Below are 57,671 nucleotides of genomic sequence, written 5' to 3'. Positions count from 1 at the left end.
TTCCGGCACGTAGGGGGCCACTTTCGGCTGCTGGGCGATGAGGGTGGCGTCAATATTGGAAATGGAAAAGCCCTGGGAGGCAAGCAGGGCACAGACCTCCTCCAGCAAGCCCAGGCTGTCCGCCCCGCTGTACTGGGGATCCGTATCCGGAAAGAGCCTGCCAATATCCCCCAAGGCGGCGGCGCCTAAAAGGGCGTCACAGACAGCGTGGGTGAGCACGTCTGCGTCCGAGTGGCCCAAAAGCCCCATTTCAAAGGGGACCTCCACCCCGCCCAGCACCAGCCGCCGTCCAGAAACCAGCCGGTGTACGTCATAGCCATAGCCCACGCGCATTTTTTGTTCCTCCTTTTGCCCCAGCCCCAAAAAGGCCCGGGCCGCTTCCATGTCTTCCGGGGTGGTCAGCTTCAAGTTCCGGTAACTGCCCGGGGAAAGCTTCACTTGCCCTCCCGCCCATTCCACAAGCTGGCAGTCGTCGGTGCAGGACAGGTTCTCGCCCTGGGCTTTTCGGGCCGCGTATTCATACATGCCCCGCTCAAAGGCCTGGGGCGTCTGCACAGCCCAAAGCCTTTCCCGGGGCGGGGTGGATTCCACAAAGCCCAGGCCGTTTTCCAGCTTGCAGGTATCCTTAGAGGGCACTGCCGCTGTAGCCGCTCCATACTCCAGGGCGTCCCGGCACACTGCCTCCACCATTTCCGGGGTGACGAAGGGACGCGCCCCGTCATGGATGAGCACATATCCCCACTGGGGATCCAGGGCCAGCACGCCGTTTAATACAGATTCCTGCCGGGAAGCGCCCCCCGGCACCACCTGTACCGGCTTAGCAAGTCCCTGGGAAGCCCGGCGGGCTTCCTCCATGTCCTCCTCCCGGCACACCAGGCAGATTTCCCCCACCAAGGGGCAGGCATCCAGCACTTCCAGAGAATATTCCAAAACCCGCCTGCCGGCTAACCTGCTAAAGACCTTGCTTTTCTGCCCGCCCATCCGGGAGGAGCTTCCTGCCGCCGCAACCACTGCCCCAAACTTTTCTTCCATCTCCTGCCGCTCCTTTCTTCCGGCTCCTGCCGGCAAGGGGATATCTTGCAAATTGTATCGCGCAGGCAGTATCCCCACCCTTGGAACACATCCCGCTGCCAAAAAAGCACTTGCCAAAACCCGAAGTTTATGCTAAAATAATACCGCTGTGCAATACAAGGACCATTAGCGCAGTTGGTTAGAGCAACCGGCTCATAACCGGTCGGTCCGGGGTTCGAGTCCCTGATGGTCCACCACACCTGCGGTGCGCAAGTCGCGAACCGCAGGTTTTTCTATGCTTGCGCTTTCCAGCCCGCGCTGGAAAGTTTTTTATATCTGATTCACAGAGCAATTACGACAAAACCATACCGTTGTACCTATCCGCGCACTTACGTTTTGTAGCTGCGCGGACTTTTTTTGTCCGCGACAAAGAGACATCTTCCTATATAGTAAAGACACGCCGCGGTGCGCAAGTCGCGAACCGCAGGTTTTTTCTATACTTTCGCTGCCCAGCCCGCGCTGGAAAGCTTTTTCATCTGCTTCACAGAGCAGCATGGCAAAGCTATACATCTGCACTTAATCCGCGCACCCCGGGGTGCGCGGGTTTTCCTTCCCTGCTTTTATCCCACCACATGCCAGTACAGCATGGTCATCAGGGGAATGGTGGCAAGGCACAGTATGGTGGAGACGATATTGATGGCGCTGGAATACCCCGCGTCCTCATGGTAGAGCACCGCAAGCTGGGTGGTAGTCACCGAAGGCGGCGTGGTGCAGGCCAGGAAGGAGATGTACAGCACTGTGGCGGCATCTGGCAGCAGCTTATAGGCTTCCGTAAGCCTGATAAGCCCCAGCATCAGCAAGGGGCACAGGCACAGCCGCAAAAGGGCTATCTTATAGATTTGCAGGTTGGAAAAACTCTTTTTCAGGCTGTTCCCTGCCATGAGCATCCCCATGACGAACATCCCCAAAGGGGCCATCAGGCCGCCCACTGTTTTCAGGGTATCCGTCATGACGGCCGGCAGCCGCACTCCCAGCAAAAACAGCGCCAGCCCCACCAGAATGCTGATAATGTTCACATTGGTAAAGAGCTTTTTCAGATCCACGCCCTTTTCATGGCTGATCATGCCCCGGGCATGGGTCCATTGCAGGGTGATCTGCACAGAGATAAAGGCGCTGGAATACAGCACCCATTCCGGGCCTAACACAGACAGCACCACAGGGATAATCATATTCCCGGCGTTTGAATACATCACAGAGGCCCTCTCTATGGCGCTGAACTTCCACAGCCGTCCCAGAAGCCCTATCAGCCCCAGGTATACCACATGAATGGCAATGGCGGCGGCAAAGGCCAGCAGCAGGCCCTGTATCGTCTCCCGGGTATACGCAATCTGGAAAGCGTTGATAATGGCGCAGGGGGACACCAGGTATACCGACACCATGGTTAACACCCGGCTTTCCTCTCCCCGCACCCGCTTTGTACGCACCAGCATATAGCCCATAACCAGCATAAAGAAATATTTCAGCATCTGCTGAAATATTAACAGGGCAATTTCCATGTCCCGCACTCCCGTCCTCTTTTTCTGTTTCAAAGTATAGCATAGCCCTATGCCTTTTGCAAGGACGCCCTTCCCGGCGGGAGTGTCCAGACAGCGCGTTTTATATCTACAGCGCAAAATCGCGGGACTCCTCTCGCCTGCCGGGTTCGGGTAACTACCGCCCGTTTGCCGCTTTTTCTATTGCCCCGGAAAGCCACAGCAAATCCTTTGCGGTAATTTCCCCGTCCCTGTCCCGGTCTGCTGCCAGAAAGGCTGGCTTTACCATGTCATCCTCTCTATGAAGCAGCATCCGCTGAGCCTCTTCCATGTCTGACGGGCCTGTTCTGCCGTTGCCGCTGCAATCTCCCCAGACGATAACGACTGTCTCATTTTCGTAGGTATCTGTCTTCCCCTGAAAGACCGACATCCCTGTGCCCAGCAGGCCGTTTATCACCGTTTCCCCTTCCGGGGTTTTTACTAGAGCAACATCGGGCTTCAGCTCTTCCAGCAGCCATTCCACAGGCACCTCCCCGGTTATGTAGAAATAGCCGTCTCCTAACTCCAGCCAGGAAGGTTTTTCAGAAGGGCCGGGGCTGGGAGAGACACTGGGGCTGGGCGAGGGGGAAAGACTGGGCTGTTCCTGGGTGAAGGCATAGGGGGCATAATAGAGCATCTTCTCCCGGCTCATCAGCACACCCTTTTCCGTCAGGGCCAGGGGCTTTCCATCCGGGGTGCAGATTCCGGCTTCTTCGCCGCCCCACAAAACCCGGTGGACACGCCCTGTGCTGTCTGCGTAGGTAATGCCGGCCCTGTCTGCCCGGCAGAGGGACTGGGGTGGGATGCCCTCCAGCACAGGCTCCGCCTGTTCCCCCTTCACCTGCCAGACATTGCCGCCGCTGTCCAGGAAAGCGTTTTCCCCAATAACCCGCTGGGGCCTTCCTCCTGCAATGGCTTTCAGGTTTTCCAAAGAACTGCCCATAAAAAAACTGTCCTCTGTACACACCCATAGCTGCCCGCTCTCTGTCACCTGCAAAAGGGTGATATTTTTGTCAAAGCCGCGCTCCTGGGAATCCCCGTCCAGGGAAAAGAGCTGAAGGGTTTGGAGGCTGCCCTTTGCCACGGCGTATACTTCGCCCTGGGCTGTGCAGTCGAAAAGGGCGACATCATCGGCTGTCAGGGAGGTGACGCAGGTTTCCCCCTGCTCCAGGCTGCCAGTGTAAGCATCTGCGCAGAAAAAGACTTCCCACTCCCGGAAAACAAAGAGCCTGCCGCCCCGGTATGCGGCCCCCAGCAGGGGATAGCCCAAATCTACCCGGGCAAAGCCCTCGTCCCCGCCGGCAAGGAGGAAGCTTCCTGTCCCCTGGATACAGGCAAGGTATGGCCCTGTCTGCCCATGGGCGCAGAGCAGAAGCTTATCCCCCTCCTTGCACAAAAGCTCCCCGGCAAGGGGCTGGCCCGCCCCTGCCATCCCGCCGGGAAGCAGGCCCCAAAACGCTGCCGCCAGCAGCAGCCAAAGCCCCAGCAGCCGCTTTCCTCCCTTTTGCCTTTTCAAAACTTCCGCCTCCGTTCCCCAGGGCTGTTATGCCGCCTAGTGCCGTACTACCTGTCAATAAGAATTTTGGGGGCCAATCAAGGAAAATGTTTCGCGAACGCATCTATGCGATTGCGCCTCTGCAAGAAAATTCAAGGCAATGCCGCTTAAGGCGTCAACTGTAAATTGCGCGGTGTTGCCTTAACATAGAGTGGCTCCCAAAAAACCGCTTAGACGGTGATTACTGGTTGTGAATACAGGTTCTTACATTTATTATAACATATTCAAGGCTCCTTTTCACCATCTTTTTCGATAAATTGCGTCCAGTGTGTCAAGCCGCTGACTTTCAATCCCGTATGTTCCAACACATAATCCTTAATTTCCTCATAGGCGGCCTTGCTCTCTGCAGCCGTCAAATCAAACTTGCCCATCTGAAGCTCTGCCTCGATATGTTGGTCTGAGTGAAGTATGAAACCAGATAAGGACAAAACTCAAAAATTGTGTTTAAGACAGCAGACACAAATATGTGGAGTGACTATCATATCTGGAGGAAATAGAAAATGGCAAAATCATTATTTGAACAGTTAGGCGGCACATACCACGAAGAAAATGGGTATCTTATTCTAGATTTAAGATTACCCGCCGAAAAAGAACAGCCAATAAGCACATGAGGACAGCGACATCTGCACTATCTGAAGCAGTATCGTAAGGTTACATACACGAATCTTCTTATATGCGGCAAGCTGAATATCTACCTTGCTGACATTGATAAGCAGGCGCAGGAACACTTTGAAAGGCTTATTGAGGACATGAAACGGGCACAGGGCATAACGGAACGTCTAAAGGAAGAAAACGCCTTAGAATGGACAGGGCGGCTAGGTAACATAAGGGCGTGTGTGAGGGAGATTGTGAACGAGGAAATCATATACGCATAAAGAGTTAAAATCAGAGGGTAGGGATGAAATTTCTTACCCTCTTGTTTTCGGTTTTCTCAAACTGTGAAGGCATTGATAGTACCAACGAAACAGCATATTTTGCTTTTCGGAGGGTAAAAACTTCTGTTATTTCTCATAAACGATTTAAACTCCTATGAAATAGAATATTGACAGAGTTTAAAAAAATGTATATAATGACTGTATAAGCGAAATTAGTCAAATGAGAGGCGTTAAAGTGCCGAAGAGCTATTCAGAGCAGGAACGGGAATATATCAGAAAGCGGCTGAAAGAAGAAGCGGCAAAATGCCTTGCGAGGTATGGCGTCCGCCGCACGACAGTCGATGAAATCGTGAAACGGGTTAATATTCCAAAAGGAACTTTCTATCTCTTTTATAAATCAAAAGAATTGCTTTTGTTTGAAGTTATTCAAGAACAGCAGGAAAATGTCAACCGCAAGCTGTATCAGACCATTTCTGGCATTGCCAGTACGGAGTTGTCAGCGGAAAAGCTGACCGATGTTATATTTGAGTTCTATAAAATGACAGAGGAAATGCTGATTTTGAAATTGATTGATGTTAATGAAGTGGAATTGCTTGCTACAATGGTGACACCCCCGAAAAAGGGGGAAGACCGCCCTATGCAGCGGCCCATACCCAAGCTACAATGGGAGGGAACCGGACTGACGAGGCATTGTTTGAGCTATCCACGCTCGTTTTGGCAAACTGTCAGCCGGCCCTCCCATTGCGGCGTTCGATTTGCGCAGGTTGAGAAGCGGACAACACCGCACACTCGTGTCACAAAGCAAGCTGAATCGATGGTGGGCAGCGGTGGGCGCCGGTTGAAACCATTTTTGATTCGGGAGACTTTCAAATGAACTATGAACCAATCACCGCTGTCGGCATTGATGTATCCAAGGGGAAAAGCACCGTTGCTGTACGCCGTCCGGGCGGCGAAGTGGTGCTGACGCCGTTCCAGGTAGAGCATGATGCCGCCGGACTTTCCGGGCTGGTCAGGACACTGCGGAACCTCGACGGGGACGTCCGCATTGTTATGGAACACACTGGGATGTACTGGCATCCCATCGCACTGGCTCTGAAAGAGGCTGGCTTTTTCGTCAGCGTGGTCAACGCCATACTCATCCACGATTTCAGCGACAACTCTCTGCGCAAGGTCAAAACGGACAAGGCCGACTCCATGAAGATTGCCAACTATGCCCTCTCCTTCTGGGCGGAGCTGCGGGACTACTCACCGGAGGACGAGACCCGGCAGATGCTGAAAATGCAGAACCGGCTGTATCTGCGCACCAAGAAATCCAGCGTGGTCCTCCGCAACGGCCTGATCTCTCTGCTGGATCAAACATTTCCCGGCGTCAACACCCTTTTTGACAGCCAGCCCAAGCGTTCCAACGGGCATTTCAAGTGGGTGGATTTTGTAAAACGGTTCTGTCACAAGGACTGTGTGGCAGACGTTTCCCTTGCCGCTTTCTCGGATGCTTACCGCAAATGGTGTACCAGATCCGGCTATCGCTTCTCTCAGTCTGACGCTGAAAGGCTCCACGCCGCTGCCAGAAACTCCGTGGCTACATTTCCCAAAAACGACAGCACCAAGCTGCTCATCACTCAGGCCGTAGACAGCCTGAACGCCGTCTATGACGCGCTGTATATCCTGCGCAGGGAGATGCTCCGTCTGGCCTCCCTGCTGCCGGAATTCGATGTGGTCATGGAAATGCAGGGCGCAGGCGAGGTCACCGGACCACAGCTCATGGCGGAGATCGGCGATGTGAGGCGGTTTACCCACAAGGGCTCTCTGGTGGCCTTCGCGGGCATGGATGCGCCGCCTTTCCAGTCCGGTACATTCGACTCCAAGTCCCGCCGCATCTCCAAGCGCGGCTCTCCCCATTTGCGAAAAACACTGTTCATGGTCGCCAGCACGATCCTCCAGCACTCTGACCCGGCCAATCCCATATTTCAGTTCATGGACAAAAAGCGAGCCGAGGGTAAGCACTTCTATGTTTACACTGTGGCCGGCGCAGCCAAATTCCTGCGCATCTACTATGCCAGAGTGAAGGCACATCTGATGGCGCTGGATACAGGGACAAGCACCGCCGCTTAACCGGAAATAATAGTCCTGCTCAGCCGGTTCGCAAAAATTCCTCGCTGACCGGCTTGGTTTGTCATACCCTTTTTGCCCTTGCTAAAATCTTTCCGACTTTTTTCATTTTGGGGCTTGACATGTATTTGCAGGTTTGTGCGTAAGCTGCCACGGGAAATTGTGGAGGAGCATTTTCGGGACGATACAGATACGATTGAAAAAATGCTTGCCCTATTTCCTGTGAAAAAAGAAGTAGACGTAAAGGTTCTCAGTGCCGCATTTCACGCAATTTATTTTGCAACGCTGCATAAAGCAGAGATTGGCGAACAGTATGATAAGGCTCTGTATTCCTTGATTTATGGTATCATAATTCTTTTTTACCTCATTGATGCAGGTTTTCAGTATGCTTTCACGGCTTATGGCATTAATCAGCCTTACTTCCAGTCCCGACAGTTCAATGTTGGACGGGAGCAGGTCAACGCCCTCGTCATGGTGCAGGATGCTTCTGGAAACCTCGACAGGTTTATCATCAATGATGTCCTGCATGATAGTCGAGAGCGTGTCGGGCAAGTCGTCTGGTCGGCTGTAACCGAGCGACATGGTTATATCAATCCAATAAAATAACAGTGAATTGACATGAGGTGTAGAATGATATCAGAAGGTGATAGCAATGTTACACAACGAGGCGAGAAGACTACTGGTGCAGGCATACGAAAAGACCCACGACGCGCAGACAGTGGCAAAGTATTTCCAGGTGAGTACAAGCACAGTGTATCGTTTAAGCGGACAAATGAAGAAAACTGGCAGTGTAGAACTTCAAACCAGTCAGCGAGGAAGGAAACCAGCACTGACAGAAGAAGATTTGCAGGATAATGACCAGCTGATCACAGCCCAGCCGGATATCACGATCGACGAGATCATCGAAAAACAGGGACTGTCTGTCAGCAACGAAACGGTGCGAAAGGCCGTGATCAGACTGGGTTATGTTTACAAGAAGAAGTCCTTTTACGCGGCAGAGCGGGAGCGTGTTCGATGTTGTAGCAGCGAGAGAAGCCTGGAGTGAAATGATAACGCAGTGCGAAGCAGACAAACTGGTATTCCTGGATGAAAGCGGCGTAAACACGGACTTGAGCCGCCGCTATGGGCGGGCCATTGGCGGGGAGCGGTCAGTAGACAAGACTCCCTTGAATACACCTGCCAATACCACGATCCTTTCGTCAGTAAGACTTAATGGTGAGACGGCTTATACGATTTACAGCGGTGGAACGACCCGTGAAAAATTTCTGGACTATCTCAAAAACACGCTCATTCCCACGCTGCACGAAGGGGATATTGTCATCATGGATAATATGCGCACGAATCATGTCAAAGAGGTCCAGACGCTTTTGCAGGGGGCTGGCATGAAATTACTGTACTTGCCAGCGTACAGCCCTGATTTGAATCCAATTGAAAATATGTGGTCTAAAATCAAGGCCATTCTTCGCAAGCTGAAAATCAGATTATTACCCCAGCTCCCGCATGGTATTGCTCAGGCTTTCTCTCTGATTCGTCCATCCGACTGTGCTGGTTGGTTTTCTGCCGCGGGTATTCCTTGTTAATTTCTTGGATTGCTATAGATTTGCCTGTGCATCGGCATCAATGAGCAAAACTTTCTTGCCCTGCTGTGCCAGAGCCACGCCCAGATTGACCGCCGTGGTGGTCTTTCCAACTCCGCCTTTCTGGTTGGTTAAAGCGATTACTTTGCAATTTGGATAAGGTAGAATAAGTTTCGCAAAAAGGAAAAGAGACATAGTTTGCAGAATTCTGGTAGAATGAAGTTATCCTCATTCATCAAAACCTTGAATGGGTGGTCTGGGAACTCATCAATTTCGGAAATGGGTATCTCCCTTATCTTGCTTAAATTCGCTTCTGCTCGGCTCTCGTCTGTTTCAAAGAGGTCATCGTATGCGGTCAGCTCGATTCCTGTTCTTTTGCTTCTCGCCAATCTCTGCTACCTCCTTTCCGAACTGCTCATAAGCTGCGGCTACCTTGCCGCTCTTATCGTAAGCAAAAATGCTCTTTCCCTCTGCGGTTGCTTCCACGGCACGGATGGAGTGGGGTATCTGAGTGTCAAATACCTTGATTCTCTGCCCATAGGCACTCTTAACCGTTGCCGTAATTTCCTTAGAGATGTTCGTGCGTGGCATTACCATCGTCATAAGGATGCCGTCAATCCGCAGGTGCGGGTTGATTTGCCGTTTGACTTTTGATACGGAGCGAAGCAACAGCTCTAAGCCTTTGGCGGAAAGATAATGGGGCTGTGTCGGGATAACCACGCTGTCAGCAGCCGCAAGCGCATTGATGGTCAGCATACCCAAGCTCGGCATACAATCCACGAGAACCGTGTCGTAATTCTTTTTTACTTCATTGATGCAGGTTTTCAGTACGCTTTCACGGCTTATGGCGTTAATCAGCCTTACTTCCAGCCCCGACAGCTCAATGTTGGACGGGAGCAGGTCAACGCCCTCGTCATGGTGCAGGATGCTTCTGGAAACATCGACGGGTTTGTCGTCAATAATGTCCTGCATGATAGTCGAGAGCGTATCGGGCAAGTCGTCTGGTCGGCTGTAACCGAGCGACATGGTTAAATTTGCCTGTGCATCGGCATCAATCAGCAGTACCTTTTTGCCCTGCTGTGCCAGAGCCACGCCCAGATTGACCGCCGTGGTGGTCTTTCCAACACCGCCTTTCTGGTTGGTTAAAGCGATTACTTTGCAATTTGACATAGGGTGCGTCCTCCTTTCGCATAGATTTAGCCACTTTGTCAAGGTGGCTATGTAAAGGATTTATGGCAATAAAAAAAGCCGACTGGCTGTTTTATTTGCTAAACTACACCAATCGGCTATGTAAAAGTCTATTCTGTTTTATTCTCTGCCTTATCTGCTCTTACATGATAAGGCTTTCATTATTCTCTCTGTATCCCATTTTTCTGGGAACAATACCGCCATAATATGAAACGCATCCATCAGTCCTGCAATATACGCATGAGTGCCGTACTCAAAATCCTGCTTTTCCCTGCAATCTATAAGACGTTGGCAAACTTCCCTTTGTTCCTCCGTCAAATCAAGCTGGTTAAAGGCATCCTCCGCATATCCCTCATCCTTACTGTCTTTTTGATAACTGGCGTCAGCCTGTAACAGTTTCAATACGGATTCGTCTTTTAATTTTTCTACTGCTATCTTCACCAGTTCTTTAAATTCCTTATCGCACATCACTTCCCCCTGCCAGTTCTACTCTTAATTTTTTTATAGGTGCATGGATAACCTTAAAAATAAGTTCGTCAACGCAGTCCGTATATCTGCCCTGCTGTATGAGCTGATTTTTCAGTTCCACAAGGCTATGCAGCAAAATACTTCGTTCCCCACTATCCACATACAAATGATTTTTCTTTTCTCTCATAATCAACACCAACCTTTTTTGATTTCATTATATAGACGAATGGCAGAATGTTCAAAGATGCAAATGAGCGAAAAAAATAAGCGTACCACTATTTCTAATGATACGCTCACGGTTTTAAATAACCTCAAAGTGTTTCAAAGCCTCCTTTATCGCTTCCGCTTTCTCCGCCGTCGGATGCTTCCTCGGCTGTTTCAATTCCTCTACCGCATTAGGGGCATCATACATCGGCAATCCTAACTCCCTTTTAACCTCTGCGATATATGCGGTATGTACTTTGAAGCCATACTTCGCTTCTATGTATTCCTTAATCATCTTATATGTAACTCGCTCTTTCGGTTTGTACGCTTCGGCTCTCTTGGCAATATTATCAAGCGGCACTTTTCCCTCACCCTCGCCAAACTCGACTTTTACGTTGATTACGCTGTCGGGTTTTTTGTGGGAAAGCATTACAACCGTCTCCACATGCCCTGTCCCGGGGAACATATCTACTGGCGCGACTTTCTGGGGCAGGTAGCCCAGCTCTGCGAACAGTTTCAAGTCCCGGGCCAGGGTGGCGGGATCGCAGGAAACATAGACGATACGGCAAGAGTCCATAGAGGCCACTGTGCGGACAAGGGCAGGGGAACAGCCCTTCCGGGGGGGATCCAGGACAATGACCTGAGGGCATGCCCCTTCCTGCGCAAGCTGAACCGCGGCCTTGGAGGCATCTGCGCAAAGGAACCGGGCATTTCCCACGCCGTTGCGCCGGGCGTTCTCCCGGGCATTTTCCACAGCCTGGGGGATAATCTCCACGCCGATAAGGCTTTCGGCCTGGGAGGCCATGGAAAGGCCGATGGTGCCAGTGCCGCAGTACAAATCCAGCAGGGTATCCCCAGGCGCGAGGGCTGCAAACTCCGCCGCCTTTTCATAAAGGCGCTGTGCCTGGGCGGCGTTTATCTGGTAGAAAGAAAGAGGGGATATCCGGAAGGTGAGACCGCAGAGATTATCCTGAATGTATCCCGGGCCGTACAGGGTGCGCAGCTTCCGCCCCAGCGCCACATTGGTTCTGTCCCGGTTTATGTTGAGCACCACGGTGGTAAGCTCCGGCACTGCCGCCCGCAGCGCGCCCACCAAAGATTTCTCGTCCGGCAGCCTGTCGCCGTTTATCACCACGCAGGCCATTACCTCCCCAGTATTCGCCCCCTTCCGCAGGTAAAGCCTTCGCAGGGTGCCCTTGTGAGCGGTTTCGTCATAAACTGTCTCGCCGCTTTTCTCGGCCCAGGCCCGGAAGGCCTCCATCAGGGTGTTGAACTCCGGCGGGTGCAGGCGGCAGGCCTGGCAGTCGATAATGCGGTGGGAGTTGACCGCGTAAAACCCCATAACAAGCTTGCCGTCCTTGTCCCTGCCCAGGGGCAGCAAGGCCTTGTTCCGGTAGCCTTGCCGGCTTTCCGCCCCCAGGATAGGCTCCACCGGCAAACTGTGAAAGCCCCCTATGCGCTCCAGGGCGTCTGCAACCCGCTGCTGCTTTAAGCGCAGCTCCTCCTCATAAGAGATGTGCCGGAAGCAGCAGCCCCCGCACTGGGCAAAATATGGGCAGTCCGGCTCAACCCGGCAGGGGGCAGGCTCCAGCACCTGCTCCAGCCTGCCATAGCAGAAATTTTTTTCCACCTTGACAATGCGCACCAGCGCCCTGTCCCCAGGGGCGCCCAGGGGCACAAAAACCGCCATCCCCTCATGCCGGCCCAGGGCCGCTCCCTGGGCTGTAACGCCTGTAAAGACAATCTCTATCATATCGTTTTTTTGTAAAGCCATAGTGCCCTCCCCTGCCCGGTATACAAATCCCCTGCCCTCCAGAAGGGGCAGGGGACAAGGAATACCTGTTCCAAAGAGTTTTCCGCAAGGTGACTAAGGCCGCAGGACTCTGTCCCGCACCCTGCTTCTCGCCTCCCGGCTCGGTCAGCTTTGGACGGGAACGCTAACGCATAGCGTTTGCGTTTTGCCACATGGCACGCAGCGGCTCCTTTTGAAAGAAGGGGAAACATTCCCAAAGGGAATGTTTTGATCCTAAAACCAATCCTTTTACAATTTTGGATTTCCCTTCTCTAAACCCTGCGTTTTAGTCACTCTGGGAATTTTATACACACGGACATCCCTCAGTTTTTCACGAAGAACTGGTCGTACCAGACGATGAAGGTGTAGAAAGACCATATCTTCTGCATGTTCCGCGCCTTGCCCGCTTTGTGGTCGTCCAAAAGCTTCATAAGCTCTTTTGTGACAAAGAACTTTTCCGCAATATCGCTTTGGAAAGCCGCCTTTACCTTGTTGTAATACTTGTCCTCCCGCAGCCAGTCGGAAAGGGGCACCGGGAAACCCAGTTTCTTCTTGTTGGCGGTGCGCTCGGGAAGCTGCTTGATGGCGGCGGAGCGCAGGGCCTTTTTGGTGGTTTCTGTGGCGCAGTCGGCCCGGAACCGGGTGGGAATGCGGGTGGAAAGCTCCAGCATCTTTTTGTCTAAGAAGGGCACCCGCAGCTCTAAGGAATTTGCCATGCTCATGCGGTCGGCCTTTAAGAGGATGTCGTAAATCATCCAGGTGTGCATGTCCACATACTGAAGCTGGGTAGGCTCGTCCAAGTCCGGCACCTCGTCAAAGTACCGCTTGCTGTATTCTTCCGGCAGCTTGGAGGTGATGGGCCGCTTTAAGAATTTCTGGCGCTCCCCGCTTTGGAACACGTAGTTTGCCCGCATAAACCGCTGCCAAGGCTCCATAGCCCCCCGCACGAGGAAATGCTTGCCCTTAAACTCTGGCAAGCGCCCAGCCACAGCCCCGGCCATTTTCCGCAGGGGGCGGGGGGCCTTTTTGGTATAATCCTGGAAATGCCCCCCTTGCAGGTACATGGGGTAGCCTCCGAAAAGCTCGTCCGCGCCTTCCCCGGAAAGCACCACCTTCACATATTTCCGGGCATTTTGCGCCAAAAAGTACAGGGGGATTTCCGAGGGGTTAGGCAGAGGCTCGTCCATAAAATACTGGATTTCCGGCATGGCGTCGAAAAATTCATCGGCAGACACCTTGTTGGAGATGTTGGGCACCCCCACCACCTTGGAAAAGTCCTGGGCGAAGGAGAGTTCGCTGTACTTTTCCTCTTCATAGCCCACAGAAAAGGTTTTCACTTTTTTCGTGCCCTTGGAGATCTCCTTCACCACATAGCTGGAATCCACCCCGGAGGACAGGAAACAGCCTACCTCCACGTCGCTTATCTGGTGCATGGCCACAGACTCGGTAAACTCCCGGGTTATCTCCTTTTCCCAGTATTCCAGGGATTTGTCCTCCTCAATGTTATACTGGACGCGGTAATACCGTTCCACCTGCAATTCGCCGTTTTGGTAAGTGAAGCAATGGGAGCCGGGCAACTTCCACACATTTTTGAAAATGGTGCGTTCGTCGGGAATATACTCATAGGAAAGGTATTCCGGTATCAGCGCCTCGTCCAGTTCCTTTTCAAAGCAGGGATGGGATAAAAAGCTTTTAATCTCCGAACCGAACATAAACTGCCCGTCCTTTTTATAATAGTAAAAAGGCTTGATGCCGAAAATATCCCTGGCCCCGAAAAGCTTCTTCTTGTTTTTGTCCCAAATCACAAAGGCAAACATGCCCCGCAGCTTCTGCAAAATCTCCGGGCCGAATTCCTCATAGCCGTGAAGGATGGTTTCGGAGTCGGACTTTGTGGTGAAGCTGTGGCCCCGCTTTAGGAGATCCTCCCGCAGCTCCTGGTAGTTGTAAATTTCCCCGTTAAACACCAGCACCTTGCTGCCGTCCTCGTTTAAAATGGGCTGGCGCCCTCCCTCCAGGTCAATGATGGACAACCGCCTAAAGCCCAGGGAAATATCCTTGCTGTCATAATAATGGGCGTCGTCCGGCCCCCGGTGGATAATGCGGTCTGCCATGGCGCGGATAACCGGGCCAGGCTCCTGCACCTGGGGGCTGTTCATGAATCCTACAAATCCGCACATTTTGCGTCACTCCTTTTTTTGCTGGATGGGCGGGGCCTGTTTTACGTCAGCAGGTTTTCGTATTCCGGCTTTAATGCGCCGCCGCAAAGCTGCACGCAGCGCTTAGAAAGCACTTCCAGCGCGTCCAAGTATCCCGGCCCCAGAGGCGCGCTTTTCTTGATGAGGGAAAGCTCTGTGCAGCCCAGCACAATGCTGTCGCAGCCCTGGGCGTAAAGCTCCTCCTCCGCGGCCTGGAACTTTTCCGGGCTGGCTGGCTTTCCTGCCTTTATTTCATCGTAAATCATGGACATTACCAGCTCCTGGCAGGCAGGGGAGGGAAGCTGCGCCTCTATGCCCGCTTCCCCTAAAGCAGACTGGAACAGGCCCATGCGCACGGTGCCTGTGGTTGCCATCACGCCGGTTTTCCTTCTTCCAGCCCGCCGCAGTTCCTCCGCCGTTTCCCGGAGCATATGCACAAAGGGGACGGGTATCCCGCCGGAAAGCGCTTCATAGAAATAGTGGGAGGTGACGCAGGGTGCGCAGAGCACCCCGGCCCCCAGGCCCGTAAGCTTTTGGGCCGCGTCCCGCAGGACGGGCAAAGGGGAAGGCTTTGTATTGTCCAGGATATAGGCTGTACGGTCAGGGACAGCCGGGCGGTTGAAAACAATCACGTCCAAATGCTCCTGATCGGTTTTTGCGTCCGTCATTTCAATGATAAGCTGTAAAAGGTAGGCTGTAGCCATAGGACCCATGCCTCCTATAATGCCCAGGGTTTTTTTCTCGGCCAAAAAAAGCCCTCCTTCCTAAAAACAGCAGGAACCCCCGGCAAAGGTTTCGGGGGTGCAGGGGGTGCTTTCCTGAAAAGCACCCCCTGCCTGCCGGAGGCATCTAGTCCCGCAGGGCCTTGTTGTTAAAGTAACGCTTATACTTCTCAAAATAGTGGAACTGGTTTTTCCGGTAGTTTACCCAGCGCTTAAAGGAGCGGTCGCCCTGGTAATAATAAGAATGGCACACCTTGCCCGCTTTTAAAAGGGCCTGGGCCTCGGCTTTGGCGCTCTCGGAACGGACATACTCAAAAATAATCTTTGTAGGGATAATCGTCCACAGCACCCTGTCCTTGATGACAGTGCAGCCCATCTCCTTGTGATCCAGCACATCCTCCACCAGCCATTTTGCCAGGTTTCCCCCGGCTGCGGTGACGTAAAAGCTGCTGCGGCCCTGGCGCAGGTTCATCTCGAAAAGCTTGTAGGTGCCGTCGCGGGAATCAAACTTCATGTCGAAATTGGCAAAGCCCACATAGCCAATGCCCTCCAGGAACCCCTTCATCTGCTGGTTAAGCTTTTCGTCATAGCCGTTTATAATGGCGGCATAGCTGCCAATGCCTTCGGGCGAATGCTCCTCCAAAAGGGCGTTTCCCAGGGCGATAAGCTTCACCTTTTTGTCCCGGCCGCAGTAGCAGTTCATCACCCGCATATTGCTGTCGTCCCCGGGGATATATTCCTGCAAAATCAGGTGATCTTTATAGCTGGAGGAGTAAATGGCCTTTAAAATCGCGTCAAACTCTTCCTTCGTCTGGGCCACAAAGACCTTTTTCTTGTGGGGAAAGGAGCAGTTCCAGTAGGCTACAGAGTTGGAGGGCTTGATAATGACAGGAAAATCAAAGGGGAGCTGGATGTGTTCGTGCTCTTCATAGGAGCATGTGGTGGTTTTGGGGAAGGAAAACCCATGCTCTGTGCAGACCTCGTAAAAGCTTTCCTTGATGGAAAGGCGCATGAGCAGATCTTCCTCAATGCACTCGAAGCGGTACAAATCCCGCAGCTTGTCCTGGTTGCGCACCAGCAGTTTGATGTAGTTGTCCCCGCAAGGGACAAGCAGCAGCTTTTTGCCGGTGTTCTGCCATTTTTTGGCATAGTCCCGCAGTGTCCGGACAAAAACCTCGTCGTTCTCCAGATCCGGCTCCACCACTTCCACCTTCACGATTTTGCTGGCGGTGCAGGGTCCTAAAATCCCTTTGCCCACAGCCACGCTTGCAAGGCCATAGGCCTCATGGAAGGATCGGGCCATGCCATATACGTTTATATCGCTGCCCAAAAGCACAGGCTGGAAATCATTGCGCTTTTCCATGGTTCACCTCCGGGAAGAACTGGCGGTACCACACCAGGAAGGTGTACACCGTCCAGATGCGGCGGCTGTTGTCCGCCTTGCCCTCTTTATGCTTTTCCAGAAGCTTCAGAAGCTTCTCTGTGTGGAAGAAATGCTGGGCGTTGGCGCTTTCAAACTCCGCCTTCACCGTGTTATAATACTTGTCTTCCTTCAGCCATACCCGGGTGGGCACCGGGAAGCCCAGCTTCTTTTTGCCCGCCCACTTTTCCGGCATGCGCCGCAGGGCGGCCTTCCGCATGGCGAATTTGGTGTTCTCACTGTTTACCCGGTACTTTGTGGGGATGCGCCCGGCTAAAGCCATAATCTCCTTGTCCAGGAAGGGCACCCGCAGCTCCAAAGAGTTTGCCATGCTCATCTTGTCCGCTTTCAGAAGGATATCCCCTACCATCCACATGTTTAAATCCAAAAACTGCATCCGGGTAACAGCATCTTTGCCCGGCACCATGTCATAATAGGGCTTCACCATCCGGGCAGGGGACTGTGCGTCCGTAGGGTTTTTCAGCAGCGCCCGGCGCTCTTTCTCCGTAAACATATAGGCGTTGCCGATAAACCTGTCTTCCAAGCGCTTGCCCCGGCGCACCAGGAAATTAAGCCCCCTGCGCGCCGGCAGCAGCCCTGCCAAAGCGCCTATGGCCTTGCGGACAGGGAAGGGGATTTTATCATACCAGGGCACTTCCAGCGGCTCCTTGTAGATATTGTACCCGCCGAAAATCTCGTCGGCCCCCTCGCCGGAAAGCACCACCTTCAAATGCTTTGCCGCTGTGTTGCACACGAAATATAAAGCCACTGCCGAAGGATCTGCCAGCGGCTCGTCCATATGGTACTGTATTTTAGGGAAGTTCCCCCAGAACTCCTCCGGGGTGATGACCTTGCTCACATTTTTCACAGGGATCAGCTCTGAAAGCTCCTGGGCATAGTGGGTTTCGTTATAGCGCTCGCCGTTGTCAAAGCCCACAGTGAAGGTCTTGTCCACATGGGCCGAACAGGCCACATAGCTGGAGTCCACCCCGGAGGACAGGAAGGAACCCACCTCCACGTCGCTGACCTTGTGGGCTTCCACGCTGTTGTCAAACACTTTCTCAATCTCATCCACCCAATACTCCAGGGGCTTGTCCTCCTCGGCGGAAAACTCTGGCAGCCAGTAGCGGGTGATGTCCATCTTCCCCTCTTTATAGGTAAAATAGTGGGCAGGGGGCAGCTTGTAGACGTTTTTGAAGAAAGTCTCCGGCCCCGGGGAATATTGGAAGGAAAGGTAATGCTCCAGCGCCCTTTCATTCAGCTCTTTCTTAAACATAGGATGGTGCAGGAAGCTTTTTATCTCAGAGCCAAAGAGGAACGCCTCCCCCATCCGGGCATAATACAGGGGCTTAATGCCGAAAAAGTCCCGGGCGCCAAAAAGCTCTTCTTTTTCCTTGTCCCAAATGACAAAGGCAAACATGCCCCGCAGCTTGTTCAGCAGATCTGTGCCATATTCCTCGTAGCCATGGAGCAGGGTTTCCCCATCCCCCTTGGTGGAAAAGATGTGGCCCCGCTGCAGGAGATCTTCCCGCAGCTCCTGGAAGTTGTAAATCTCCCCGTTAAAGACCAGCGCCTTGCTGCCGTCCTCGTTGAAAAGAGGCTGCCGCGCCCCCTCCAGATCAATAATGGAAAGCCGCCTGAAGCCCAGGGAAACCAGGCCGTCCATATAGTAATCGGCGTCGTCCGGCCCCCGGTGGGCAATGGCGTCGGTCATGCTCTGCAAAACGCCCTTGTCCAGTTGGGAGTCCCCGCCGCCGGTGAAGCCTATAAATCCGCACATACGTCTATCGTCCTTTCCTCCCCGTCCCAGAGCCATGCCCCTGCGCAAATAAGCGGGCAGGGAACCGGGCGGGCATGTTTGCAGGCGCAAAAAAACCTGTCCTTTCTCTAGTATAGCACAATCTCCCGAGAAATGACAGACTTTTTTCCGTATGTTGGTTTTTTCACCGCAAAGGCGCGAAAGCCTTTTGGCCCTGCCCTATTGGTCTGCTGTCTTCTGCACGTCCTCCCCTGCCGCATAAGGGCTGCCGGGCTGCTGGCTGCGCACAGTGTACAGGCTTTCCCGCTCTGGCTGCATGGCCTGCTCGGTGCGGTGGATGAGATCGAACAGGGCAGGGGCGTGCTGGGGGAACTCCTCCTCCAGAAGGCCGGGGGACAGGGCCGGAATATCCTCCTTTGCCACGCCCTGCCTGCCGTTTACCGATTCGCCGTTGAGAAGGCACCTGCTCTTTGCCATAGACAGCACCATGCCCGCCTCCACAGAGGCAGTGAACAGCCCCCTGTCCAGGGAGAAAAGCCCCTGGGGGTTCCGGGGGCCGGCAGAATACAGCACGCGGAAAGCCCGGTATACGGCGGCGGAAAGGAAGGTGGAAACCTCCCGCGTCAGGGTTTCGTTATTGATTTTTTTCAGCAGAGCGAATACAATATGTATAGAGCCTGCAAGCACCCGCTGGTGGTACTCCGCCAAGGCATGGTGCTTCCGGGGCCTGCCCACAGGCCTGCCGGGCAGATCCTGTACGGCAATAACCGCGCCGCTGCGGTGGGGGGTGCAGCCCAGCAGGTAGTCGCAGGAAACGCCGTAATACCTGGCGGCCCGCACCACAAACTCCAGCCCCGGCTCCCGTATGCCCTTTTCATAGTGGGACAAAAGCGCCTGGGGGATGGTGAGATCTTGGGCGGCCTGCTTCTGGCTAAGCCCTTTTTCTTTTCGCAATAAGGTAAGTATCCTGGGAAAGTCGCGGTTCAAATTCATCTTCATCTACCTCTACCTCGCTGGTCTGGCGCGCACCGGCCCGCCACAGGCCGCGCACGTACACAGAGGCTGAAAACGCCGCCTTCCGGCGCCCTTGTCCCTGCTTGGATTTATGATTTTGATAGGAAAGATAAAAGTAAGCCATGGGGTTTGGGGCTTGTTTTGAAAAGCTGCGGGCGCCGCCTTTTCGCCCCAGGCAGGCGGGTTCTTAAATCATACGCCCCCATGCCTTGAGCAAAAATCCGGCCGTTTCCCTGTTCGCAGAACAGGCCCTTGAGCCGGGCCGCCTATCCTAAGAGGATAGAAAACCCAGACGCTTGTGTATTTAATTATAGGACAGGAGAAATACAATGTAAAGTGTAAATTCTGCATAATTCTACACTTATTTTTTGTACAATCCGCTTTTCTATATCTTCTTCCGAGAAATAAGCAGGCTTTTTTTCTAAAAAAAGCCTGTGTTTTCCTCACTTTTTGGAACAGCGCGGACAGAAATAAAAGGATAATATATTTTTCCTATTTTCTAAAATTTGCGTGATTTTTTTACAGGAATGCTATATGAGGGAAAAGCGTGTAAAACTATAAAAGAAAGGAACGATACCGGGCTTAGGGCTTGTTTGAAAATAGAGAAAGTGCCGGATTTTTAAGACAAAACAAGGTGGTTTTCAAGGCGGAAACCGCAAGACAGGCTGTCGCCTGTCGAGGATTTCCAACACAGGAAACGCCTGTTTTGGACAAAAAGACGGTGTTTGCGATTTTTCAAACAAGCCCTAAGAGAAATTTCTGATTTCTTTTTGCATAAGCCCCGTATCCTGCGGTATCTGCCATGAAATCTTATATCATCCATTTTATCCGGAACATGCCCTGCGAGGGGAACCTGGAGGGGCGCTACATCGGGCGGACAGATTCGCCCCTTGCCACAGAGTCCATTGTCCGGCTGGCCCGCATGAAGCGGGAACACCCATACCCGCAGGCCAGCCGCTTTTTTGCCAGCCCCTCCACCCGCTGCGTGGACACCCTGAAAATCCTTTACCCGGAGGCTGATCCGGAGGTGGTGCTGGAGCTGGCGGAATGCGATTTCGGCCAATGGGAAAACAAAACCGCCCAAGAGTTGCAGCACGATCCCCGTTTCCGCCAATGGATGGAAGGAGGCGGGCAGTCTGCGCCTCCGGAGGGAGAGAGCAGCCCGGTATTTGTCCAGCGGGTGTGCAGGGGCTTTGAAATGCTTGTGCAGAACCTGATGGCCCAGGGCCAAAGCTCGCCCCAGCAGTCTGCTGTGTCGGCGGCGCTCTGCGCCCCTGCCGGGGTGCTCACCGCGCTGCTGGCCGCCTACGGCCTGCCCCAGGCCCCCTTTTATGATTGGATGTGCCAGCCAGGCTGCGGCTATTCCCTGCGCATTACCCCAGGGCTGTGGATGCGCGGGCAGGTGATGGAGGTGTTTGCCACCCTGCCCCAGGGCGCCGGGGAGGGAGGAGCAGATCACCTGGTGCTGGATCTGGCCCGGGAAGCGGCAGAGCGGGCTTATGGGAAAGGGCTTTCCCCGGAGGCAGGCTCTTGACTTCCGGCGGCAGGGATGGTATAGTAAGCGCATTTAAAATTCTGGCTGCTGCCGGTTCCATGCGGGCGCATTGGAACCGCGCCGGCAGGCTATGAAACACATATTTTACTTAAGAAAGGAGCTGCGGGGCTTATCCCGCAGCCAGGTGGCAAAAATGCTGGTGAGAAAACTGCGCCCAGAGGAGCTTTGGCAGGCCCGGCTGGTTCAGGCGGTAGCCTTTGAGGGAAGCTTCGATCTGGCAGAGGAAAAGGAAAAGTGCAAAGCAGGCAGCTTTAGCGAGGATGCTGCCTATGAAAAAAGCGCCGACTACTGGGCAGCCTTCGGGGAGGGGGAATCCCCTTGCGCCTGCCTGGTGACGAGCCATTTCCAGGCCCGGTTTGACGGGCACGTGGTGGGCCTGGGAGGCGTGGGCGGCGTTGCCAGCCTGCCGGCAAACCGCCGGGGCGGCGCGGTGCGGGCCTGTATGCAGGAGGCGCTGAGGGGCTTATATCGTCATGGAGACGCGCTCTCCGCCCTGTACCCCTTCAGCACAGGGTATTATCAGAAATTCGGCTATGCAAACGGCGTGGAAAGCCGCTTGTGGGAGGTGCCCATGGGAGACTTGCCCCAGGGAGACTTTGGGGGGCGGGTGCGCCAGCTTTTCCCCGGGGAGGATTTAGCCCCCTTGCTGGCGGTGTACAATGCCTTTTACCAGGAATGCAACCTGTCTGTCCTGCGGGAAGCTTATGACAAGGAGCTTCTGGAAAAGGATCTGCTGAAGGAAAAGCGTTACATCTATCTATGGGAAGATGAAAAGGGAGAGCCAGGCGCCTTCTGCATTGCCGGGCGGGACGGGGATACGCTGGACATGCGCACAGATTTCAGCGCCCGCAACGGCTTCCTGTTCCGGGATGCCCGGGGCTTCCAGGCCCTGCTAAGCTTTATCCGCCGGGCTTTCCTTTCCAATTTCAAAACGGTGCGTTTTGCCCTTCCAGCCTGGGCGGCAGCGGCCCCTTTGCTGCCGGAATGCGCCCATATGAAGCGGGAAAGCTTCTTTAACGGCATGGTGCGGGCCATAAACGTGGAAAAGCTGCTGGGCCTGTGCGCCTGCAAGGGGGACGGGGTTTTAACCCTGGAGGCAGCCGATCCCCTGCTGGAGGAAAACAATGCTGTGTTCCGCCTTTCCTTCCGGGAAGGGACGGAAAACCAGGTGGAGCGCGTGCAGGAAAAGCCGGATATCCGCCTGGGAACAGGGGAACTGGGCGCGCTGCTGTGCGGCGTTCACAGTGTGGAAGCGCTGCGCTGGATGCCCCAGGTAAAGGTGGAAAATCCTGCCGCCCCTCTCGCCCAGGTGTTCTATCCCAAGCCCTGCCATGTTACAGAGCTTTTCTAAGCAGAGAAAAAGGGGCGGAAACCTTTCCTGCCTTGCAATCCACTGAAAAAAAGTGTATAATTTTAACAGAAGCTGGAACAGCCTGTAAGGCCTTCCCGGCAAAACTGCTTAGAAAGGGATAGAGGTTCGTATGGGAAATGATGTTAAGCGCTGGCTGGACGCCGAAATGCAGGACTTTGCAGAGGACATGAAGGAATTTAACAGCGGCACCATGAAAAAAGTGCCCCTGTGGATGTTCTTATGCGTGGCGGGGATGGTGGCGCTGGGATTCCTGGTGGGCGCGGAGTGGAGTTATGTGCTGCGGCTGCACCTGCCTGTGGGCGTGGGGCTTGCCCTGTTTATCTGGCTGTGCTTCTGGCTGCAGAGCCGCGGCGTATCCATGAAAAAGGTGCGGGCTTCCTATGAAAAGGCCCTGGGCGCCTTATCCCCCCAGGATCAGGCGGGCTTTGCCAGCCAGGCCCCCCAGTGCGGGAAGGCGGGCTTTGCAAACCGCCTGACAGACAAATACCCTGCCCGGCTTACGGTTGGCCCGGAATACTGGCTGTATTTCAGGGACTTAGGCTGCCAGGTGTTCCGGGTGGCGGACATGAAAGGCCTGCACGCCCGGGAGGAACATACCCGGGTGGGCTATACGGTAGGCAGCACCCGCGTGCGCCAAAGCCTGGGGACAGGCGTTTCCCTGGTGGTGGAATACCGGGACGGCACAGCCTTTGCCGCTAAGGACAGCAGCCCTTCCATTTACCTGGAAAACGCCAAGCAGTTGGAGCAGGCCTACGCACTTATCCGCGCGCGCTGCCCCAAGGCCCAGGCACTGCTTAACAAAGATGAAATATAAGGAGAGAGTGAACGCTATGAAAACAAGGAAAAACACTGGAATCCGTTTGCTGGGGCTGGCCTTGGCCCTATTGCTGGTTCTGTGCGGGCTGGGCGCCTGTTCGGGGGGAGAAGAGGAAAAGCCGGAGGAAACCCTGTATCCCATCACCCTGAGCGGGACTGAGATACGGGTGGGGGAAACCACTGTGCAGGCCCTGCTGGACAAGGGCTTCAAGGTCACCTGGTCAGATGAAAACTATGAGCAGATAGAGGTAGACCCCAGCACCACGCTGGAGGAAAATTCCTACTACACCGGCGGCAGCATTTGGATAAGCGATTCCCTTTTCGCCCACATCTCCTTTGCCACAGAGGAAGCCGCCCCCCTGGGCCAGGCCGTAATAGCCCGGCTGGAGTTCCAACTGTATGGGGAAGAGGACGAATCTGTGCTGGAGGAAATCAGCTTTGACGGCGTGCCCGTCACCCAGTGGACCCGGGACATGGCCGGGGAAAAATATCCCGACTGGACAGGGGATGAGGTTATGTGGCTGCATTACGGGTTAGACTATAAGTACGATCTGAATTTCGACATTTCCACAGGCAAGATGACCAAGTTTATTGTAGAGCGGACGTATGACGTGGACTGGTCGGGAGGCAACCAGTAAAAGGAGGAACAGCCATGACGACAGCCTATAAGGAATGGACGCGCCCGGCAAGCTCCGGAGAAGGGGAGATTTTCTCCCGCAGTTGGACAGGGGAATCCCCCAGGGCGGTGATACAGCTTGTCCACGGCATGGCGGAGCACAGCGGGCGGTATGATCGCTTTGCCCGGTTCCTGGCGGCAAACGGCTTTGCCGTCTGCGCCAACGACCACGCAGGCCATGGCATGTCTGCCCGGCAGCAGGGGTATTTTGCCGCCCGGAACGGCTGGGAGCATGTGGTGCAGGATTTAAACGCCCTGATGGACGAGGCCGCCGGGGAACATCCCGGCCTGCCCCTGTTCCTGCTGGGCCACAGCATGGGATCTTTCCTGTCCCGGTCTTACCTGGCCCGCTATGGGGAGAGGCTTTCCGGCTGCATCCTGTGCGGCACCATGGGGGAAAACCCCGGCATCAGGGCCGGCAAAGCCCTGGCGGCTATGCAGTGCAGGCTGCGGGGGCCTAAGTCCGCAGGCAGGCTGCTGGATAAAATTGCCACAGGCAGCTACAACAGCCGCATAAAGAACCCGGTAAATTCCGCGGCATGGCTGTCTACAGTAGATCAGGTGTGCCTGGACTTTGCCGCAGACGCCATGTGCGGCTTCCCCTTCACAGCTTCCGGGTATTACGACCTCTTTACAGGCCTTGCGGAGATAACCTCCCCCCAGTGGGCGGCCCGGGTGCCCCAAAACCTGCCCATATTCCTGGTGGCGGGAGAGGAGGACCCTGTGGGCAGCTACGGGGAAGGCCCCAAACAGGTTGCAAGCTGGCTGCGGGAAGCCGGGGTGAAGCAGGTGGGCTTAAAGCTGTATCCCGGTATGCGCCATGAGATCCTGAACGAAAAGGACAAAGAGCAGGTGTATGCCGACCTGCTGGGCTGGCTGCAGGGGCTGCTCTGATGAGCAGGCGCGGTGCGGGCCGCTCTGGCCGGCAGCCAAAGCGGGCGGCAGAGAAATACGGGAAGAAAGGGACGCCCCGCCCAAGGAAAACCTGCAAGCAGGGCAGCCCCTCCTCCGCTGGCCCCGGCCCGGAGGAAAGCCGACTTGGGGGTGAAAATGTGGAATGGTCTGGGACAAAGGTACACGCATTTTTAGACATGTACAAACAACTGGAGGATGAGCTGGAGGACAAATACCGCCATGCCCGGCGGAAATGCTCCAGCGTGGTGTTCGAGTTTACCAAGGATCCGGAAAGCGCGCCTATCCGGGATAAGCTGAATGTGTGCCGGGAACTGCGCAACCTTCTGACGCACAACGCCAACCTGAAAGGCATCCCGGTGGCAGAGCCTTCCGTCCCCCTGATGGAGGCCATGCAGGAAATCCTGGATTTTGTGCGCAAGCCGCCCCTGGCCCTGGAATTTGCTACAAAAGGAGAGCAGGTCATGAAGGCCTCCACCCACCAGAAGGTGATGCGGGTGATGGAGGTTATGGACAAAAACGGCTTTTCCCACATCCCGGTTATGAACAACGGGACGTTTTTGGGTGTGTTCAGCTCCGGCGTGATCATGCGCTACCTGCTGGGAAGCCGGGGGGAGGGCATCACCCCGGACACTACCATTGGCGACCTGCGGGACTACATATCTGTGGAAAAGCACGCGGAGAACTATGAATTTGTAGCCAGGGACACCAGCTACCTGACTGTACGGGAAATGTTTGAAAAGGTTAAGGGCCGCAACCAGCGGGTTTCTGTGATTTTCATCACAGAGCAGGGGCGGCAGGATCAGAAGCTTCTGGGAGTGCTCACCCCCTGGGACGTGCTGGGAAACTTAGACTGAAAAAAGGCTGGCAGAGCTTTGCTGTTTGCGCCTTTGGAATCCGGCGTTTGCTGGGTTTCAAAGGCGTTTTCTTATAGGCTGTGCCGCCCTTTTTTCATATGCCCACGCAAAGAGGCTCCGGTCAAGTTCCGGAGCCTCTTTGCAGAATGAATCCTCTCGTTTAAATATTAAAAAAACCTCTTATTTTTTACAAAAAAGTGTACTTTATTACTAATTCTTTCCCGCTTCTATTTCCTGTTCAACCCCCCTAATTGCCACTTGATATTTTACGGGGTACGTGGTAAACTTATATAAAGCGAAGCAAGTTCTAAAGGCTTACAAGATTCTACACTTTCCTGCAAGCCTTGGTTTTGCTGTTTTCAGAGGGGCTTCCAATGGGGTGCGGGACACATATGTGGCAGGGGAGCCTGGAAAAGCAAGGAGGATGGAGCTGTGCCAGGGGTAAAGGGGAAACAGCGGCGGATTCTGCCGCCTTTTTTCACGATTTTTTTGTCGTTATATGTCTTTTGGTGCTGGCTCCCCGGGACAGCGGCTCTGGCAGCGGAATCTGGACAAGCCTCCTCCGGCCCGTCCATCCCCCAGCCTCCGGCAGAAAGCTGCATCTATGACGAAGCCGCTTTGCTCAGCGAAGGGACAAAGGGGACTATAAAAGAGAAAAACGCTGCCTTGCTGGAAAAATACGGTGTGCAGCTTGTAGTTTACACAACAGACGCCCTGCCTTACACAGGTTTTTCCCAGCGGGTAAGCTACCTGCGCACTGTGATGGAAAGCTGGCAGGCAGGCGGGAACCGCTGGCTTGTTCTGGCCCTGTCTGTGTCAGACGAGGACTACCTGGCGGTAGCGGGTACGGCCCTGCAGGAGGAATTTACTGCCGAGGCCCTGAAAAACCTTTTGGATGCGCATGTGGAGCCAGATTTTGCGGCAAAATCTTATGACACCGCTGTTTCCAAATTTTTTGCGGTGGCAGCAGATAAGGCAGAGTCCTATTGCGCCGCCCGCCCGGAACTTTTCCCTGCGGCTGCCTCCCAGCCTGAAGAGAACGCGGCTTCTACCGTAAAGCTGGGCCAAAAGGACAATACCGGCAGTTTGGCGCTTTTGTGGGTGGGCATCCTGTTCGGGGTTATACTGCTGGGCTGCATGGCTGCTTTTTTTGTCCGCAGCAGGCAGCTTTCCCGCAGGCGCAGGCGGACAGTACACCGGCATAACCCCACCATAAGGCCGGCCCGTTCCAGCGTAATGCGCCAGGAAACCCGCCCTGCCGTACAGATCAAGGCCGGAAGCCGTTCCACCGGGGTATACCGGGATCAGCGATCCAGCCGGAACAGGCGCCTGTGAACCTGCTGCCTCCCGGCACATGAGAAGAATATTCTTTTTTGTTAAATAAATGTTTGCTTACTTCCCGCCCCCTGTCCGGGCGGCTTTTGTAAAAACAAGCAAGGAGCTGGAACCATGGTATTTGCCGATCTCTTTTTCATATATGTGTTTTTACCCCTGTGCCTGCTTTGCTACCTGCTGGCGCGGAGCCTACCCGCGAAAAACGGCGTGCTGATAGCCTTTTCTGTGATTTTTTATGCCTGGGGCGAGCCGCTGTGGGTGTGCCTGCTGCTGTTCAGTTCCTTTTTGAACTGGTTTATGGGGCTGGTCATTGAAAAGCACCGGGACACCGGGGCCGGAAAGGCGGCTGTGGCCACAGGGGTCACCATAGACATCCTGCTGCTGGTGGTGTTCAAATACAGCGCCTTCCTGGTGGAAAACCTCAATGCCCTCACCCATCTGGGCCTGCCTGTGCCCCAGATACGCCTGCCCATTGGCATCAGCTTTTTCACTTTCCAGGCAATTTCCTACCTGCTGGACTGCTACTGGGAAAACGTGCAGGTGCAGAAAAGGTATACCCGCTTCCTGCTGTATCTGTCCCTGTTCCCGCAGCTCATTGCCGGGCCGATTGTGCGTTACAGCGTAGTGGAAGAAGAGATAAGCAACCGCTCTGTCACTGCCACAGATCTGTGCGAGGGCGCTTTGCGGGCCATTGTGGGCCTTGCCAAAAAGGTGATTATCGCCAACAACCTTTGGGCTATTGTAGACACCTTTTTCGGGACAGACATTACGGGCCTTTCCGTACTAGGCACTTGGTACACCGTCATCGTTTACTCCCTGTATGTATACTTCGATTTCAGCGGCTACTCGGATATTGCCATTGGCCTGGGCCGCATGTTCGGCTTCCACTTTGACGAAAACTTCCGCCACCCCTTTGCCTGCAAGACCATTGCGGAATTCTGGCAGAGATGGCACATTTCCCTTGGCTCCTTTTTCCGGGACTATCTGCTGTACGTGCCCATTTTCGGGCAGAACCGGAAGTATGTCAGCTTGTTTCTGGTGTGGTTCTCCACCGGCGTATGGCATGGCGCGGCCTGGAATTACATCATCTGGGGGCTGTACTTTGGATTCTTCATTTTCTTCGAGCAGAAGCTGGGAAAAAAGCGCATCAAAAACTGGCCCCTGTGGTGGAAACATATATACAGCAAGCTGGTTATCATCATCGGCTTTGGCATTTTCTATTTTGAGGATTTAGGCCAGTTGGGCCAGTTTTTCCTGAACATTTCCGGCGCAAGTATGCTGATAAACAGCGCGCCTTTCTTTGACCCCATCACCTGGGCTTCTTTTTTGAACAACCTTTTCCTGGTGTCAGGCGCCATTGTTTTCAGCCTGCCGGTGCTGCCTAAGATAAAGGCTTTCTTTCTGGAAAGCAAAAGCGACGGTCTGTACGCTGCCGGGCGGATTGGGGGTGTCCTGGGATGCCTGGGCCTGCTGGCAATAGTCAGTATTTTACTGGTGGATTCCACCAACAACGTGTTCCTGTATTGGCGGTTCTAGGGCATGTTCACATTAAGCCAAAGCACATGCTTTTTCGGCAAATTTTACAGGCTTCTGTGTTGAAAATCCTCGAAAACCGACAGGTTTTCTTGCGGTTTTCGCCTTGAATCCTGCAAAATTTTGCTCGAAAATTCATATACTCAGCTTATGTGAACATGCCCTAAGGAAAGGAGGAAGCAGATATGGATGGAAGATACCACGGCATGGACTACCGCAAAAAGCCCCGGCACGCTGCCGGATCCCAGCCCCCGGAAACCGGCGGGGACTGGCAGGCCCGTTATGAGCAGCAGGCCCGGGCTGTTGTGAGGCGGGAGTGGGAATCCCGGGCAGCGGCAAAGCAGGGCGGTGCAGAACCGCCAAAGCCCTATACCTCCCAAACCCGGTACACTTCTGAGGAAGAGCCGCTAAGGCCCTATACCTCCCAAGCCCGGTACACTGCCGGGGAGGAGACTCTAAGGCCCTATACCTCCCAGACCCGGTACACTGCTGAGGAAGAGCAGCTAAGGCCCTATACCTCCCAAACCCGGTACACTGCCGGGGAGGAGCCGCTAAGGCCCTATACCTCTCAAACCCGGTACACTTCTGAGGAAGAGCCGCTAAGGCCCTATACCTCTCAAACCCGGTACACTGCTGAGGAAGAGCCGCTAAGGCCCTATACCTCCCAAACCCGGTACACTGCTGAGGAAGAGCCGCTAAGGCCCTATACCTCTCAAACCCGGTACACTGCTGAGGAGGAGACGTTAAGGCCCTATGCACCCCAGGCACAGCAGCCAGCCGATCCGCCGGCTCCAGATGAGCGCCCCCGCGCCAGGCGGAAAAAGATGGACAAGCGGGATTTGCTGGAAAAGCGCCTTTCACTGGTGGTATTGTTTATACTCACCTTTTCTTTCGGGCTTACCACCCTTCTGATGGTGATACTGCCCCGGTCTACCGTATCGAAAATTGAGAAACGGGAGCTGGCAGTATTGCCCCAGTTTTCCCTGGAAAGCTATTTCTCTGGGGAGTTTACTGCCGGGGTGGCAAACTTTTATGACGATACGGTGCCCATGCGGGACAGCCTGAAAAACCTGGGGAACAATTTCAAGGCAGTCTTTGGCCTGCCCAAGTCAGAGGATTCTGTGGAATTTGTAGGCACAGTAAACAAAGTGGGCCAGAAGAAAGAACCGTCCCAGCCAGACGCACCCTCCGCGCCCATCTCCTCCCAGCAGGAAAGCAGCGCTTCCTCCGTCTCACAGGCAGAGCCGGACGTGCAGCAGACCCAGGCCCTGGCAAAAGCCCTGGCCGGGGCGGCAGGCCGGCGCATGGACGGGGTGGAACCCAGCGTCAATAAGTTTACCGAGCAGGAAGCCGAAGGGAACATGACGGAAAACGGCCTGATTGTCATCAAGCAGGGCGGGCACTTCCGGGGCCTGGAACTTTTCGGCGGCGGCAGCGGGGACAATTATGCCCAAAGCCTGAACAGCCTGTATGACCAGGTAGGGGATCGCGTGTCCATCTGGTCTATGCCCGCGCCTTTGGCCTGCGAGTTCTACCTGCCCAGCAACTTCCAGGAGTATTCCACCAGCCAGTCGGACTGCTTTGACAAGGTACACAGCAAGCTGAACAAAGGCATCCACGCCATTAACATCTGCCCGGTGCTTTCCAAGCATGTGGACGAGCCGATTTACTGCCGCACCGACCATCACTGGCAGCCCCTGGGCGCTTATTACGCGGCAAAAACCTTTGCGGAAGCAGCAGACGTGCCTTTCCCTGACATCAACACCTATACCCCCGGCAAAATGGAAGGCTTTGTAGGCTCCATGTATGCCTACACAGGCTCTTCCGACCTGCTGAATGATCCGGAGGATTTTGTCTACTACACCCCCGGCGCAGAATACACTTCCGCCTATTACGACACCAGCTATGAGTTCCAGTGGGATGACGACAATCTCTTTGCCGAAGGCGCAAGCGGCTCCGATGCCTACAGCTACTACCTGGGAGGCGACAACTATATTGTCAAGACCGATACCCAGGTGGAAAACGGGCGCAGGCTCCTGATTGTAAAGGACAGCTACGGCAACGCTACAGTGCCTTTCTTCACCGGCTCTTTTGAGCAGATTTATGTGGTGGATATGCGCTACCTGCAGCGGAACCTGATAAGCTTTATCAATGACATGGAGATTACCGACGTGCTCTTTACCATGTCCGCCTATTCCCTGGTGGGCAGTCAGGCAGACAACCTGGAAAACCTGCTCACCCAAAACGCCGGGGAAACCATTGTGGACAAGCAGCCCTGAGGCTTGCGCAAAGGCCGGGCATCCTATATAATATGACCATGAGAAACCGGGGGCCTTCTGCCGGAAACCGGGAGCAGGCCCTCAGAAAGGGGCAGACAATATGCAGGAGCTTATTTATCCCTTTGATCCGGGGGTTATTATCCGCAAACGCAAGGCGCTGAAACGGGCGCTGGAAGCCCAGGAGGGGCCAAGGCTCCGAAAAAAGATTGCGGTGCTGGGCGGATCCACCACCAGCGACTTAGTGAAAACCCTGGAGCTTTTCCTGCTGGACGCGGGCATAGAGCCTGTGTTTTATGAGTCGGAGTATGCCCAATATTTCCAGGACGCCATGTTTCCCCCAGAATCCCTTGCCAGCTTTCAGCCGGACATCATCTGGATTCACACCACCGGGCGCAATATTGAAAACTGGCCCACAGTGCGGGATTCTGACCAGCAAGTGGAGGAGAAACTCGCAGCGGAGCTGGGGCGGTTCCAGGCCATGTGGGAGAGCCTGGAAAAGCGATTCCGCTGCCCCATTATCCAGAACAACTTTGAAAAGCCCTTTTTCCGGCTTTTAGGCAACCGGGACGCTTGGGACATCCATGGGCGCACTCATTTCACCGCCCGGCTTAACGGGGCCTTTGCCCAGTATGCCGCAGAGCACCAGGGCTTCTTTCTCAACGACACGGATTACCTTGCCGCCGACTTCGGCCTGCGGCGCTGGGCGGATCCGGCCTGCTGGAACATGTATAAATACGCCATGTGCTTTGAGGCCATCCCGGCCTTTGCCTTCAGCGTGGCGAACATCATCAAATCCCTGTTCGGCAAAAACAAGAAGGTGCTGGCCCTGGATCTGGACAACACCCTCTGGGGCGGCGTCGTAGGGGATGACGGGGTGGAAGGCATTGAAATCGGCCAGGAAACCGGCGTGGCGCAGTCTTATTATGAGTTCCAAAGCTATGTAAAGCAGCTAAAGGACTTAGGCATTCTGCTGACCGTATGCTCGAAAAACGAGGAAGAAAATGCCCTGGCCGGCCTGAGCCACCCGGAAGGCGCCCTGCGCCCGGAGGATTTCACCCTCATAAAAGCAAACTGGGAGAATAAGGACAGGAATATCCGGGAAACTGCCGCCGCTTTGGATCTGCTGCCAGAATCTATCGTGTTTGCCGACGACAACCCTGCGGAGCGGGAAATCGTGCAGGCCCAAGTGCCGGGCGTCCTTGTCCCGGAATTGGAGGGCGTGGAAAATTATATTGCCGCCATTGACCGGAGCGGGTGCTTTGAAACCACCACCTTCAGCCAGGACGATTTGAAGCGGGGCGAGATGTATAAGGCAAACGCTTTGCGGGCTGCCCAGCAGGCCTCCTTTGGAGACTACGGGGAATATCTCAGAAGCCTTCAGATGCACGCTGTGATAGACGATTTCCTGCCCGTATACCTCACGCGCATCACCCAGCTTACCAACAAAAGCAACCAGTTTAACCTGACCACCAGGCGCTTTACGACGGAAGAGATGGAGGCTGTGTATAACAGCCCGGATTACATCCGCCTGTACGGGAAGCTTGTGGACAAGTTCGGGGACAACGGGGTGGTGTCGGTGGTAATCGGCAGGAAAAACGGGGAGGCTTTGGACATTGAGCTGTGGCTGATGAGCTGCCGGGTGCTCAAGCGGGACATGGAACTTGCCATGCTGGACAGGCTTGCAGAGCGCTGCCGGGAGCAGGGCCTGAAAACCCTTCGCGGGTTTTATTACCCCACCCCGAAAAACGGCATGGTAAAAGGCCTTTATGAAAGCTTCGGCTTTAAGAAAACAGCCGAGGAGCCTGACGGCAGCACTGTGTGGGAGCTGGAAACAGGCAGCTACGCGCCGAAATGCAAGGTCATTGCAGTCACAGGGAACCCTGTGGAATAACATAGAAAAACAGAGAAAGGACGGCACAGAATATGGACGGCAGAGAAATTTTTGCAAGGCTTAACAAGGTGTTTCAGGAGGTGTTCGACGACCCCTCCATCCGCCTGACCCCCCAGACCACCGCGGACGATATTGAGGACTGGGACAGCCTGGAGCACATCACCCTGATTTCCGCTGTGGAGCGGGAATTCCGCATGAAATTTAAAATGAAGGAGATTTCCTCCATGAAAAACGTGGGGGAAATGGCAGGTATCATCCAGGAGCGGGCGCGGTAATAGAAAAGTATAGAAAAGCCGGTACGGGCTTTCCCGTACCGGCTTTTCATTTTTCCATATGAAAGGCGCTACTGCCTGTACATCTTGGCAAGGCCGCCCTCGCTTGTCTCTCTGTATTTGCTGAACAGATCCCGCCCTGTTTCATACATGGTTTTCACCACCACGTCAAAGGAGATTTTCCGGGTGTAGGTGAGGAAGTTTGCAAGGCTCAGGGCATTGATGGCCCGCATGGCGGCAACGGCGTTGCGCTCAATGCAGGGAATCTGCACCAGACCCCCGATGGGATCGCAGGTGAGGCCCAGGTGGTGCTCCATGGCCACCTCGGCGGCATATTCAATCTGATCCAAATCCATGTGGTACAGCTCTGCCAGCCCTGCCGCCGCCATGGAGCAGGCGCTGCCGATTTCCGCCTGGCAGCCGCATTCCGCCCCGCTGATGGAGGCGTTGGTCTTTATCACGTTGCCGATAATCCCGGCAGCGGCAAGGCCCTTTAAAACATCCCGGTCGGAAAAGCCCATCTGCTCCTGCTTATAGAGCAGCACAGCAGGCAGCACGCCGCAGGCCCCGCAGGTGGGGGCTGTGACAATGGTGCCGCCCCCGGCGTTTTCCTCGCTGACAGCAAAGGCATAAGCGCAAACCTTCCGGTTTTCCCGGGTTTCCTTGCTTTCGTCCATGTGGCGCTGGCGGTTGAGGTACATGGCCTTGCGCCGCACCCCCAGGCCGCCTTTTAGCTCCCCGTCCTTGCGGATGCCCCGGTATACGGCCTCCTTCATCACCTCCCACACTTCCGAGAGGTAATCCCAGATTTCCGGCCCTTCGCATTCCTCTGCATACTGCCACAAGAACATGTCTTTTTCCCGGCAGTAGTCCTTAATCCCGGCAAAGCTTCCGAGGGGGTACACGTGGGGCGGATCAGCGGCGGGCTGGCCCTCTATTGTAATTTTCCCCCCGCCCACACTGTACACCCGCCAGCGGCCCAGGAGCTTCCCGCCCTGGAGGGCTTCCAGATCCATGGTGTTGGGGTGGGGCAGTTCCTCTGTCTCCATGTCAAAAATAATTTCCGCTGGCAGAGGGGCTAAAGCCTCTGCCACAGCCGTATCGGTAAGGTGCCCTTTGCCTGTTTTGGCAAGGGAACCGTAAAGGGTCACCCGGAAGCCGTCTGCTTCTGGATGTGCCTCCTTAAAGCGCTGGGCCGCAAAGCTTGGCCCCATGGTGTGGGAGCTGGAAGGCCCCCGGCCTATCCTGTATAATTCGCGTAAAGATTCCATACTTTTCACCTTTTTTTAGAACTTGGGGCTTGTCTCGCCTGCCAGCTCGGTCGGTTCGCATGCTTGCAAACGCTCGCGCAAAGCGCGAACGTATGGCCGCAGGCAGACGCTCACCCCCAAGCCTTTGCAAATCCTTTTGAAAAGGGATTTGATTCTAAAACTGCCTCGGGAGCACCCCGGGCACGCGATGGCCTGCGTAAGCCGTGAAAATTCTTTTCACGGCGGCCCCCTTCCGCCCGCGTTGCCCGCGTCCCGGATCCAACGTCACGTTGGCTAGTTCTTTAGGCTCTGCAGGGGAGCGGGGATTCTGCCGCCCCGGCTGATGAATTCCAGAGGGGAGGCGGGGTTTATGTCCATAATCGGCCCCATGCCCAAAAGCCCGCCGAAGTCCAGCTCCTCTCCGGCCTGCTTTCCCACAGCGGGGATTACCCGCACAGCAGTGGTTTTGGAATTGACCATGCCGATAGCCGCTTCGTCTGCAATAATGCCGGAGATGATTTCCGGAGAGGTGTCTCCGGGAATGCAGATCATGTCAAGGCCTACGGAGCACACCGCCGTCATGGCCTCCAGCTTCGTGAGGGTCAGGCAGCCGCTGCGGGCAGCCTCTATCATGCCCGCGTCCTCTGTCACCGGGATAAAGGCCCCGGAAAGCCCGCCCACGCTGGAAGAAGCCATCACGCCGCCCTTTTTCACCGCGTCGTTTAAAAGGGCCAGGGCCGCTGTGGTGCCGTGGGCGCCGCATTGGGAAAGGCCCATGGCCTCCAGAATATAGGCCACGCTGTCGCCAATAGCCGGAGTGGGGGCCAAAGACAGGTCCACAATGCCAAAGGGCACGCACAGCCGCCGGGAGGCCTCCTGGGCTACAAGCTGTCCCATGCGGGTAATTTTAAAGGCTGTGCGTTTAATCAGCTCGGCAATTTCCGTCAGGCTCTTTCCGTCCCCTTCCTTCTTGATGGCAGCCCGCACCACCCCTGGCCCGGAAACCCCCACGTTTATCACGCAGTCCGGCTCTCCGGGGCCATGGAAGGCTCCCGCCATAAAGGGGTTGTCCTCCGGCGCGTTGCAAAACACCACCAGCTTAGCCGCGCCAATGCACTCCCGGTCAGCGGTACGCTCTGCCGTCTCTTTCACCACCCGGCCCATCTTTTTCACCGCGTCCATGTTAATGCCCGCCTTGGTGGTGCCTACGTTTACAGAAGAGCACACCAGCTCTGTTTCGGACAAAGCCTCGGGGATGCTCTCAATGAGGGCATAGTCCCCAGGCCCAAAGCCCTTGTGTACCAGGGCCGAATATCCCCCAATAAAGTTTACCCCCACGCTGTGTGCGGCGCTGTCCAGAGCCTTGGCAAAGCGCACCGGGGACATGGCAGGGCAGGCTCCCGCCACCATGGCAATGGGGGTGACGGAAATCCGCTTGTTGATAATGGGGATGCCGTACTGGCGGCTGATGTCCTCCCCGGTCTGCACCAGCCTTTCGGCATAGCGGCAAATTTTATCATAGATGGCCTGTGCCGCCTTCTCCCCGTCCGGATGGATGCAGTCTAAAAGGGAAATGCCCATGGTGATAGTGCGCACGTCCAAGTCCTCGTTGTCTATCATGTTGATGGTTTCTAAAATTTCCTTCGTGTTCAAAAAAATCCCCCTCACGCGGCTGCAGGAATTAAATCCTGTGCATAGAATTAAAGATGTCCTCGTGCATAATGTGTATCTTCAAATCCATTTTGGCTCCCAGATCGTCGAAAATATCTGCCAGCTCCGCCACGCCTGCCGCAGCCCCTGTGATGTCCACCAGCATGACCATCACGAATAAATCCTGTAAAATAGACTGGGTAACCTCCAGCACATTCATGCCCTTTTCCGCGCACAGGGCTGTAACCTTTGCCAGGATTCCCACCATGTCCTTGCCGATAACGGTGATAACCGCCTTTTCCATTTTTTCCATATCGCGCATCCTTCCTTCAGTGTATTCGGCATTCAGATGCCCAAGGCCCGCAGGTTTTTCAGGCTCTGCTCCAAACAGTCAAAGGGGCTTCCCTCGCAGATATCCTGCTCCACCAGCAGGTGCTCTGTGCCGCCCTGTGCCTGTAAAACCTCCAGAATTTTCTGCCAGGGAAGGTTTCCCTCCCCCACCGGGGCCATCACAGGCTCCATGCCCCGCACAGCCATGTCCTTCAGGTGTACGCAGGGAATGCGCCCTTTCAGGGCCTTCAGCCAATCGCACACATCCCCGCCGCCCATCTGCACCCAGTAGGTGTCCAGGGTAATGCCCATCTCTTCCGGGGAGAAGCTTTCCAGGAGGGTTTCCAGCACCAGCCTGCCGCCAAACTTCTGGAACTCCAGGTTGTGGTTGTGATACATTAAAAGCATCCCGGCCGCCGCAATCTTTCTGGCAGGCTCCTTATAGTCCTCCGCAAAGCGCCAAAGCCACTCCGGATGCCTGTACTTCTCCGGCATCATGCCAATGCCGATATACTTGCAGCCCATTGCCTCGTGCTCTTTTATCACCGCCTCTGTGTCGCGGAGGATGCGGCCTGGGTCTGTGTGGGTGAGGACAATCTGAAGGCTGTGCTTGTCGCAGAGTTCCCGCACTGTCTGGGCGGGAATCGGCCCGATAGCGGAGATCTGAACGGTTTCATAGCCCATTTCAGCCACTTTTCCCAGGGAATAATCCAAATCCTCCGGGGTCTGGGTATATGTGCGTAATGTAAAAAGCTGTGCGCCGATTGTCATGAAAATGCCTCCTTTGGCTTTTGGCGTCTCTGCGGTTCTTTTACCTGAAGTGCTTTGCGGCTTCTGCGGCTAGTATACCATAAGCGCGAAGCGCGTTGGTATTGTGTCCATCGCCTGCCCGACTGAAGGAAAGGCTAAGGCGGGACACATTTAAATCAAGTATAATAACCGCTTTGCGGTTATTATACCATGGTAGAAGCAGGCAGTCAAACAGAATAAAAGCGGCGGTTGCCTTGCTTCCCGGTTTGCGGTATAATGGGCATAAAACCTGAAAACCATGGGAGGTCTAATTTATGCGGCGTGTTTTTGTAATTGTTCTGGATTCCCTGGGCGTGGGCGCCATGGCGGACGCCCCTGCCTATGGCGACGCGGGAGCCAACACTTTAGGGCATATCAGCGAAAAGGCAGGGCCGCTGCATATCCCCCATCTGTTAGAACTGGGCATGGGAGAAATCTGCCCGCTGCCGGGCACCCCTGTCCCGGAAAAATTTTCCGGGAAGGTTCTGCGCATGAACGAGCTGAGCGCCGGGAAGGACACCATGACAGGCCACTGGGAAATGATGGGCCTGCGCACCACCGCCCCCTTCCGCACCTTTACGGAAACGGGCTTCCCGGAAGAACTGCTGAAAGAGCTTTCCCGGCGCACCGGCCGGGGGATCATCGGCAACAAGGCGGCAAGCGGCACCGCCATTTTAGACGAGCTGGCCCCCCGGCAGTTGGAAACAGGGGAGCTGATTGTCTATACCTCGGCAGACTCTGTGCTGCAAATCTGCGGCAGCGAGGAAACTATGGGCCTTGCGGAACTGTACCGCTGCTGCGAAATTGCCCGGGCGCTCACCTTGGAGGAGCCTTGGAAGGTGGGACGGGTAATTGCCCGCCCCTATGTGGGCAAGGCCCCGGGGCAGTTTAAGCGCACAGCCAACCGCCACGACTATGCTGTGCCTCCCTTTGGCCCCACTGTCCTGGATGCCTTAAAGGAAGCTGGCCTGGAGGTTATCAGTGTGGGGAAAATCAGCGATATTTTTGCAGGCCAGGGCATCACCAAGTCACATCATTCCGAAAGCAGCGTTCATGGCATGGAGCAGGCCATTACAATCGCCCAGGAGGATTTCCATGGCCTTTGCTTTGTGAACCTGGTAGACTTTGACGCTCTCTGGGGCCACCGCCGCAATCCCGATGGCTACGCCCGGGAGCTGGAGCGCTTTGACGAAAAGCTGGGAAAACTGCTGCCCCTGCTGGGCAGGGAGGACAGGCTTTTCATCACTGCAGACCATGGGAACGATCCCACCCACACAGGCACCGACCATACCCGGGAGCAGGTGCCCCTGCTGTGCTGGTCGCCGGGAATAGGGCCTGCCCGCCTGAAAGACAGGGATACCTTTGCCGACCTGGGCGCTACCGTCTGCGGGCTTTTCGGCGTCGCCCTGCCCGCAGGCTGTGTGGGAACACCCATTGAGGAAATGCTGGCGCAGTAAAACTTTCCTCCACTCTGCCCCCTGTTTTCTGGGGAGTGTCCAAGGCAAACATTTTGTGAAAGAATAAGGAAGATATGAGAAAAGCAAAAGAAGATCAATGGAAAAGGCGTCCGTATTGCGGAAAGACAGAAAATCAGATCAAAGCAGGGTACAACGGTTCGGCAAGCCAGCGGATGGCGGACGCAGCCCCTGACCCAGGGCGACAGCATTTAACTTTTTGTCGGAACATGGTAAAATAGAGGAATGGAAATAGAAAGATTAAAAACAGCACTGGAAAAGGTAGAGGACCCGAGAAGAACGGACCGAGGCCATGTACTGCACAAATTGGAGGACATTTTAATAATCGGATTGTGTACTCTGGTATGCAACGGCAGTGATTTTTCGGATATGGAGGATTTCGGAAGGGAACGGGAGGAATGGCTAAGGAACTTCCTGGAACTGCCAAATGGGATACCAGACAGTGACACATTCCGGCGAATTTTCGAGCGATTGAACCCTAAAATGCTGGCCGAAAGTCTGTATGACTGGCTGGCCAACAACCGAAAAGAAGGCAGTGTAATTGCAGTAGATGGTAAAACGATTTGTGGAAGCGGAAACCATAATCACAAGGCATATCATGTAGTAAGTGCTTTCGTGGCGGAAAATCAGGTCACTTTGGGAGAGATCGTTACCGAAGAAAAGTCCAATGAAATCACTGCTGTACCGGAACTTCTGGAGCTGTTGGAGATAAAAAACAATATCGTGACAGCGGATGCCATGAGTTGCCAGAAGGAGATCGTAAGAACAATTACCAGTAAAAAAGCTGACTATGTGATTGCCCTGAAAAGGAACCAGCCTGGACTACTGGAGAATGTTGTTCTGTATTTTGACAGCTTTCGGGAAGAAATCCCTCTGTTCAGCACAGATGAAAAAGACCATGGCCGAATAGAAAAACGGGAATACCGTTTATTAACAGACCTGTCCTGGCTGCCGGAACAGAAAGACTGGAGTGGCCTAAAGTCAGTGGGAGAGGTTCGCACAACTGTTACAAGGAATAGGGAAACTTCTACTGATACTCGGTATTTCATCTCCTCGCTAACCGAACTGCCACGTTTTGCCCATGCGGTACGATGCCATTGGTCTATTGAAAACCAGCTGCATTGGTGTCTGGATGTTATTTTTGACGAGGATAGCTCCAGAGCAAGGAAAGATATGTCACCGCTCAACCTGAATGTCCTTCGCAAGGTTGCTCTGTCTCTCTGTAAAAATTGTCAGAACCCTAATCTCCGTAAATCAAGCCTACAGAAACGCCGCTTCCGCGCTTCCCTTAATCCTGATACCTTCCTCTCCATTTTGTTGGGAACTTAAATGCTGTCGCCCTGGCCCCTGACCGTAGAAATCTTGACGGCCTTTAAAATCTGTGCTATACTATTTTGGTTTAGCCAGGGGCTTATCCGCCCGCTAAAAGCCCTGGCAAGAAAGGACGGTGCTACATTTATGAAAATGGTCAAAACAGGAAACACAAACAACACAGGGAGGGATACTGCTTCTGGACGAAGCTAAGCAGGCCCCCGGCCTGTTCGGCTAATGCGGCATGGCCCTCCCGCAGCTAAACGGAGGGAAACATTTTGTTAAAACGCTTTAAACAATTCGTATCTTTTTACAAGCCTTATGCTGGCTGGTTTTTCGCAGACATGGCCTGCGCGCTGCTGATGTCTGCCATCGCGCTGGTGGTGCCCCTGGGCGTGCGCACCATCACAGAGGATGTGCTGGCCCAAGGCATGGCCAGCCCCCAGGGGCGCATTTTGCGGCTGGGGCTGATACTGCTTTTGCTGGTAATCGTGCAGGCGCTCTGCCAGTATTTTTTAGATTACCAGGGACACCATATGGGCGCAAAAATGGAGCGGGACATGCGCGCCCAGTTGTTCCGCCACTGCCAGGGGATGTCTTTCTCCTTTTATGACACCCATAAGGTAGGGGAGCTGATGTCGCGCATTACGGCGGACTCCCTTTCCCTGGCGGAATTTTTCCACCACTTCCCCGAGGACGTGGTGGTGAACGCCATCCAGCTTCTGGGGGCAACTGTGATTCTTTTTCACATCAACTGGAAGGTTACCCTGGCCCTTTTGGCGCTTCTGCCTTTTATGGCGGCGTATACCCTGTACTACAGCAAGAAAATGCGGGAAGCCCTGGCCGAAGGGCGCAGAAGCGCAGGGGATGTGAACGCCCAGGTGGAAGACTCCCTTTCCGGCGTGCGGGTGGTGCAGTCCTTCACAAACGAGCGGTTGGAGGAGGAAAAGTTTGACCGGCAGAACCAGCGTTTCCTGGAAAGCCGCCGCCGGGGCTACCAGAGCGAGGCCAAGCTTTACTGCGGCATGGATGCCTTTGCAAACCTGCTGCCCATTGCGGTGGCAGTGTTTGGGGGGCTGGCTATCTGGGCAGGCGCGATGAAGCTGCCCGACCTGGTTCTTTTCATGCTGTACGTAAACTATTTCTCTGCCCCGGTCAGGAGCCTGGCAAACACCAGCCGCCTTTTGCAAGAAGGCTCCACCAGTTTTGCCCGGTATTGGGAGCTGATGGACATGTCCCCGGAAATTCAGGACAGCCCCCAGGCCCGGGATCTTCCCCGGGTGAAGGGGGATTTGGAACTGAAGGACATCTCCTTTTTTTATGACGGCGGGGCCTCTGTATTCCATGGGCTGGATCTCTCCATCAAAGCCGGAGAGTACGTGGCCCTGGTGGGGGCTTCTGGCGTGGGCAAAACTACGCTTTGCTCCCTTATTCCCCGGTTCTACCAGGTGCAGAAGGGGCAGATCCTGCTGGACGGCCAGCCCGTAGAAAACGCCACCCTGCGCTCCCTGCGGCAAAACATCGGCATGGTGCAGCAGGACGTATACCTGTTTGCAGGCACCATCGGGGAAAACATAGCCTACGGCAAGTCTGGCTGCACCCAGGAGGAAATCGTTGCCGCCGCGCAAAAGGCAGGCGCCCATGCCTTCATCCAAAAGCTGCCCCAGGGGTATGACACAGACGTTGGCCCTCATGGCGTGCGCCTTTCCGGCGGGCAGCAGCAGCGGGTTTCTATTGCCCGGGTGTTTTTAAAGGATCCCCCGGTTTTGATCTTTGACGAGGCCACCAGCGCGCTGGATGCCCACAGCGAGAAAATTGTCCAGCGCTCTCTGGAGCAGTTGGCCCGCCGCCGCACCACCCTGGTGATTGCCCACCGGCTTTCCACAGTCCGGGGCGCGTCCCGCATTTTGGTGCTGGATGAAAACGGCGTGTGTGAAGAGGGCACCCATGAAGAACTGCTGGCCCGGGGTGGTGTGTATGCCGGCCTGTATCAAACGTCTCTGGAGGTCTAAGGCCATCCAGGGCTGGGAAGGCGGTCCTTTCTGGGATGAAAATATGAACCAGAACCCCCGTGCGGCAGCGCCGCACGGGGGTTCTATAAACTTCGATATTACCCCAGGCCCTCCAGTTCCTCTGAAAGGGCTGTCCACTGCATAAGAAGGGCGTCTGCCTTTTCCCGCAGTTCGGCAATTTCCTGGGAAATCCGAGCCACTGCTTCGTAATCGGCGGCTATGTCCGGGTTTTCCAAATTTTTTTCCAATTCTGAAACAGCCCCGTCGTTTTCCTCAATCTCCGTTTCCAGCCGGCGCAGGGCTGCCCGCTTTTTCCGCAGCTCCGCGTCACGCTCTTTGCGCTGCTTATAGAGATTCTGTTTGGGCGCGGCTTTCTTCTCGGCTATAGCCTGCCGGGCCTCCCGCTTTTCCAGGTATGCGTCATAGTTTCCCAGATACAGCTCGGCCCCCTGGGGGGTTAGGGCATACACCTTGTCTGCCAGGCGGTTAATCAGATAACGGTCATGGGACACCACAAACAAGGTGCCGTCATAGCCGGAAAGGGCCTCCTCCAGGGCCTCGCAGGAGCCGATGTCCAGATGGTTTGTCGGCTCGTCCAGCAGCAGGAAATTGGCCCGGGACAGCATCAGCTTTAAAAGCAGCACCCTGGCCCGCTCCCCACCGCTTAAAGCCCCTATAGGTTTGAACACGTCCTCCCCCTTAAAAAGGAAGATAGCCAAAGCGCTTCTGATTTCCGTCTGGGTCATCTGGGGATGGATATCCCATATCTCGTCTATTACGGCCTTATTGTCATGCAGGCTTAGCTGGGACTGTTCATAGTAACCCAAGTCCACCCCCACCCCCAGGCGCACCTCCCCCGCGTCCTGGCGGTATTGGCCCAAAAGGATTTTAAACAGGGAGGTTTTGCCGCAGCCATTAGGCCCAATGAGGAAAATTTTCTCCCCCCGCTTAATCTCTATGTCCACGTTTTCAAAAAGGGGCGCTTCCCCAAAGGCCAGGGAAAGGCCCTGGGCTGTAAGCACATCGTCGCCGCTACGGCGGCTGGCGTGGAACTGGAAGCGAATGGAGTCCGGGTCGTCCTCCGGCTTTTCCAGGGTGGCCTCCAGCCTGTCAATAGACTTCTGCTTGCTGGCAATGGTCACATAGTTGCGCTCCTGGTTCCAGCGCCTCTGCTGCTCAATAATGCCCTCTATGCGCTTAATTTCCCTCTGGGTGCTTTCATACACCCGCTGCATGGCAAGGCGCTTTTCCTCCTTTAAGGCCAGATACCGGGTGTAATTGCCCTTGTAGCTTTCCAGGTGCTTGCCTTGCAGCTCCAGGGTACGGGAAGTCACCTTGTCCAGGAAATACCGGTCGTGGGAGATAACCACGTAGGCGTGGGGATAGTTTTTCAGGAAATCTTCCAGCCATTCCACAGACTGGATGTCCAGGTGGTTGGTAGGCTCATCCAGCAGCAGAAGGTTTGCGCCGCCCAAAAGCATTTTGGCAAGCTGCAGCTTTGCCTTCTGCCCGCCGCTTAGCACCCCCACCCTGTTCTGAATCTGCTCCTCTGTAAACCCCAGCCCTAAGAGGGCGCTGCGCGCCCGGGAGCGGCAGGTCAGCCCACCCCCGTCCACAAAGCGGTCGTTCAGCTCCGTCTGCCGCAGGATAAGGGCTTCCATTTCCTGCTCCGGGGGATTTTGGGAAAGCTTGCTGGAAAGAGACTCCAGCTCCTTTTCCATTTCCAGCAGGGGGGCGAAAACTGTCATAACCTCTTCAAAGGCGGTTTTTTCAAAGTCCCGGCACACATGCTGCTCCATATAGCCAGGGGTGCAGTCCTTTGCGAAAATTACGCTGCCCGTGTCCGGCGTATATTCCCCAGTAAGGGTTTTAAACAGAGTGGTTTTTCCGCTGCCATTCACCCCTACCAGCCCGATGTGCTCCCCCTTCTGCATTTCAAGGGTGATGCCCTCTAAAATTGTTTCTTCACCAAAGCTAACGGTGACATCGTTTACTGTTAAAATAGCCATAAGTACCTCATCTCGTTTTTGGGAAGGGCAGATGGAGGAACCCGCAGGTTCCATATGAGAGGCAGCGCCCGTCCCTGTTTCACAGCCCGCTGAGACACTGGCGGGCATATACTTTATAAGTATATCGCAAAAATATAAATTGCGCAAGCCTGAACAGGCAACTGGGAGTGTCCAAAGACAGAGTTAAAGGAAGTCAAAGAGAGAAAAAAGGACAGCAGCCCCAGGATGGCGGGAGCGATAGCGGCTTTTCTGTGCGCCAAAGCGGTTATAAGCACGAACGAAAACAGTAAGAACGGCCTGAAGGTTCTCCAGCTTTCTGAGAAAGCAGCTGCTGCGCCGTGCCAAGGTCGGGATATAATGCCGCAGGTCAGCGTTGACACCTTCCACGGTGAAAGTATCATTTTTGCTATGATATATTGAAAATGTGCTTTCCAGGGAAGATCACGTCCAGATAGCCGCTATACCCACCTGTGCAGTATCTCTTCGCTTCCTGGCTGCCTATCCGAAGCAGCCCGCCTACTCCTCCGCCGACTTTTTGAAACGGTTGGTGAAGATCTACGCCCACAGGGGCAACCGTGTGGAATGTGTCCAGACCGACAACGGTTCCGAATTTCCAGAGTCTGTCTTAAAATTCCGAAAAACGGTCTTTTTGTCCAGTGACAAACGGTTTCTGTGTTAAAAATCCTCGACAAGGCGAAAACATTCCGTAAACGGAATGTTCGGCCTTTCTAAACGCATGTATGCGTTTGCGGTTCTTCGTCTTGAAACCGCCCGTTTTGGACAAAAAGATGGTATTTGCCATTTTTCAAACAAGCCCTAATCGTTTCTCCAAGAGCAAACGGGATATCCTGACCCTTTTTGAGAAAACCGCCCTTGATCTTGGTATCCATCACAAGCTCATTCGCCCTCACACGCCCAGGCATAATGGCAAAGTGGAGCGCAGCCACCGGGAGGGCCAGAAACGCTTTTATCCTGTCCACTCTTTCTTCTCTCTGGCTGACTTTGAGAAACAGCTTGCTGCCCATAACCACAGTTCCAACAACTTACCGACGCCTCCCCTCGCCTGGCTTTCTCCTCTGGAATTCCTTGTCCAGTTTGTTTGACAATCCTACAAAAATTTACACAGCCCAGGGGCGGGAAGGTTGAGAAAGCCAGGGAGACGTGCTATAATAGAATATTATATACATACGAACTCTATTTAAAAAAGGAGGAACCCCGGTGGAGGACAAGCAAAAGACCCAACTATTTGAAAGTATGCCGGTGCCCAAGGCTGTGATAACCCTGGCAATCCCTACGGTGCTCAGTTCCCTGGTTATGGTGCTGTACAACCTGGCGGATACATACTTTGTAGGCATTTTAAACGATCCCATTCAAAACGCGGCTGTAACACTGGCAGGGCCTGTGCTGCTGGCCTTTAACGCGGTGAATAACCTTTTCGGCGTTGGCTCCTCCAGCATGATGAGCCGCGCCCTGGGGGCCAAGGACTTCGACACAGTACGGCGAAGCTCTGCCTTTGGGTTTTATCTGGCTCTGTTTTCCGGCATCCTCTTTTCCCTGCTGGTGGGAGTGTTCCAGCACCCCCTTTTAGGGCTGCTGGGCACCAACGGTGAGACTTATGACGCCACCCAGGAGTACATGCTGTGGACGGTTATCTGCGGCGCGGCCCCTGCCATTTTAAACGTGGTGATGGCCTACCTGGTGCGGGCAGAGGGGGAGTCCCTTCACGCCAGCATCGGCACCATGAGCGGCTGCATCCTCAACATCCTGCTGGATCCCGTTTTCATCCTGCCCTGGGGCTTTAATATGGGGGCGGCTGGGGCTGGCCTTGCCACCTTCCTTTCCAACTGCGCGGCCTGCCTCTATTTCTTTGTGCTGCTGTTTCACAAGCGGGGCAAAACCTATGTGTGCGTCAACCCCAAAATGCTGTGCTTCCGCCGCTCACTGGTGCTGGGGGTGTGCGGGGTAGGGGTGCCCGCCTCTATCCAGAACCTTTTAAACGTGACAGGCATGACGATTTTAAACAACTTTGCCTCTGTTTATGGCTCTGACGCGGTAGCGGCCATGGGCATTTCCCACAAGGTGCAGATGATTCCCATGCAGATAGCCATGGGGGTTTCCCAAGGCATTATGCCCCTTATCAGCTATAATTTTGCCAGCGGCAACACGCCCCGCATGAAAAAAACCTTCTTATTTACCGCCAGAGTTTCCCTTTCCTTCCTGGTTCTGGCTACAGCGGGCTTCTGCCTGTGGTCGGGGGAAATCACCTCCCTGTTTATGCAGCAGCAGTCCATCATCGACTATGGCAGGGAGTTTTTGCGGGCCATGTCCCTTTCCCTGCCTTTCCTCAGCATGGACTTCCTGGCAGTGGGAGTGTTCCAGGCCTGCGGCATGGGGTCAAAATCCCTGCTCTTTGCCATCCTGCGGAAAATCGTGCTGGAAATTCCGGCCCTGTTTATTCTGGATTGGCTTTTCCCTCTCTATGGTCTTGCCTGGGCGCAGGCCGCGGCGGAATTTATCCTTTCCATTGCTGCCATTGTGGTGCTGGTCCGGCTTTTTGCCAAGCTGGAAAAGCGGGACAGGCTGCGGGCAGAAAAAGACTAACGCTAAAAGCGGCCCGGAGGAAGCCTCCAGGCCGCTTTCACATATATTCTTTATTTGTTTCCCTTCAGGATGGGGGAAATTTTCTTGTAAATGAGGAAGGTGATGGCCACGCTTAAAAGGCCTTTTATAAAGGTGAAGGGGACGTTAAACCACAGCAGCGCCTGGAACAGGTTTTCCACTGCCGGGTTTATAAGCTGGTACAGGTTGAGGATGGCCTCCATGGGCATGAACACAGCATAGAAGGGGTAGGTGATGTAATAGTTGATAGGCAGGCTTAGAACCGCCATTGCCGCCGCTCCTACAAGGGAGCCTATCAGCGCCCCTTTGCGCCCGTTCAACTTTTTATACAGCAGGCCGGCAGGCAGGACAAAGGCGGCGCCCAGCAGGAAATTGCACAGCTCCCCCACGCAGGAGGTGGTGGTAAACGGCAGGTTCACCAGGTTTTTGATGAAGCACACCGCCACGCCGCTTACCGGGCCTAAGGCGAAAGAGGCGATTAGCGCCGGAAGCTCGGACAAGTCCAGCTTGATGAAGCTGGGCATCAGAGGCACGCTGAAGCTTATGAACATCAGCACTGCCGCCACAGCCCCCATTACGGCGGTGACCGCCAGCTTGCGCACGTCGATTTTTCTTGTGGTTTCCATCGTTCCGATCAGTCCTTTCAAGATTTTTGCAAAAGACCGAAGGCAGGGAAGGCATAAAAAAAGCCCCAACGCGCAAAAAAAGCGGTTCGGGGAAAAGCCGCCCGCAGGCGGCAGGGATTCTATACCCTCTTGTATCTTCTTTCATCCGGACTGTACCGTCGGTACCGGAATTGCACCGGTTCGGCGGGAGCGATTGCCTCCCGTTCGCAGACTGTAAGGATTGCCCTTTTCACTGCCGGTCAGGAATTTCACCTTGCCCCGAAGATCATTTGCTGGTATTATTATAGTATGGCGCACAGGCTTTGTCAAGCGGCTCTGCCCACGCTATTCTGTAAAGTCAATGTCGTACCGGGTACCCTGGGAAAATAGCACCCCTTCTTCCAGCCGCAGGCGGAGGATGCAGGTATTTTCATCGGAAAAATCATTGTGCCCGTTGTGGATCCAGGACGAGAAAGCTTTTTCCAGCTTCCCGGCAATTTCCCGGTTTTCCTCTTTGTGGAAATATCCCAGGTTTTCCCCTTTTCCCTGGGCGGTGAACCAGTCCCCTGCAATGGACACAGCAGGGTTTTCCTTCATCTGCCGCATTTTAGCGGAAAGCCCACAGGTTATCACATAAAAGGATCTATTTTCGTAATAGGCGTTGACATACCGCACATAAGGCCTGCCCTGCCCCTCTGTGGCAAGGGCAATGACGGTATCCTTGCTAAAGCGCTCTGCCATAATGCTTTCTGTTTCCCGGCCCAGCTTTTCCATTTTGCAAAACCACCTTTCTCAATATTTTATAGTATACTTGTTTCTTCTTGCCTTTGCAAGGGATTGTTAAAAGTACCCCAAGGGGATGATAAGAGATGCAAATTTTTCAGAGACAGGAAATACAGGCCCTGGAGCAGGCCGGGGAGAAAACCGGAATTTCCTTTTCCGCCATGATGGAGCAGGCAGGGCAGGCTCTGGCCTGGGAAGCGGAGAAGCGCCTGGGAAACTTACAGGGCAGGCCCATTGCCCTGCTGTGCGGCGCAGGGAACAACGGCGGCGATGGCTTTGTATGCGCCCGGGCGCTGGCGGAAAAGGGGGCGGTTTGCACGGTGCTGCTGGTGCAGGGGGAGCCAAAAGCCCCTTTGTCCCGGAGCGCCTTCCTGGAAATGCCGGAGGCGGTTTCCTGCCTGTGTGCGGAACACCAACCCAGGGAATCGGAGCTGGCTCTGGCAACTGCCTGCTGCGTTATAGACTGCGTGTTCGGCTTTGGCTTCCGGGGGGATCTGGAGGGTGACGCCGCCCGCTTCCTGGCCCTTGCCAACACCCACGACTGCCTGCGCCTTGCCGCCGACCTGCCCAGCGGCGTGGAGTGCGACACAGGCCGGGCCAGCCGGAATACCTTTCAGGCACATGTGACAGTGGCCTTCACCGGGAAAAAGCCTGCCCACTGCTCCTACCCTGGCAAAGCTTTCTGCGGGGAAACAGTGACGGCTTCTGTAGGTATTCCCCCTGCTTTGGCGCACAGGGCGGAAACGGCTTTTTTCCAGCCGGATAGCGGTTTTTTCCAGGAAGCGCTGCCCTCTGTCTCTGCCCAGGCCAATAAAGGGGATTTGGGCAGGCTCCTTCTGGTGTGCGGAAGCTATGGCATGACAGGGGCCTGCATCATGGCGGCCCGGGGGGCTTTGCGCTGCGGGGTGGGATTACTGCACATTGCCATAGATGCCAGGGCCTATCCCATTCTGGCCCTGGCTGTGCCAGAGGCTGTGTTTACGGTTCTGGACTTCTCCGCCTCCGGCTGGGAGGAAAAGCTGGAGGCTGCTCTGGAAAGCTGCTCTGCCTGCGCAATTGGCAGCGGGCTGGGGGAAAGCGCTGGCCTGCTGTGCCCTCTGGTTTTTTCCCATTTTATCCAAGGGGACAAGCCCCTGCTGCTGGACGCGGAGGCCCTGAATTTCTGTGCCCGGCACCCGGGCGCCCCGAAGAAAATCGCAGCGCCGCTGGTCGTAACCCCTCATCCGGGAGAAATGGCCCGTTTGCTGGGGACAAGCATCCCTCAGGTGCAGGTGGATCGCCTTACCGCCGCCCTGGGCTTTGCCCAGGAAACCGGGGCAGTGACTGTACTGAAGGGAGCGGCTACAGTGACGGCTGAAAAAGGGGGACGGGCCGCCATAAACCCCACAGGCAATTGGGGCATGGCAAAGGGTGGCTCTGGGGACGTGCTGGCAGGGAGTATCGGCGCTTTCCTGGCCCAGGGCATTCCGCCTTTCCAAAGCGCTGTGCTGGGGGTTTATCTCCATGGCCTTGCCGGGGATCTCTGCGCAGAGCGCTTCACCCCCCGGGCCATGCTGCCTACAGATCTGCCGGACATGCTGCCGGAAGCTTGGAAAGTACTGTTCCCTTTGTGAAAACGCGGGGCAGCATTATGATAAAAACCACATAAAATTCGGGAGGGATTTTAATGGACAGGAAAAATAAGCTGGCTATACAAAAAGGGGAAACCGCGCTTGGGCTGGAACTTGGTTCTACCCGCATTAAGGCCGTTTTAATCGGGCCTGACCACACGCCGCTTGCCAGCGGCGACTATACCTGGGAAAACCGGCAGGCAGACGGCATATGGACATATCCTCTGGAGGAGGCCTGGGCAGGCATTCAGGAGGCCTACCGGTTGCTGGCCCGGGAGGTATGGGAACAGTATGGGGAAGCTCTGGTTACAGTGGGGGCTATGGGGGTGTCCGCCATGATGCATGGCTACCTTCCCTTTGACCGGGAGGGGCGGCAGCTTGCCGCATTCCGCACCTGGCGCAACACCATCACCGAAAAAGAAGCCGCTGAGCTGACAGATCTTTTTGGCTTTAACATTCCCCAGCGCTGGAGCGCCGCCCATTTATATCGGGCTGTCCGCCTGCAGGAGGCGCATGTCCCCAGCATCGGCTTTCTCACCACCTTGGCGGGATATGTACACTGGCAGTTGACAGGCAGGAAGGTGCTGGGCACTGGAGAGGCCGCCGGCATGTTCCCTTTGAACAGCGCTACAAAGGACTATGACAGCGGGATGCTGGATCAATTTGACAGCCTGACAGAGCCTTACGGGCTTCCCTGGAAAATCCGGGATATCCTGCCTGCCGCCCTGACCGCCGGGGATGACGGCGGCTTCCTGACCCCGGCGGGAGCCAAGCTGCTGGATCCATCCGGCTGCCTGCAGCCCGGCGTGCCCTTCTGTCCGCCGGAGGGGGATGCGGGTACGGGCATGACGGCTACCAACAGCGTTTCTCCCCGGACAGGGAATGTGTCGGCAGGCACATCCATCTTTGCCATGGTGGTGCTGGAAAAGCCCCTTTCCCGGGTGTATCCGGAAATCGACATGGTGACTACCCCCACCGGCAAGCCTGTGGCCATGGTACACTGCAACACCTGCACTTCCGATCTGGACGCCTGGGTAAAGATGTTTGGGGAGCTTCTGGGGGCCTGCGGGGCGAAAATCAGCAAAAGCGATTTATATGCCCTCCTTTACCAGGCAGCCCTTGCGGGGGAACCGGACTGCGGCGGGCTGGTAAACTTTAACTGTTTCTCCGGGGAGCCTGTGATGAAGCTGGAGGCAGGGTGCCCTATGTTACTGCGCCATCCTTTGGCTCCCCTTACCCTGGGGAACTTTGCCCGGGCACAGCTTTACGCCGCCATGGCCCCCCTGCGTATGGGCATGGAGCTTTTGGAGGAAGAGCAGGTGGCGCTGGACAAACTTTACGGGCACGGCGGCCTTTTCAAGGTGCCCGAGGTGGCTCCCCGGCTGATGGCCAGTGCTCTGGATGTGCCTGTCGCTGTGCTGGAAACTGCCGGAGAAGGCGGCCCCTGGGGCATGGCCCTGCTTGCCATGTTCCGGAAAAACCGGGAAAATGGGGAATCCCTGGAGGACTACCTCTCCCACAAGGTGTTTGCCAATTCCCAGGAAAAATGCCAGCTTCCAGACGAGAAAGCGGCTGAGGGGTTTGCTCTTTATCTCAGGCGGTATAAGGCTGCGCTGCCTGCCCAAAAAGCCGGGGCGACAGTGTGGGCGTGAATACTCTGACACTGCGGAAGTTGTGCATAGTACAGTGGAAAGTCTTAAGAACATGAAGCCTGGCAAAACGAAAGAATCCCCCGAGGCGGAAAACCTCGGGGGATTGATAATTTATTTGCTTCCGTTGTTCAGCGGATGGTAGCAAAGCACCTTGCGCTCATCGCTGAGATAAGTCTCCTTGGGCCGTTCCTTCCGGCACTCGTCAGTAGCATAGGGGCAACGGGGGGCAAATTTGCAATACTCAATGGAGAATTCCTTGTCCTCCATGTCAGGCATTACAAGATCTTCCTTCCACTTATCGCCTACGCGGGGAACCGCATTCATCAGCAGCTCTGTGTAAGGATGGGCGGGTTCGTCCATGATTTCCTTGGCAGGGCCATATTCAATCAGGCAGCCGCGGTACAGGGTTGCGATGTAATCGGACACATAATATGCCGTGGACAGGTCATGGGTGATGTAGATAAAGGAAACGTTGTACTTCTCCTTCAGATCCTTGAAGAGGTTTACAATGTTCATCTTCATGGAAGCGTCGATAGCAGCAACAGGTTCGTCAGCGATAATCAGCTTAGGCTGCGTGATCAAAGCGCGGGCGATGGAAACACGCTGCAGCTCGCCGCCGGAGAACTGGGTGGGATACTTGCCCTTGACAACGGCCAGGGACATACCCACGCTCTTCAGGGCCTCGTCTACCTTCTGATCCGCTTCGGCGCGGTTCTTGGCAATGCCAAGGCGCAGGGCGGTATTGTACAGGTAGGAGTCTACCGTCTTTCTGGCAGAGAAAGATTCATAGGGGTTCTGGAAAATGGGCTGCACATCCAAACGGAACTGCTTGGGGTCATAGCCCTTCTTATCCTTATAGGATCTGCCCAGCAGGGTGATATCGCCCATGTCGGGCTGGTGCAGGCGGAGAACCATCTTGCACAGAGTAGACTTTCCGCAGCCGGACTCGCCCACAATGGAGAGGATAACCGGCTTGTCGCTGTCGATGGACAAGGACACGTCGTCAACGGCCACCAGCTTTTTGCCGCGGATCATGCCGCCGATACGGAATATCTTACTGACGTTTTTGATTTCCAGCAATTTTTCAGCCATTACAAGCCCACCTCCTCATTCAGCAAATGGCAGGCGGCAAAGCGCCCGGGTTTGACCTCGCGGAACTTGGGCACTTCGCTGCGGCAGCGGTCTGTTGCCTTAGGGCAGCGGGGCGCGAAACGGCAGCCCGGAGGGGGATTCTTCAGGGCTGGCGGGCGCCCGGGAATGCCCACTTTCTGGCTCTTATCGCCTACGCGGGGCAGGGCCGCAACCAGCATCTGGGTGTAGGGATGGACGGGATCGGAGAAGATCTCTTCCGTGTCGCCCAGTTCGATGACGCTGCCGGAATACATGATAGCCATGCGGTTTGTGATCTGGTAGTGTACGCCCATGTCATGGCTGACGATAACCAGCGTGTTCTTGAACTGCTTCTGCAGGCGCATAAGCATCATCAAAATACCGCGCTGTACAACCACGTCCAGAGCGGTGGTAGGCTCGTCGGCCAGCACCACGTTGGGGGACATGAAGGTGGCAAGGGCGATGATAACGCGCTGCCGCATACCGCCGGACAACTGGAAGGGATAGGACTCCAGCACGTCGGGGGACAGGCTCAAGTCCTCCAGATATTTGGCCACGCGGGCCAGGGTCTGCTCCTCGGTTTCGTTCTTCTTATCCTCATCAGGGATAGAATCGAGGAACTGCTTCTTCAAACGCACGATGGGGTTCAGAACGCTCTGGGCGGCCTGGGGAACATAGGAAATGTTGTTCCACCAGCTCTTGCGGATCTGGCCGGACTCATAAGAGAACTTCTGCCCGTTCTTTTCACCGCTGAGGATTACCTTGCCCTGGTCGATAACCAGAGGGAATTCCACGATATCATAGAGGGTCTTTAAAAGGGTGGTCTTGCCGCAGCCGGACTCGCCCGCGATACCGAAAATTTCGTTTTCCCGAATTTCAAAGTCCAGGTCTTTTATAACATGGACGTCGCCATCAATAGTCTGATAAGAAGCGGACAGATTTTCGACTTTTAGCATATACGTTACCTGCCTCTCTTCATGGATAGATAATCATTGTACCCCGTGATCAACAGGAACAGCCCGATGAACAGGATGACTGTTGCCACAATGGGGGAACCGATCCACAGCCACTGCCGGGTGAAGATCGCGTTGCGCTCTTTGGCCCAGTTGATCATATTGCCCAGGGACAGCAGGTTCGCCGGGGACAGGCCCAGGATAGCCAGGCTGGATTCCTGACCAATGGCGGACAAAACAGCGTTCATAAAGTTAGACAGGGACCAGGTAAGGGCAAAGGGCAGGATTTCGGTGGCAACAATCTGGAAGGTGCCCTCGCCGGAGAACCGGGCGGTGTGGATGAAGTCGCGCTCCTTGATGGTCAAGGCCATGGAACGGATCTGGCGGCTGGGCCACGCCCAAGCGAACATAGCCAGAACCAGGGCCAGCAGGATAACAGTAGAGCTGGAGCTGCCGCGCATCAGGGAGGTCATCAGAATCAGGATGGGCAGAGAAGGGATAACTACGAAGGTATCGGTGATGATGGTGAGGACGCGGTCCAGGGTGCCGCCGGCGAAACCGGCCAGCAGGCCCACGAACACGCCTACCACGGTGCCGATAGCCGCCACGATAAGGCCCATGGACAGGGAGTTATGAATGGCCTCAATCAGGGACCACAGAATGTCCTGGCCCATGCCTGTTGTACCCAGCAGATGCTCAGATGAAACCCCCAGCTTGGCGGGGTATGTATTGAACATGAAAGGATCCGCATGGGGAATGAAATAGACAACAAATCCAATAATGAAGAAGAACGCAGTAATGATGATGCCCGCTCTCAAGCGGAAATTGGCATTTTTCCAAAACTTTTTCATATGCTACGACTCCTCCTTCCTTAAGCGTACCGGATACGGGGATCGATGAACGGGTAAATCAAGTCCACGATCAGCGTTGCGGTGGAAACAGCTACAATAGAGATTGTGATACAGCCCAAGATCATGTTGTAGTCAGAACCCAGGATGGCGCCCTGAATGAGCTGGCCAACGCCGGGATATGTGAAGATGATCTCCGTCATGATGGAGCCGCTGAAAGCGCCGCCCAGGCTCATGGCCAGAGCCGTGATCTGGGTAAGGATGGAGTTGCGCAGCACATAGCTGATGCCTATGGTCTTTTCAGACAGGCCGCGGTACCGGGCGAAGAGCACAAAGTCCTCTTCTGCGGTAGTGCTTGCCAGAGATTTCATAGAGATAATCTGCCAGCCCATGCCTACCAGCAACAGGCCCATGAAGGGCAGGAACGAGCCTCTGGTATAACTGCTGATAAAAGCGCCAAAGCCTTGGTTGGTTACAATGTTAGACTGTAAGGGGAACCATCCCAGCACAAAGGCGAAGACAATCTGGAAAACCAGGGCTACGATAAAGTAGGGGATGGGATAGATGCAGATAGCGATGCTTTCCAGAATCTTGGAAGAACGGGCGTTCTTCCGGAAACCAGCCAGCAGGCCGATGGCATTACCGAAGATCCAAGCCACGATAGTGCCGCTAAGGGACAATACCATAGTATAAGGCAGGTTTCTGCCGATAATGTCATTCACAGGGGTGGGGAAACTGCCCAGAGAGGGGCCAAAGTCAAAATGCAGCAGGCCTCTCCACAGGAAATCAAAATACTGCTGTATAAGGGATCCATCCAGGCCGAACTGTGTGCGCAGGTTTTTGCGCAGCAGTTCCAATTCGACAGGATCCATCTGTCCGGCGCGGGCTGTGATCTGGCCTATCATATTCTCAACAGGGTCAGAAGGGAACATACGGGGGATGAAGAATATGAAGGTAACGCCGATCAGGATTGTGATAGCCCACGAAAAAACTCTCGAAAGTAAAAATTGACGGAATTTCAACAGCTACACTTCCTTACCTCACAAAAGTTGCAGGACTAAGTGAAAACAATTTGGAAATTTATACAGAAAGTATAAGAAAGAGGCGGGAACTACAAATACAGTTCGCCGCCTCCCTCCTAAATTTTCAAAACATGCAATTCAGAAATTTAGCAGCAGCTTATGCTTTTTTAAAAGCTATAGCGTCTAAATTTTAGGCAACAGGGGTGATATAGGGAGTGAAGAACTTGAACACACTCCACCACCACCAGGGGCCGTTGTAGGGATTCTCAGAGGTGGGATACCCAGTCCAGTAAGTCTCGTTGGTGGGGCACAGCTTGACGCCGGAGTGGAAGGGGATGAAGATCATTTCTTCGGTCATGAGCTTGATAAGCTTCATGTTGTCTTCCTTACACTTAGGATCGTCAGGAGACAGGGTAGCAATCTCATGGATAAGGTCGGTAGCTTCCTGGTTGTTCCAGCGGGTGCCCTGGCCGGAGCCGCGCTCGCCCATAGGAACAATCAGATCAGCATCCCAGCCGGAGAACTGAGAGTAGATATCCTCGGTGATGCCGCCGGTGGGCCAGTAGGTAGCCATCTCATAAGCACCGGTGCTACCATCGGTATCCCAGCTTGCGCCGGACTTGGACACCAGGTTGATGTTCAGGCCGAACTCAGTCCACTGGTTGAAAGCAGCTTCGCCGCCGCGCTTCTGCTGAGCCTCGTTGTCATCGTTCAGGTAGGTCAGCTCAATAACGAAGGGCTTGCCGTCAAAGTACCAGCCATCGTCCTTCTTCTCCAGGCCAGCCTTGGTCAGCAGCTTCTCAGCAGCCTCAGGATCATGCTTCCACCAGCCTACACCGAACAGGTCGCGGATGGTTTCGGGATCGTCGGGGATGTCGTGGCCCTGCTGCCGCATGGTTTCAGCAATACGGTTAGGCATGTCGGGATCGAAAGGCTCATAGGTCTTGCCGTTGCCGTCACCCAGGTCAAGGCGAAGCTCATCGGTGGCCCACTTAGCCAGATCGTCATAGTAGTAATCGTGCATGGCCAGGGTGCCGGTCAGCACGGAGAAGGCGGACATACGGCCCATGCCCTGGAACACGTTCTGGGTGATCTTCTCGAAGTCGAGAGCCAGTGCCATGCCCCAGCGGAAGTCGGGGTTGTCATAGGGAGCGCCCTTGCCCATGGAGAAAGCGATGCCCTTGGAGCAGGGGTCATCAGAAGTGGCATAGGGCCAGTCAGGATACCAAGCCTTGATCTTATCGTTCTGGGCGATCATGGCTTCCATCATTTCGGGAGTGCACTCGTTCATGATGTCAACTTGGTTGTTAACCATCATCATCTGCTTGGTGTTGGCATTGCCCAGCACCTTGAACAGAACGTACTTGGCAGCAGGCTCTTTGCCTTCAACTGCGCCAACGTCAGTGGCTTCCCAGTCTTCGCGGCGCTCGTACAGCACCCAGTTGCCCAGGGAGTCATAATCCTTCACAGTGTAGGGAGTGAGGGTGACAGGCTCCGGATCCTGGAACTGGCTGATGTCTTCCTGCTGCTCATAGATGTGCTTGGGCACAACGCGCAGGTCGTTGCCGTAAATGGTAACGCCAAACTTCAGAGCAAGGCGGGGGAACGGCTCGTTGGTGACAATCTTCACAGTGGTGGCGTCAACAGCTTCGATGGACTTGAAGATCTGCTGATAGTAGCCGGAGGTGGTGAGGCCGGGGTTATCCTTCATCTGGTTCATGGTGTAAACCACGTCGTCAGCGGTGAAGTCAACGCCGTCAGACCACTTGAGGCCTTCGCGGATGTGGAAGGTGTGCTCGGTGAAGTCCTCGTTGGACTCAGGGAAATCAGCAGCCAGGTCGCAGAACTGCTCGCCCTTGATGGTGTTCATTTCCCACAGGCTGGCCTTGATGAGCTGATGGATGCCGAAGCCAGTGGAGGTGCCCTGCATGAGGGTGTTGAACTGACCGGGAGTCTTAGAAGTGGACTGCACTTCTACGATCAGGGTCTCGTTACGGGGGGTGCCCACGTCGGTCATTTCACCGGAGGGGGCGGGGGTGTCAGACTTACTTTCTTCCTTGCTTTCAGCTTTGCTTTCGCCAGCGGAAGAAGCGGGTGTGTCGCCACTCTGTGTGGGTGTGCTGGCGCTGCTGTTGTCTCCGCCGCCACATGCGCTAAGCATGCAGGTGAGAACCAAAGCCAGCGCCAGCAGAGCGGCTACTGTCCTTTTTTTCATTTGGTAATGCCTCCTTTTGAAATTGCGGCAGCTTGCGGTGGGCCGGCAATTCTGGCTTTTCCGCGAAAACTTTAATTGGGCTGGCAATTAAGGATGATATTTCTATGGAACCCATAGAAATACGCCAAAGGGGATCCCCTTTGCATTCTGCCTGCCGTTTCCGTTTTAAAGCCCTTTCCGATGCCCTCCCCCGGGCTGCCTCCTCTCGTCCGCCTTTCACGGCGGTGTGTAATGGTTGGGCCTGCGTCTAAGGCCGGCACAGGCCCAAAAGCGCGTGTATAACAGCATTTTACTCTCCAGAAGCAAAATCCGTCATACTTCACCAAAAACAGCCAAAGTGCACGCTGCTTTTTGTGCCAACATTATATCACGCTGGGAAAGCCCTTGTCAACATCTGTTCATGGAATTTTCACATACCCGTCACAGAGGAAAAACCTTCCCTTCACACAGGCCTACGCCTTCTGAAAATG

48 protein-coding genes, 1 tRNA gene, 2 pseudogenes and 1 riboswitch (1 of these 52 only partly in view) are annotated in these 57,671 nt (G+C 54.8%); of the genes and pseudogenes, 24 read left to right on the top strand and 27 right to left on the bottom strand.

The annotated features are described in order from the left end of the window. Positions 1 to 1,032: the 5' portion of a 2-C-methyl-D-erythritol 4-phosphate cytidylyltransferase gene (gene ispD / locus VSQ30_RS19295; protein ID WP_334466666.1), read on the bottom strand. Its footprint begins 138 nt before the window's first position; only the first 1,032 of its 1,170 coding nucleotides appear in the window; the start codon lies at positions 1,030 to 1,032; the stop codon falls past the left edge of the window. A gap of 159 nt (positions 1,033 to 1,191) precedes the next feature. Between ispD and VSQ30_RS19290 the strand changes: the two genes are divergently transcribed. Beyond that, positions 1,192 to 1,268, top strand: a tRNA-Ile gene (locus VSQ30_RS19290). A gap of 363 nt (positions 1,269 to 1,631) precedes the next feature. Here the strand turns inward: VSQ30_RS19290 and VSQ30_RS19285 are convergent. From VSQ30_RS19285 to VSQ30_RS19275, 3 genes are all read right to left on the bottom strand, one after another. Then, positions 1,632 to 2,567, bottom strand: coding sequence for an AEC family transporter (locus VSQ30_RS19285; RefSeq protein ID WP_334467014.1), 936 nt, complete (start codon positions 2,565 to 2,567; stop codon positions 1,632 to 1,634). 154 nt (positions 2,568 to 2,721) lie between these two features. Continuing rightward, positions 2,722 to 4,098, bottom strand: coding sequence for a hypothetical protein (locus VSQ30_RS19280; protein WP_334466663.1), 1,377 nt, complete (start codon positions 4,096 to 4,098; stop codon positions 2,722 to 2,724). Between the two features lie 263 nt (positions 4,099 to 4,361). After that, on the bottom strand, positions 4,362 to 4,508 hold the full coding sequence (locus VSQ30_RS19275; RefSeq protein ID WP_334466661.1) for a hypothetical protein: 147 nt from the start codon (positions 4,506 to 4,508) through the stop codon (positions 4,362 to 4,364). A gap of 129 nt (positions 4,509 to 4,637) precedes the next feature. Here VSQ30_RS19275 and VSQ30_RS19270 point away from each other — a divergent pair. From VSQ30_RS19270 to VSQ30_RS19260, 3 genes and pseudogenes are all read left to right on the top strand, one after another. Next, positions 4,638 to 5,012: pseudogene (locus tag VSQ30_RS19270) on the top strand (TnpV protein). A 235-nt stretch (positions 5,013 to 5,247) separates the two neighbouring features. Then, positions 5,248 to 5,886 (top strand): TetR/AcrR family transcriptional regulator, encoded by a 639-nt coding sequence (locus tag VSQ30_RS19265; protein WP_334466659.1) that lies wholly within the window; start codon positions 5,248 to 5,250, stop codon positions 5,884 to 5,886. Positions 5,887 to 5,897: 11 nt separating this feature from the next. Beyond that, complete coding sequence (locus VSQ30_RS19260; RefSeq protein WP_334467012.1) at positions 5,898 to 7,124, top strand: IS110 family RNA-guided transposase; 1,227 nt, start codon at positions 5,898 to 5,900, stop codon at positions 7,122 to 7,124. A gap of 210 nt (positions 7,125 to 7,334) precedes the next feature. Here the strand turns inward: VSQ30_RS19260 and VSQ30_RS20830 are convergent, their stop codons facing one another. After that, positions 7,335 to 7,649: a ParA family protein gene (locus VSQ30_RS20830; RefSeq protein WP_502876333.1), complete on the bottom strand. Its 315-nt coding sequence runs from the start codon at positions 7,647 to 7,649 to the stop codon at positions 7,335 to 7,337. Positions 7,650 to 7,773: 124 nt separating this feature from the next. On the opposite strand from VSQ30_RS20830, the gene VSQ30_RS19250 reads away from it, so the two are divergent. Together VSQ30_RS19250 and VSQ30_RS19245 are read left to right on the top strand one after the other, a co-directional pair. After that, complete coding sequence (locus VSQ30_RS19250; protein WP_334462517.1) at positions 7,774 to 8,166, top strand: helix-turn-helix domain-containing protein; 393 nt, start codon at positions 7,774 to 7,776, stop codon at positions 8,164 to 8,166. Then, a complete protein-coding gene (locus tag VSQ30_RS19245) occupies positions 8,129 to 8,701 on the top strand; it encodes an IS630 family transposase (RefSeq protein ID WP_334466656.1) in 573 nt (190 codons plus the stop codon). The genes VSQ30_RS19250 and VSQ30_RS19245 overlap by 38 nt, the downstream gene beginning before the upstream one ends. A gap of 15 nt (positions 8,702 to 8,716) precedes the next feature. Here the strand turns inward: VSQ30_RS19245 and VSQ30_RS19240 are convergent. The 10 genes and pseudogenes from VSQ30_RS19240 to VSQ30_RS19195 form a co-directional block, all read right to left on the bottom strand. Continuing rightward, a pseudogene (locus VSQ30_RS19240) lies at positions 8,717 to 8,893 on the bottom strand (ParA family protein); the annotation flags it as partial. Positions 8,894 to 9,040: 147 nt separating this feature from the next. After that, complete coding sequence (locus VSQ30_RS19235; protein WP_334466653.1) at positions 9,041 to 9,868, bottom strand: ParA family protein; 828 nt, start codon at positions 9,866 to 9,868, stop codon at positions 9,041 to 9,043. A gap of 150 nt (positions 9,869 to 10,018) precedes the next feature. Beyond that, positions 10,019 to 10,354, bottom strand: a complete 336-nt coding sequence (locus VSQ30_RS19230) for a hypothetical protein (protein WP_120481494.1) — start codon at positions 10,352 to 10,354, stop codon at positions 10,019 to 10,021. Then, positions 10,344 to 10,541, bottom strand: a complete 198-nt coding sequence (locus VSQ30_RS19225) for a hypothetical protein (RefSeq protein WP_016303374.1) — start codon at positions 10,539 to 10,541, stop codon at positions 10,344 to 10,346. The genes VSQ30_RS19230 and VSQ30_RS19225 overlap by 11 nt, the downstream gene beginning before the upstream one ends. A gap of 114 nt (positions 10,542 to 10,655) precedes the next feature. Next, on the bottom strand, positions 10,656 to 12,332 hold the full coding sequence (gene rlmD, locus VSQ30_RS19220) for a 23S rRNA (uracil(1939)-C(5))-methyltransferase RlmD (protein WP_334466650.1): 1,677 nt from the start codon (positions 12,330 to 12,332) through the stop codon (positions 10,656 to 10,658). 341 nt (positions 12,333 to 12,673) lie between these two features. Next, positions 12,674 to 14,527, bottom strand: coding sequence for an asparagine synthase (glutamine-hydrolyzing) (gene asnB, locus VSQ30_RS19215; RefSeq protein ID WP_334466647.1), 1,854 nt, complete (start codon positions 14,525 to 14,527; stop codon positions 12,674 to 12,676). Between the two features lie 41 nt (positions 14,528 to 14,568). Beyond that, the gene (cuyB, locus tag VSQ30_RS19210; RefSeq protein WP_334466644.1) at positions 14,569 to 15,294 is read right to left on the bottom strand and encodes a cysteate racemase; all 726 of its coding nucleotides are present in this window, start codon (positions 15,292 to 15,294) and stop codon (positions 14,569 to 14,571) included. A gap of 100 nt (positions 15,295 to 15,394) precedes the next feature. Beyond that, positions 15,395 to 16,630, bottom strand: coding sequence for a carboxylate--amine ligase (locus VSQ30_RS19205; RefSeq protein ID WP_334466642.1), 1,236 nt, complete (start codon positions 16,628 to 16,630; stop codon positions 15,395 to 15,397). Further along, complete coding sequence (gene asnB / locus VSQ30_RS19200) at positions 16,614 to 18,467, bottom strand: asparagine synthase (glutamine-hydrolyzing) (protein ID WP_334466640.1); 1,854 nt, start codon at positions 18,465 to 18,467, stop codon at positions 16,614 to 16,616. The genes VSQ30_RS19205 and asnB (VSQ30_RS19200) overlap by 17 nt, the downstream gene beginning before the upstream one ends. Positions 18,468 to 18,665: 198 nt before the next feature. After that, positions 18,666 to 19,400: a helix-turn-helix domain-containing protein gene (locus VSQ30_RS19195; protein ID WP_237076349.1), complete on the bottom strand. Its 735-nt coding sequence runs from the start codon at positions 19,398 to 19,400 to the stop codon at positions 18,666 to 18,668. 862 nt (positions 19,401 to 20,262) lie between these two features. Here VSQ30_RS19195 and VSQ30_RS19190 point away from each other — a divergent pair. From VSQ30_RS19190 to VSQ30_RS19140, 11 genes are all read left to right on the top strand, one after another. Continuing rightward, positions 20,263 to 20,994, top strand: coding sequence for a histidine phosphatase family protein (locus tag VSQ30_RS19190; protein WP_334466636.1), 732 nt, complete (start codon positions 20,263 to 20,265; stop codon positions 20,992 to 20,994). A gap of 154 nt (positions 20,995 to 21,148) precedes the next feature. Beyond that, complete coding sequence (locus tag VSQ30_RS19185; RefSeq protein WP_334466633.1) at positions 21,149 to 22,366, top strand: GNAT family N-acetyltransferase; 1,218 nt, start codon at positions 21,149 to 21,151, stop codon at positions 22,364 to 22,366. A gap of 130 nt (positions 22,367 to 22,496) precedes the next feature. Further along, on the top strand, positions 22,497 to 23,201 hold the full coding sequence (locus VSQ30_RS19180) for a hypothetical protein (RefSeq protein WP_334466630.1): 705 nt from the start codon (positions 22,497 to 22,499) through the stop codon (positions 23,199 to 23,201). Between the two features lie 16 nt (positions 23,202 to 23,217). Continuing rightward, on the top strand, positions 23,218 to 23,841 hold the full coding sequence (locus tag VSQ30_RS19175) for a hypothetical protein (protein ID WP_334466627.1): 624 nt from the start codon (positions 23,218 to 23,220) through the stop codon (positions 23,839 to 23,841). A gap of 14 nt (positions 23,842 to 23,855) precedes the next feature. Continuing rightward, positions 23,856 to 24,773 (top strand): alpha/beta hydrolase, encoded by a 918-nt coding sequence (locus VSQ30_RS19170; RefSeq protein ID WP_334466624.1) that lies wholly within the window; start codon positions 23,856 to 23,858, stop codon positions 24,771 to 24,773. Continuing rightward, on the top strand, positions 24,773 to 25,648 hold the full coding sequence (locus tag VSQ30_RS19165) for a CBS domain-containing protein (RefSeq protein WP_334466621.1): 876 nt from the start codon (positions 24,773 to 24,775) through the stop codon (positions 25,646 to 25,648). Before VSQ30_RS19170 ends, VSQ30_RS19165 begins: the two co-directional genes overlap by 1 nt. A 432-nt stretch (positions 25,649 to 26,080) precedes the next feature. Beyond that, entirely contained in the window at positions 26,081 to 26,983 is a 903-nt protein-coding gene (locus VSQ30_RS19160) for a TPM domain-containing protein (RefSeq protein ID WP_334466619.1), read from the top strand. Between the two features lie 114 nt (positions 26,984 to 27,097). After that, positions 27,098 to 28,519: an MBOAT family O-acyltransferase gene (locus VSQ30_RS19155; protein WP_334466616.1), complete on the top strand. Its 1,422-nt coding sequence runs from the start codon at positions 27,098 to 27,100 to the stop codon at positions 28,517 to 28,519. 182 nt (positions 28,520 to 28,701) lie between these two features. Beyond that, the gene (locus tag VSQ30_RS19150; protein WP_334466614.1) at positions 28,702 to 30,795 is read left to right on the top strand and encodes a DHHW family protein; all 2,094 of its coding nucleotides are present in this window, start codon (positions 28,702 to 28,704) and stop codon (positions 30,793 to 30,795) included. 100 nt (positions 30,796 to 30,895) lie between these two features. After that, positions 30,896 to 32,686 (top strand): HAD-IIIC family phosphatase, encoded by a 1,791-nt coding sequence (locus VSQ30_RS19145; RefSeq protein WP_334466612.1) that lies wholly within the window; start codon positions 30,896 to 30,898, stop codon positions 32,684 to 32,686. Between the two features lie 32 nt (positions 32,687 to 32,718). Beyond that, complete coding sequence (locus VSQ30_RS19140) at positions 32,719 to 32,961, top strand: acyl carrier protein (protein ID WP_160643598.1); 243 nt, start codon at positions 32,719 to 32,721, stop codon at positions 32,959 to 32,961. 68 nt (positions 32,962 to 33,029) lie between these two features. Here VSQ30_RS19140 and VSQ30_RS19135 read toward each other — a convergent pair whose 3' ends face one another. The 4 genes from VSQ30_RS19135 to VSQ30_RS19120 form a co-directional block, all read right to left on the bottom strand. Then, positions 33,030 to 34,229, bottom strand: coding sequence for an L-serine ammonia-lyase (locus VSQ30_RS19135; protein ID WP_334466607.1), 1,200 nt, complete (start codon positions 34,227 to 34,229; stop codon positions 33,030 to 33,032). A gap of 273 nt (positions 34,230 to 34,502) precedes the next feature. Then, positions 34,503 to 35,861, bottom strand: coding sequence for a PFL family protein (locus tag VSQ30_RS19130; protein ID WP_334466604.1), 1,359 nt, complete (start codon positions 35,859 to 35,861; stop codon positions 34,503 to 34,505). 28 nt (positions 35,862 to 35,889) lie between these two features. Further along, complete coding sequence (locus tag VSQ30_RS19125; protein ID WP_237076351.1) at positions 35,890 to 36,171, bottom strand: ACT domain-containing protein; 282 nt, start codon at positions 36,169 to 36,171, stop codon at positions 35,890 to 35,892. 32 nt (positions 36,172 to 36,203) lie between these two features. Then, a complete protein-coding gene (locus VSQ30_RS19120; protein WP_334466600.1) occupies positions 36,204 to 36,959 on the bottom strand; it encodes a sugar phosphate isomerase/epimerase family protein in 756 nt (251 codons plus the stop codon). Positions 36,960 to 37,252: 293 nt separating this feature from the next. On the opposite strand from VSQ30_RS19120, the gene VSQ30_RS19115 reads away from it, so the two are divergent. The 3 genes from VSQ30_RS19115 to VSQ30_RS19105 all read left to right on the top strand — a co-directional run bounded on the left by VSQ30_RS19115 (position 37,253) and on the right by VSQ30_RS19105 (position 41,775). Further along, on the top strand, positions 37,253 to 38,434 hold the full coding sequence (locus tag VSQ30_RS19115; RefSeq protein WP_334466598.1) for a phosphopentomutase: 1,182 nt from the start codon (positions 37,253 to 37,255) through the stop codon (positions 38,432 to 38,434). A 243-nt stretch (positions 38,435 to 38,677) separates the two neighbouring features. After that, positions 38,678 to 39,781, top strand: coding sequence for an ISAs1 family transposase (locus VSQ30_RS19110; protein ID WP_334462467.1), 1,104 nt, complete (start codon positions 38,678 to 38,680; stop codon positions 39,779 to 39,781). Positions 39,782 to 40,041: 260 nt separating this feature from the next. Beyond that, positions 40,042 to 41,775, top strand: a complete 1,734-nt coding sequence (locus VSQ30_RS19105; protein ID WP_334466595.1) for an ABC transporter ATP-binding protein — start codon at positions 40,042 to 40,044, stop codon at positions 41,773 to 41,775. 98 nt (positions 41,776 to 41,873) lie between these two features. Here VSQ30_RS19105 and VSQ30_RS19100 read toward each other — a convergent pair whose 3' ends face one another. Beyond that, on the bottom strand, positions 41,874 to 43,784 hold the full coding sequence (locus VSQ30_RS19100; protein ID WP_334466593.1) for an ABC transporter ATP-binding protein: 1,911 nt from the start codon (positions 43,782 to 43,784) through the stop codon (positions 41,874 to 41,876). 740 nt (positions 43,785 to 44,524) lie between these two features. On the opposite strand from VSQ30_RS19100, the gene VSQ30_RS19095 reads away from it, so the two are divergent. Further along, complete coding sequence (locus VSQ30_RS19095; protein ID WP_334466591.1) at positions 44,525 to 44,887, top strand: integrase core domain-containing protein; 363 nt, start codon at positions 44,525 to 44,527, stop codon at positions 44,885 to 44,887. Positions 44,888 to 45,002: 115 nt separating this feature from the next. After that, positions 45,003 to 46,385: an MATE family efflux transporter gene (locus VSQ30_RS19090; protein ID WP_334466589.1), complete on the top strand. Its 1,383-nt coding sequence runs from the start codon at positions 45,003 to 45,005 to the stop codon at positions 46,383 to 46,385. Between the two features lie 50 nt (positions 46,386 to 46,435). Here the strand turns inward: VSQ30_RS19090 and VSQ30_RS19085 are convergent, their stop codons facing one another. Both VSQ30_RS19085 and VSQ30_RS19080 read right to left on the bottom strand, forming a co-directional pair. Continuing rightward, the gene (locus VSQ30_RS19085) at positions 46,436 to 47,029 is read right to left on the bottom strand and encodes an ECF transporter S component (protein ID WP_334466588.1); all 594 of its coding nucleotides are present in this window, start codon (positions 47,027 to 47,029) and stop codon (positions 46,436 to 46,438) included. Between the two features lie 129 nt (positions 47,030 to 47,158). Next, a riboswitch (FMN riboswitch) is annotated at positions 47,159 to 47,299 on the bottom strand. Between the two features lie 54 nt (positions 47,300 to 47,353). Further along, complete coding sequence (locus VSQ30_RS19080; RefSeq protein ID WP_334466585.1) at positions 47,354 to 47,782, bottom strand: pyridoxamine 5'-phosphate oxidase family protein; 429 nt, start codon at positions 47,780 to 47,782, stop codon at positions 47,354 to 47,356. 95 nt (positions 47,783 to 47,877) lie between these two features. Here VSQ30_RS19080 and VSQ30_RS19075 point away from each other — a divergent pair, with 95 nt between their 5' ends. After that, positions 47,878 to 49,404 carry an NAD(P)H-hydrate dehydratase gene (locus VSQ30_RS19075; protein WP_334466583.1) on the top strand — a complete coding sequence of 509 codons (1,527 nt, stop codon included), beginning with the start codon at positions 47,878 to 47,880 and terminating at the stop codon, positions 49,402 to 49,404. A gap of 53 nt (positions 49,405 to 49,457) precedes the next feature. Further along, positions 49,458 to 51,053 (top strand): xylulokinase, encoded by a 1,596-nt coding sequence (locus VSQ30_RS19070; protein WP_334466581.1) that lies wholly within the window; start codon positions 49,458 to 49,460, stop codon positions 51,051 to 51,053. Positions 51,054 to 51,164: 111 nt separating this feature from the next. Here VSQ30_RS19070 and VSQ30_RS19065 read toward each other — a convergent pair whose 3' ends face one another. From VSQ30_RS19065 to VSQ30_RS19045, 5 genes are all read right to left on the bottom strand, one after another. Further along, positions 51,165 to 52,145 carry an ABC transporter ATP-binding protein gene (locus VSQ30_RS19065; protein ID WP_160643315.1) on the bottom strand — a complete coding sequence of 327 codons (981 nt, stop codon included), beginning with the start codon at positions 52,143 to 52,145 and terminating at the stop codon, positions 51,165 to 51,167. Continuing rightward, entirely contained in the window at positions 52,145 to 53,119 is a 975-nt protein-coding gene (locus VSQ30_RS19060; RefSeq protein ID WP_160643317.1) for an ABC transporter ATP-binding protein, read from the bottom strand. Before VSQ30_RS19060 ends, VSQ30_RS19065 begins: the two co-directional genes overlap by 1 nt. Positions 53,120 to 53,124: 5 nt before the next feature. Next, positions 53,125 to 53,967 carry an ABC transporter permease gene (locus VSQ30_RS19055; RefSeq protein ID WP_161880028.1) on the bottom strand — a complete coding sequence of 281 codons (843 nt, stop codon included), beginning with the start codon at positions 53,965 to 53,967 and terminating at the stop codon, positions 53,125 to 53,127. 20 nt (positions 53,968 to 53,987) lie between these two features. After that, entirely contained in the window at positions 53,988 to 54,986 is a 999-nt protein-coding gene (locus VSQ30_RS19050; RefSeq protein ID WP_161880027.1) for an ABC transporter permease, read from the bottom strand. Positions 54,987 to 55,176: 190 nt separating this feature from the next. After that, positions 55,177 to 57,201, bottom strand: a complete 2,025-nt coding sequence (locus tag VSQ30_RS19045) for an ABC transporter substrate-binding protein (protein ID WP_334466574.1) — start codon at positions 57,199 to 57,201, stop codon at positions 55,177 to 55,179. Positions 57,202 to 57,671: the final 470 nt, after the last annotated feature.

The organism is Acutalibacter sp. JLR.KK004 (genome assembly GCF_036941085.1).
In the GTDB taxonomy this organism is placed as follows: Bacteria; Bacillota; Clostridia; order Oscillospirales; family Acutalibacteraceae; genus Acutalibacter.
This window is presented reverse-complemented; position numbering and strand designations above follow the sequence as displayed.

Coding starts and splice junctions, on each gene's coding strand:
- VSQ30_RS19055 (WP_161880028.1), bottom strand. CDS start 53,967: ATGAAAAAGTTTTGGAAAAATGCCAATTTCCGCTTGAGAGCGGGCATC.
- VSQ30_RS19110 (WP_334462467.1), top strand. CDS start 38,678: ATGGAAATAGAAAGATTAAAAACAGCACTGGAAAAGGTAGAGGACCCG.
- VSQ30_RS19135 (WP_334466607.1), bottom strand. CDS start 34,229: ATGGAATCTTTACGCGAATTATACAGGATAGGCCGGGGGCCTTCCAGC.
- VSQ30_RS19140 (WP_160643598.1), top strand. CDS start 32,719: ATGGACGGCAGAGAAATTTTTGCAAGGCTTAACAAGGTGTTTCAGGAG.
- VSQ30_RS19250 (WP_334462517.1), top strand. CDS start 7,774: ATGTTACACAACGAGGCGAGAAGACTACTGGTGCAGGCATACGAAAAG.
- asnB (WP_334466640.1), bottom strand. CDS start 18,467: ATGTGCGGATTTATAGGCTTCACCGGCGGCGGGGACTCCCAACTGGAC.
- VSQ30_RS19125 (WP_237076351.1), bottom strand. CDS start 36,171: ATGGAAAAAATGGAAAAGGCGGTTATCACCGTTATCGGCAAGGACATG.
- VSQ30_RS19150 (WP_334466614.1), top strand. CDS start 28,702: ATGGATGGAAGATACCACGGCATGGACTACCGCAAAAAGCCCCGGCAC.
- VSQ30_RS19285 (WP_334467014.1), bottom strand. CDS start 2,567: ATGGAAATTGCCCTGTTAATATTTCAGCAGATGCTGAAATATTTCTTT.
- VSQ30_RS19065 (WP_160643315.1), bottom strand. CDS start 52,145: ATGGCTGAAAAATTGCTGGAAATCAAAAACGTCAGTAAGATATTCCGT.
- VSQ30_RS19060 (WP_160643317.1), bottom strand. CDS start 53,119: ATGCTAAAAGTCGAAAATCTGTCCGCTTCTTATCAGACTATTGATGGC.
- VSQ30_RS19115 (WP_334466598.1), top strand. CDS start 37,253: ATGCGGCGTGTTTTTGTAATTGTTCTGGATTCCCTGGGCGTGGGCGCC.
- VSQ30_RS19145 (WP_334466612.1), top strand. CDS start 30,896: ATGCAGGAGCTTATTTATCCCTTTGATCCGGGGGTTATTATCCGCAAA.
- VSQ30_RS19180 (WP_334466630.1), top strand. CDS start 22,497: ATGGGAAATGATGTTAAGCGCTGGCTGGACGCCGAAATGCAGGACTTT.
- VSQ30_RS19100 (WP_334466593.1), bottom strand. CDS start 43,784: ATGGCTATTTTAACAGTAAACGATGTCACCGTTAGCTTTGGTGAAGAA.
- VSQ30_RS20830 (WP_502876333.1), bottom strand. CDS start 7,649: ATGCAGGACATCATTGATGATAAACCTGTCGAGGTTTCCAGAAGCATC.
- VSQ30_RS19205 (WP_334466642.1), bottom strand. CDS start 16,630: ATGGAAAAGCGCAATGATTTCCAGCCTGTGCTTTTGGGCAGCGATATA.
- VSQ30_RS19225 (WP_016303374.1), bottom strand. CDS start 10,541: ATGAGAGAAAAGAAAAATCATTTGTATGTGGATAGTGGGGAACGAAGT.
- VSQ30_RS19075 (WP_334466583.1), top strand. CDS start 47,878: ATGCAAATTTTTCAGAGACAGGAAATACAGGCCCTGGAGCAGGCCGGG.
- VSQ30_RS19235 (WP_334466653.1), bottom strand. CDS start 9,868: ATGTCAAATTGCAAAGTAATCGCTTTAACCAACCAGAAAGGCGGTGTT.
- VSQ30_RS19070 (WP_334466581.1), top strand. CDS start 49,458: ATGGACAGGAAAAATAAGCTGGCTATACAAAAAGGGGAAACCGCGCTT.
- VSQ30_RS19120 (WP_334466600.1), bottom strand. CDS start 36,959: ATGACAATCGGCGCACAGCTTTTTACATTACGCACATATACCCAGACC.
- VSQ30_RS19165 (WP_334466621.1), top strand. CDS start 24,773: ATGAGCAGGCGCGGTGCGGGCCGCTCTGGCCGGCAGCCAAAGCGGGCG.
- VSQ30_RS19045 (WP_334466574.1), bottom strand. CDS start 57,201: ATGAAAAAAAGGACAGTAGCCGCTCTGCTGGCGCTGGCTTTGGTTCTC.
- VSQ30_RS19085 (WP_334466588.1), bottom strand. CDS start 47,029: ATGGAAACCACAAGAAAAATCGACGTGCGCAAGCTGGCGGTCACCGCC.
- VSQ30_RS19170 (WP_334466624.1), top strand. CDS start 23,856: ATGACGACAGCCTATAAGGAATGGACGCGCCCGGCAAGCTCCGGAGAA.
- rlmD (WP_334466650.1), bottom strand. CDS start 12,332: ATGGCTTTACAAAAAAACGATATGATAGAGATTGTCTTTACAGGCGTT.
- asnB (WP_334466647.1), bottom strand. CDS start 14,527: ATGTGCGGATTTGTAGGATTCATGAACAGCCCCCAGGTGCAGGAGCCT.
- VSQ30_RS19275 (WP_334466661.1), bottom strand. CDS start 4,508: ATGGGCAAGTTTGATTTGACGGCTGCAGAGAGCAAGGCCGCCTATGAG.
- VSQ30_RS19080 (WP_334466585.1), bottom strand. CDS start 47,782: ATGGAAAAGCTGGGCCGGGAAACAGAAAGCATTATGGCAGAGCGCTTT.
- VSQ30_RS19185 (WP_334466633.1), top strand. CDS start 21,149: ATGCTGGTGAGAAAACTGCGCCCAGAGGAGCTTTGGCAGGCCCGGCTG.
- VSQ30_RS19095 (WP_334466591.1), top strand. CDS start 44,525: ATGCGTTTGCGGTTCTTCGTCTTGAAACCGCCCGTTTTGGACAAAAAG.
- VSQ30_RS19230 (WP_120481494.1), bottom strand. CDS start 10,354: ATGTGCGATAAGGAATTTAAAGAACTGGTGAAGATAGCAGTAGAAAAA.
- VSQ30_RS19155 (WP_334466616.1), top strand. CDS start 27,098: ATGGTATTTGCCGATCTCTTTTTCATATATGTGTTTTTACCCCTGTGC.
- VSQ30_RS19190 (WP_334466636.1), top strand. CDS start 20,263: ATGAAATCTTATATCATCCATTTTATCCGGAACATGCCCTGCGAGGGG.
- VSQ30_RS19175 (WP_334466627.1), top strand. CDS start 23,218: ATGAAAACAAGGAAAAACACTGGAATCCGTTTGCTGGGGCTGGCCTTG.